The following is a 57671-nucleotide window of genomic DNA, read 5'->3' on the forward strand; positions in this document are numbered from 1 at the left end:
GAATATGCGTCACCGTTTCGGCGAGACTCTCGGTAAGATGCAGGAATACTTCGCCCTGCACTGCGGCGGGCAGCGAATCCCGTTGTTCATCGACGGTCACATCAAAACCGCTATGGGTTATATCGTCGCTCAGTTCACGGCTGAATCGCCCATCAACAAACACCAGCCGCCATGCGTCTACCGGCAATGCCAGTTTATCGCGCTGAACTTCGCTCAACGATTCCTGCACAGGCAGAACAAACTGATTATTCAGCAACCCTTCCAGGGGCGTGTATTTCCAGTTTTCATGTTTGCGCGTCGGCAGCCCCAGGCGCAGCATTTGCTGCATATGTTCCTGAGCTTCTTTGCTGCGTTTATCACCCTGCGTTTCAAACAAATGATGCCATTGTTGCAGGGCATTGCCGTTACTGCTGTTCGGTAAGCCAGCCATAACCCTGCTCCTCCAGTTGTTTCACCAGACTGAAATCACCCGATTTCACGATTCGGCCCTGATAGAGCACATGAACAAAATCAGGTTTGATATAGTCAAGGATACGCTGGTAGTGCGTGACGATAATGAATGAACGGTTGCCATCACGCAGGGAATTGACCCCTTCTGCGACAATTTTCAGCGCATCAATATCCAGCCCTGAGTCGGTTTCATCGAGAATACAAAGTTCAGGTTCCAGCACCGCCATTTGCAGAATGTCATTACGTTTTTTCTCACCACCAGAGAAGCCAACGTTCACTGAACGCGTCAGTAAATCTTCCGGCATTTTCAGTAATTTGATTTTCTCTTCCATCAAATCCTGGAAATCAAAGCGGTCGAGTTCTTCTTTGCCCCGATATTCGCGCACCGCATTCAACGCGGTTTGCAGGAAGAATTGGTTGCTGACGCCGGGAATTTCTACCGGATACTGAAATGCCATGAAGATGCCTTCGCCCGCACGGTCTTCCGGCGATAATTCCAGTAAATCTTTGCCTTTGAAATGCACCTGCCCGCCGGTGACTTCGTAATCTTCACGCCCGGCAAGCGTTGCGGAAAGCGTGCTTTTCCCGGAGCCGTTCGGTCCCATGATGGCATGCACTTCACCCGGTTTTACTTCAAGGCTTAAGCCGCGCAGGATCTCTTTGTCCTCAACGCTTACCTGTAAATCTTTAATGCTCAGCATAATTTTCCCTTAATTCTTATCCGACACTGTGTTCGAGGCTAATCGCTAATAGTTTTTGTGCTTCCACTGCGAACTCCAGCGGTAATTCCGAGAACACGTCTTTACAGAAGCCGTTGACGATCATTGAAATCGCATCGTCCTGGGCTATCCCGCGTTGCAGGCAATAGAACAACTGGTCTTCACCGATGCGCGATGTCGTCGCTTCGTGCTCAAGCTGAGCAGTATTATTGCGGCACTCAACATACGGGAAAGTGTGCGCACCGCTGTCCGGGCCGATAAGCATCGAATCGCACTGGGTGAAGTTACGGGCGTTGGTCGCCGTAGGCATGATTTTCACCAGTCCCCGGTAGCTGTTCTGGCTATGCCCGGCAGAGATCCCTTTCGAGATAATGGTCGATTTGGTGTTTTTGCCGATGTGGATCATTTTGGTGCCGGTGTCAGCTTGCTGATGCCCTGCCGTCAGCGCCACCGAGAAGAATTCGCCAATGGAGTTATCGCCGCGCAGGATCACGCTCGGGTATTTCCAGGTGATTGCTGAACCCGTTTCAGACTGCGTCCAGGACATCTTGCTGTTCGCCCCTTCGCACAACGCACGCTTGGTCACGAAGTTAAGAATGCCGCCGGTGTTGCCGTCGCCAGGGAACCAGTTCTGTACGGTCGAGTATTTCACTTCAGCATCTTTATGGATGATGACTTCCACTACCGCTGCGTGAAGCTGGTAGCTGTCGCGCACGGGAGCCGAGCACCCTTCGATATAACTGACATAACTTCCCTCGTCGGCGACTAAAATAGTGCGTTCGAACTGGCCGGTTTTTTCGGCATTGATGCGGAAGTAAGTTGAAAGCTCCATTGGGCAACGCACGCCTTTCGGCACGTAAATGAATGTACCGTCGGAGGCCACTGCCGCATTCAACGCGGCAAAGAAGTTGTCATTGCTGGGAACGACAGTGCCGAGATATTTTTGCACCAGTTCAGGGAACTCATGAATCGCTTCGCCAAAGGAGCAGAAAATAATGCCCTGTTCGGAGAGTTTTTCACGGTAAGTGGTCGCCACAGAAACGGAGTCAAAAATTGCATCCATGGCGATATTCGAGCCTTCATGCACCGGGACACCGAGCTGTTTAAACGCCTCTTCCACTTCGCCCGTCAAATACGCATTGCTGCCGGGTTGCTGAACCGCACCCGGTTGCGACTCGCAGTTATCGTCACAACTGCCGCACGACGGCGCAGAGTAATAGCTGTAATCCTGATAATTCAGCTTTTCGTAGTTGGCTTTCAGCCAGTGCGGCTCTTCCATTTCGAGCCAGGCACGATATGCACTCAGGCGAAATTCCAGCATCCACTCGGGCTCATTACGCCGCGCAGAAATCGCCCGCACCACATCTTCGTTGATGCCGTGCGCCATTTCGTCGGTTTTCAACTGGGTGAAAAAGCCTTCTTTATAGGAATGGCTGCCCGCCCAGGTTTGCACTTCTTCAGACGTTTCAGTGTTACGTGACATAATCCCGCCTACACCCCAAAGCTTTCACCACAACCACATTCGTGTTGTGCTTTCGGGTTGTTAAATTTGAATATTTCGTTTAATCCTTCATGCACATAATCGACTTCCGTTCCGTCGATAAACGGCATAGCTGAAAGCGGAACCCACAGCTTTGCGCCGTCCGTCTCAAAAAGTAGGTCGTCAGGGTTAGGCTCTTTTACGGTGTCCAGCACGTAGCCAAAGCCCGCGCATCCAGTTTGTTTGATACCCAGACGCACGCCCAAAAACCCCGGCTGTTGACTCGCCAGTTTGCGAATATGTGAGCACGCATCAGGCGTGAGCGTTAGCCCCTTCCAGGCGAAGTCGGTGGGATCGAAGCTACCGGTTTGCACATCCATAATTCACCTCTTTTATGTTTTGCCGCCCAAAGGCCAATACCCTATGTTAATGATAACAATTATCAATACAACATCCTGATAACAGGGGTATTCATGAAATGCTGTATTTTTAGGCGTATTAATTAAGGATAGACCCTGCTGAAACTCTTGCAGGTGGTGAAAAGAGCTATTTAAGCCTCTGAAATCAGGAGGATTTGACTGCTACGGGAAAGCTTAGGTGATAGAAAGTAAAAGATGTATAGAGAATACCGATTTAAGTGATTGGTGGTTCCAGTGAGCACGATGTTCTTCATCGTCAATGCATAGATGAGCGTTCGCAATACCAGGCGGGTGTTGCATGTTCATTAGGGGGAGTGGTGCGCAATCACAACTTAGGCTATTTTCATTTTCATCAAATACATCTCACCCTGATTATGTTTAGGGGTTATCTGGCTAGAAATGAGGCTTTTATGAAAAACTTAATACTGGGTGTGATAGCAAAAATTTCTAAAATGGATGCCGAAGCCAAGCAACTGGCGGCAAAAGTCGAAGCTCAGTCTTTGCTGATAGGAGCATTGTTACTGACCATTGGTAAAAATGGCGGTATGAATGAGATGCTTGAAAACGTCCGAAAAGCAATCAATGCCGCTTTAGATACGGCTGACACTCCTCTGAAGACTGACGCTGAGATACTTTTAAATGAATTCAACAATCTTATTTTGTTAACGCAACTCATGGAAACAAACGATGCTGAGATTGATCTTGATGCTTTGAAGAGCATACCCGGAGAAACAGCGACTGACTGAGTTTATATTAGGGTGGTAAGGCGAGGCATGTCCTTGCCTTTCTGATAAATTGCAATCCGGTAAAACGCACAAAAGATAACTTGATGATAACCATTGCAACCGAAAGGTTAATTTTGCGTCCGCAGACCATCATGGATTTTGATTTGTGGTATCTGATGTATGCTGATCCTAAAATTTTCCACGTGACGAACTCTCCAGGGTTTACCCCGGAAGAGGGATGGAACCGGATGTTGAGAAACATAGGACACTGGTCCACGTTTGGATTCGGGATATTTTCTATCTTCCAAAGATCTGATGGTGCTTTTTTAGGGGAAACGGGGTTGGCTAATTTTCATCGTGGTATTGATGAAGAATTTGATAACTGCGCTGAGGCTTCATGGGTCATTTCACCTGCGACCCAGAACCGGGGAATTGCAACAGAAGCTGCCAATGCGGCACACCAGTGGTATGGTGATTCGTTTTCTCCGACCAAAACTTTCTGCCTGATTGTGAAGCATCATCCGGCCTCGATTCGCGTAGCTGAACATATCGGTTACCGTATTTATGATGAGTGTTTATATAAAGGAGCGGAGTGCTTCAAGCTCAAGCGTTTATGGGAAAAGTAATCCACTATTCCCATTTTTCCAAATATTAATAACCGGCAGCTTTGTTAGCCGCTTTTATACGCTTATTCCTTGCATCTTTTTCATTTTTATCAGTAGCCTGCATTATTCCACCAGCAGCATCTATCCAATCACTTGCTGTACACCCGGATAGTGTCAGGCTCAACATAAGCGCAAACATATACTTCATTTTAACTCCCTTATTTCCTGTCCATGTATAAAAAACGTCCGTGTAATACGCAAAGTATTTGACGCTGAATACGTTATTTTGACAAAAAATTTAAACATGAGCAAAAGGGAATAAGAAGCACAACTGTTTTGCGCATGACGTTACACGCTAAAATGCACATGCAATGCAACGCCACGCAATTCATTATCAAGAAGCGTTGAGGGCAGCCTTATTAGCCTCAAGTGCGTCAGCCGCACATTGCTGGTCCAGATGCCCGCCTGGTGCGCCGCCAATACCAATCGCTCCGATGGTCTGGTTATCAACTTTCACAGGAACTCCGCCGCCCAATAATAAGAAGCCTGGAATATCGCGCATATTCTTCGCATCGGCGTTATCCTGAGCACTTTTCATCACATCGCCAGTGGTATTTTTTGTGGTCAGCGCGGTATACGCTTTCATGCGGCTGGCTTCAACGGTATGCGGGCCTGCGTTATCCATGCGTTTAACCACTTTCACCACGCCCGCGCGGTCAACAATTGTCACCGCCACGTTGTAGTTTTTGGCGCTACAAGCCTGGATGGCGCTTTGGGCAAGTTTGTCAGCAAACTCGAGAGAGAGATTCTTTTCAGTCAGAACATTACTGGCAAATGCAGGCATTGCAGCCATGGTACTGAACAGAGCGGCCGCTAACAGGATGGATTTTTTCATGGTTTATTCCCTCAACTCGGAGTGATTAATTGACAAGAGTTAAGGTAACCAACTGCGCAAATCGAAACCATTCGGGTGAATACCTGGCAAACCAGGTAATTTTACGTAGTTCCTTTTAAACCGCCGTAAACTTTAATCAGCTTCGCCAGTGAATTGATTTCCAGCCGGGCAAATATACTGGCGCGATGCGCTTCAACGGTTCTTGGTGATAACGAAAGATCACGCGCCATTTCTTTATTCGATTTGCCCTGCATGATTAGCGCCATCACTTCTTGTTCACGGGCAGAAAGCGTGGCCAGTTTCGCCTGTAAATCAGCCTGGCTTTCACGTTGTTGCTGGATCAATTTCTGCTGCTCAAATGCCGCCCCTACCGTTTCAATCAACAAATCCGCATCAATAGGTTTGGTGAGAAACTCAAAAGCCCCGTTTTTAAACGCTCGACGGCAAAGATCGATACTGCCATGGCCGGTCATCATGATAATCGGCAAGGTACTTCCCCTTTGCTTCCAGCTTTCAAGCAACGTAATGCCAGATTTACCGGGCATACGAATATCCAAAAGCAAACACCCGTTCAGATTCTGCAACTCAGGCTGAGACGCCAGAAAAGTTTGTACACTGCCATAGGCCTGCGTTTCCCAGCCCATCGTTGCCAGAAGAGCGCTCAATGAAATGCGGATTGCTTCGTCGTCGTCAATTAAGTAGATTCGTTGCGTCATCACGCCTCCTGCTGTGTGAGAGGGAAAACCAGAGTGAAACACGCCCCGCCTGTGGCGCTGTTTTGCGCCTGAATGCTGCCATTTAACCGCTGCACCAGCGTTTCCGTCAGCGCCATTCCTAACCCAAGGCCATCTTTACGCGTGGTAAAGAAAGGCATAAATACTTGCTCTAATGCCTGTTCGGATAATCCCTGCCCGCCATCAGTGACGGTCAAAATGATGCTGTCCGCCGTCTGGGATGCATGGATTGCGACCCAGGCTTTGTCCGTTTGCTGCTGCGCCTGAATCGCGTTATTGAGCAGATTATGGAAGATTTGCTCAATACCTAATGGCGAGGCGATGAGTGGAGGCAGAGAGTCAGGAATCTGATTCATGACACTGACTTTGCCACGCTCGATTTCGTTCCCCAGCAGCATCACCACTCGTTCCCAAACCTGGCGCAAATTGACCGGTTGTAGCGCCTGTTCGTCATTGTGCAATTTTTCACGGAATGCCAGTAGCAGAGCGCTGATGCGTTTAGTTTGCATGACCGACGCATCCAGCAGCGGTTGTGCTTTTTCCGCCTGTTGCTGCTTAATTAAACGCTGCGCCGTTTGCGAATAGCTCAAAATTGCAGTGAGGGGTTGATTCAGTTCATGCACCATGCCTGCCGCGATTTCTCCCATTGCATTCAAACGTGCCAACTCTGAAAAATGGGCGCGTAAATTGGCAATGTTGCGCTGTCGTTTAGTCATCTGATACTGATTATAAAAGTAGATAACGACTGCCCAGAAAACACCCACCAGCAGCAAAACCAACCAGGGCAAACTTCGCCAGTCAGGATTATTCGTCACCAGTAAATTCAAAGGCTGTGAAGGGCTGGCGATGTCCTTTTCCCAATTCCACCAGTCCCCCTTACCTTCCGCGCCCTGCGTGATAAGCGGCGCATCTTTCCAGCTCAGGCTGAAATGGTGAAATTTCTGGGTGCGAACAAAATCGGCCAGCAACGTCGGCAAATCAATCAGCAACGACCCCTGCGGCGAGTTTATCCAGTATGTGCCTGCGCGCGCAGGGTTTATATCCGGGCGCGGAGGCTCATGGGGTTGGGTTTGCCAGCGCAGAATATAAGGGAATTTTTGCTGCACCACGGCAGGATCGCTGCTGTTAGAAAGCAGTGCAAGAATCACATCGTTTTGCGAAAGTTTAACTGTGATGTCGCGATACAAAATACGGAACTCCGCACTTTGCTCCTCATACTGCTGATGCAGCGCATAAACCACGACGCCACCGCCCGACAGCGCGGTGAGAATCAGCCAGATGAGTGCTTTACGCATCGCGTTCCTTAATGTGGGAAGGGTTGATCGGGAATCAAATCCAGCCTTTTTTACTGAATGTCACTTTCGTCGCTTCGTTCAAATCGTAGTTGCTCAGCTCAGAATGTTTAACCCAGGCAATATCCTGAAACTCTTCGTTAAAAGCGACATTACGGTTGGCGCTCACGCAGTCAAACATCAGGTAAATCATATAAATTTCTTCTTTTGAACCGTCAGCGTAAGTCTTCACGCGCACATCGTCAGCGAAGGTCCAGGGTTTAATACTGGTGATTTGCAGCTCCGTTCCTAGCTCTTCAGCAATCTCACGCAGCAACGCGTCTTCCATTTGTTCACCCGGCTCCATTCCGCCGCCGGATAACGCCCATTGCCCAGGGAACACACCGCGATCGTCGGCCATCTTGCACAACAGAACTTCACCATTATTTTCAATAATCGGGCAAACAATAACTCTCTGACGCATTGGATTTCCTTATGTTTTATGGCCGCCGTATGACCTTAACAGATTACTCAATTTGCTTAGAAAAATATTTTGCGAGGCACTTTCCACAATTTTTGACAATGGCTGTCGCTCCCCGTTTTCTGGTAATACAGTCGCATTTTCTCGTGACTGAGAAAATATATTAAGACTCCAACAGAAACGTACAAAGTACGAGAAAGGACTTGTCAATCGTACTGTGTACGCATAGGATCATCACAAGGAAATGAGTACGATATGGATTATTTTGAATTCATCGAGACAGTAATCTTCAGCAGGCAGAGAGCTACATTGCTAGATGATGACAGCTTCATGGAACTTCAGGTATTCCTGATCAAATATCATTCAGATGGCGATACGATACGCAAAACCGGTGGCTGCCAAAAGATAAGATGGAATCGCCCTGGTATGGGAAAACAAGGCGGGGTCAGGGTTATTTATTATGTCGTCGAACCTGATAACAGGATTTTTTTGCTAACGGTTTACGCTAAAAATGCAAAAGACGATCTGACTGATACAGAAAAAAATACATTTAAAAAATTAACTGAAAAACTGATTATTCAAAAACAAATACCCCTCAGCTCAACGGTAAAGGCCTTGATATGGATAAAGAACTTTTTGACGATTTGGTAAAAAGCATGGAAGAGATGGTTGCCATTCATAATGGAGAAGTGCAACCGCCTCCTGAGAGGATTCACCGCCACCCAATGCCAGCGGTAAAGGAAATCCGGGAAACTGCTGGATTAAAACAGGAAGAGTTTGCTCAGGCGGTGGGGGTTAGCCCTTCACTGGTGCAAAGCTGGGAGCAAAAGCGCCGCATTCCATCCGGGTCATCGCTAAAAATATTGTTGATGCTCGAACATAATCCGGCGCTTATTAAGGTTCTGCTGGCTATCTAATTACACTACCGCTGTCGTCAGTCGCGATGTGCAACAAAGCCGCCCTTGCTCATCGCTGATTTCGATTTGCCAGACCTGGTGCCTGCGCCCAACATGCACCGCTTTGCAAACACCGCGTACAAGGCCTTCTCGCGCCGATCGCAGATGGTTAGCGTTAACTTCCAGACCAACGATTTTCTGCTCGCCTTCGGTACACAAATATCCGGCTACCGAACCGAGCGTTTCAGCTAACACCACCGATGCTCCGCCGTGAAGCAAGCCAAACGGCTGGCGAGTGCGGTTATCCACGGGCATTGTGGCTTCCAGTTCATTGTCGTCGATGCGGGTAAATACGATGCCCACGTGCTCCACCATGTTGTCCGCGCCCATTTTATTGAGCGCTTCCAGATTCACTTCACGTCGCCAGATCATCCCATAATCTCCAGTAATGCCTGTAGCGGATGGCGAACACCGTTGCCTTCCACTCGTTTGACCTGACTGCGGCACGAATAGCCGGTTGCCAGGCAGCGTTGGCGTGGCAGGCGTTGCATTGCCTGGTGCCACGACAGCTCGTAAATCCCCAGTGAGTTAGCATGGTTTTTTACCTCATGCCCGTAGGTTCCGGCCATACCGCAGCAGCCGACGCTAACATTTTCAAGCTTCGCACCTAAGCGCGCAAAAATTGCCGACCATTGGTTTGGCGCCGTAGGCAATGCGGTGACTTCAGTACAATGGCCAAACAGATACCAGGATTCGCCACCAACCGCTGTGACTTCACGGTTTGCAAGCACACCAGGCAACCATTCATGAACTAATTGCACGTGGAACTCCCCGCGATCGTCGCCCAGCGTTTGTTTGTATTCGTCGCGATAACACAGCACCAGCGCAGGGTCGACGCCAACCATCGGCATTCCGAGTTTCGCCACGCGGTTGAGGAATTCAGATGTTTTACGCGCCGTCCTGGCAAATTTTTGCAGGAACCCTTTAATGTGCTGCGCTTTACCGTTTGGCGAGAATGGCAGTACCACCGGCTCCAGGCCTAGTTTTTCAACCAGACGCACAAAATCGGCCACCACTTGCGCATCGTAATAACTGGTGAACGGGTCTTGTACCACCAGCACCGTTCTGGCTTTCTGTTCAGAAGAATAACTTTCAAGCTGCTCAAGTGTGGTATTTGCCGAGGTATGCCCGACCAATTGCTGTTGCAGCGAGGGGGTGGAAAGCATCGGCAAATCAATCATGCCGATATGTTTGGCCGATAGATTGCGGACCCACGGCTGACTCATAAAGAAGTTAAACGTCTTCGGCGCACGAGCCATAAGAGGGGCGTAACTTTCTACGGTTGCCACCAGATGATCGCGCATCGGGCGTAAATAGCGGGTGTGATAAAGCTGCAAGAAGCGCGAGCGGAATTCCGGCACATCGATTTTTATTGGGCATTGCGTTGAACACGCTTTGCAGGCCAGACAGCCGGACATTGCCTCTTTCACTTCATGAGAGAAATCGTATTCGCCTTTGCGAGCATGCCAGGAGTTGCGAGTACGCTCGATTAACGTGCGCAAGCTGGCGCGCTTTTCCGGCATCTGTTTTTCCAGCGCATCTGGATCAACGCCACGATCGGCCAGCAAACGCAGCCATTCGCGCGTTAAAGTTGCCCGCCCTTTCGGCGAGTGAATACGATTGCTGGTGATTTTCATCGACGGGCACATCGGGCTTTTCACATCGAAGTTAAAGCACAAACCGTTCCCGTTACATTCCATCGCCCCGCGCCACGAGGTACGCACCGCAATGGGGATTTGCCTGTCGAAAGTGCCGCGCTTCACCGCATCGACCTGCATCATCGGGTCATCCACACCTAACGGCGGGCAGATTTTCCCAGGGTTCAGGCGGTTGTCGGGGTCGAAAACCGCTTTGATGCGACGCAGTTCTTCATACAGCGTTTCACCAAAGAACGCCGGGCTGTATTCAGCACGGAAGCCCTTACCATGTTCGCCCCAAAGCAGACCGCCATACTTCGCCGTCAGCGCAACGACATCATCAGAAATGCGCTTCATCAACACTTCCTGATGCGGATCGGTCATATCGAGCGCAGGACGGACGTGTAAAACGCCTGCATCGACGTGGCCGAACATGCCATAACTCAGGTTATGGCTATCAAGCAATGCGCGGAACTCAGTGATGTAATCAGCCAGATGTTGCGGCGGTACACAGGTATCTTCCGCAAACGGGATGGGTTTTGCCTGCCCTTTCGCGTTACCCAGCAGGCCAACGGCTTTTTTGCGCATGTTATAGATGCGTTCAATGCCTGCCAGCTCTGTACAAACCTGCCAGCCGATAACGCCTCCCTCCCCCTGGGAAATCAATAAGTCGAGGCGCTCGCACAATGAAGCAACCTGCCCTTCGATTAATTCCAGGTCGTCGCCTGCAAATTCAACGATATTCAGGCCGAGCATTTCTTTGCCGGGAACATCGGTGATTAATTCATTGACTGAATGCCAGACGATATCTTCCCGCGCCAGGTTGAGCACTTTCGAATCGACTGTTTCAACAGAAAGCGCACGCGCCTCCACCATAAACGGCGCGTTACGCAGCGCCGAGTCAAAGGAGTCGTATTTGATATTGACCAGACGGCGCACTTTCGGCAGGCGCGTGATGTCCAGCTTCGCCTCTGTGATAAACGCCAGCGTGCCTTCCGAACCGCAGAGAATGCGCGTCAAATCGAATTGCGAAAGGGAGTCGTTGAAGACGTGGCGCAGATCGTAGCCGGTCAGGAAACGGTTCAGTTTAGGGAATTTATCGATAATCAACTGGCGCTGCTCACGGCAACGTTCGAGTACGGTGCGATAAATCTTTCCGGTCGGGCTGTCATCGCGCCCTAAATCTTCCGCGAGGGCTGTCGACATAGGATGAGTGTCAAGAATATCGCCGTTCAACAGAACAGCCCGAACGCCCATCACGTGGTCAGAGGTTTTGCCATAAACCAACGAGCCTTGCCCGGAGGCGTCGGTGTTGATCATTCCACCGAGCGTTGCGCGGTTGCTGGTTGAAAGCTCAGGCGCGAAGAAGTAGCCGTAAGGTTTGAGGTATTGGTTCAACTGGTCTTTGATCACCCCCGCTTCCACCCGCACCCAACCCTGCTCAGGATTGATTTCAATGATGCGATTCATGTAGCGCGACATATCAACGACGATGCCAGTATTGAGCGACTGGCCGTTGGTTCCCGTACCACCGCCGCGCGGCGTGAAGACAAGAGATTTGAAGCGTTCTTCGGAGGCGAGTCTGGCCAGCAACGCCACATCTGCCGTAGAACGCGGGAATAACACCGCATCCGGCAACAGCTGATAAATGCTGTTATCGGTCGCCATCGTGAGTCTGTCAGCGTAGCTGGTGGCGGTATCGCCGGTGAAACCTTGTTGTTCCAGTGCCTGTAAAAAATTGAGCACCAATTGAACAAGACCTGGTGCCTGAGATATTTGTGGGATCATTGACGGGTCGACCCTGCCTGACGTTATTAGTTGTGAGTTATCGTTTGCGTTTGCTTCCATTCATTTTTTAACACATTTTTTTAGGACATGCGCGTACGTTTTGTTCCTGTCAAAAACCGAGGAAATACATCATCATTAACACATCCGCTTCGCGGCTTTAACGAAGGCACTTTGCCCGTTATCAGTTATTAAGGTGATTTTATCTATGGTTAAAGTCAGTCAGCCGAAGGATCTGCTACAGATTCTGCTGTCGGTGTTGTTTATCTCGGTGATGATCATCGCCTGCTTATGGGTTGTCCGTCCGTTTGTACTCGGTTTTGCCTGGGCAGGTACCATCGTGCTCGCGACATGGCCTCTGATGCTTAAGGTTCAGAAATTGCTGTGGGGGAAACGCTCCCTTGCCGTTCTGGTGATGACGCTGTTGCTGTTAATGTTATTTGTGATCCCCGTTGCGCTGTTGGTAAACAGCCTGGTCGATAACAGCGGCCCGGTTATCGATTGGGCGACGAAAGGTAATATGGAGCTGCCAAGGTTCGACTGGCTTAACACCATTCCATTGGTGGGCGACAAACTTTACGCAGGCTGGAATGCTCTGGTTGATAGCGGCGGCAGCGCTATTATGGCAAAAATTCGCCCTTATATCGGCACAACGACGACCTGGTTCCTCGGTCAGGCGATTCACGTCGGTAGCTTCCTGATGCATTGCGGCCTGATGCTGCTGTTCAGCGTGCTGCTGTACGCGAAAGGTGAAACGCTGGGTAACGGTATTCGACACTTTGCGTTCCGCCTCGCGGGTAAACGTGGTGATGCGGCGGTATTGCTGGCAGGACAAGCCATTCGCGCCGTCGCGCTGGGTGTTGTGGTTACGGCACTGGTTCAGTCAGTCCTCGGTGGCGTCGGTTTAGCCATTGCAGGCATCCCTAACGCAACGCTACTCACCGTGGTGATGATGCTGTGCTGCCTGGTGCAAATCGGTCCGTTGCTGGTGTTGGTCCCATCAATTGCCTGGCTGTACTGGACCGGTGACACGACCTGGGGCACGGTGCTGCTGGTGTGGAGTTGCGTGGTAGGTACGATGGATAACGTTATCCGCCCGGTTCTGATTCGTATGGGTGCAGACTTGCCAATGATCCTGATTCTCTCCGGGGTTATCGGAGGGTTAATTGCCTTCGGGATGATTGGTTTGTTTATCGGGCCAGTTCTGTTGGCGGTCTCTTACCGTTTAATTTCAGTGTGGATGCACGAAGCTCCAGCCCCGCAAGATGACCCAAATGAAGTGGTAGAGATTCTGGAAGAACAGGAATAAACCATGCTAATACTTGTGTTGCTCGCCTGGAATGGGAGCAACACAAGCACATTGATTAACAGCGCTTATCAGTTCCCCGCGTTTTATCTTCCGTTTAAGCCTTTGATTCTCTAACCACGCAGTAATGTGATCTCAACCGTTAACTTCTTATTAACTATTGAGACGAATCCGAGTGACGCTCCAGGGCGAGATGCCTACTATTAGTTCACGGCTATGAATCAACGCATTGATTTATAAGCATGGAAATCCCCTGAGTGAAACAACGAATTGCTGTGTGTAGTCTTTGCCCATCTCTACGATGGGCTTTTTTTTGTAGATCAGTCTTCGACCTCGCAATGACTCAGCATCCGCCATTTACCGGTAATAACCCGCGTTTCGCCGGTCACTCGCACAACACCCACGCTTCTGATATCAGCACTCGACGCGCCAACACGAATTTCAAACTCGCCCGGTTCCACCACACGTTCACCATTACGGCGAGTGAAATTGAGCATATCGGTTGGGATGCTGAACGTGAGTCGAGCGCTGGCACCAGGTTCAAGGTGAATACGCTGGAAGGATTTCAACTCTTGCACCGGGCGCACCATTGACGCCACTTTATCGTGAACATAAAGCTGCACCACTTCGCTACCCGCGACGGTCCCGCTGTTGCGAACGATGACGCTAACCGTCACCACGCCACTGTCGCTGGGGACACTATCGCTTTCAATTTGTAGCGGGCTGTAGTCGAATTCCGTCCAGGTTTTACCGAAACCAAACGGATAGCGTGAACCAAAATGGAACGCGAACGGTGTACCGCCGCTTTTGAGTTTATGGTTGTAGTAATACGGCACGGCTCCGGCACTTTTCGGGATGGACACCACCAGTCGCCCACCGGGTTCTGCGCGCCCGGTAAGCACATCGGCGATCGCGTATCCGCCCTCTTGCCCCGGCGCCCAGGCCATCAGCAATGCTGCAACGTTATCTTCCTGGCCACCTAAATTATACGGACGCCCACCGGTCATCACGACGACGACCGGTTTGCCTGTCGCGATGAGTTGATCGAGTAATTGTTGCTGTACGCCAGGCAGCGCCAGGCTATCGGTATCGGAGCCTTCGCCAACGGTGCCGCTCTGGAACAAACCGGATAAATCCCCCACGCATAACACCACTACATCACTTTGTTCGGCTGTTTTCACCGCGTCTGGAATCAAAGAAATATCGTGTGAAACGGGTGATGACTGCATCGGTTTTCCGCCACTGTCGCCAGGAAATACCGGAGCGCCAGCCATGCGTTTTTCGATAATATGGCAGCCTTTGCTGTAGTGAACATTGTCGTTGCCCAGTTGCTCGCGCAACGCTTGCAATGGCGTGGTCACTTGCGACGTTTGCTCAAGCATATCGCTGATGATCAGATGCACCGGGAAGCTATAACCGCTCAGCAATGCCAGCGGGTCATCAGCCGTCGGGCCAATAACTGCCACGCGGGGTTTGCCGTGCAAAGGTAAAACGCCGTTGTTTTCCAGCATAGTCATGGAACGCGTTGCTACGTCGCGGGCAATTTTTCGGGTCGATTCCGTTTGCAGCGCAACGCCATTTTCATCACGGTAAGGCTGCTCAAACAAGCCAAGGCGGAATTTCTCTTTCAGTACACGGCTAACAATTTCATCAATCTTTTCCATGGTTATCAGGCCACGTTCCACCGCTTGCGCGAGGTGGCGGGCACAGTCGTCTTTCGGCAACTCCACATCCAGACCAGCGTTAAACGCCAGCGCCGCGGATTCCGCCGCATCGTGCGAAATCCCATGATGCTGGTGTAATAAACTCACCCCGCCGTAATCCGCCACTATCAGCCCGTCAAAGCCCCACTGCTCACGCAAAACGGTGGTCATCAGGAATTCATCAGAATGCCCCGGCTGGTTATCAATATCGTGATAGGCTGGCATGACCGACCCGGCATTTGCCAGCTTCACAGCCATTTCAAACGGCAGCAAGAAGATGTCATTCAGCTCGCAAAAACCCAGATGCACCGGGGCATGATTACGTGCGCCCTCGCTAAATGAATGGCCAACGTAATGTTTGAGCGTCGCCAGCAGGTCACGTTTTTTGCCCTGCAAACCTTTGACATAATGCGTCGCCATCATGCCCACCAGCCATGGGTCTTCACCGAAAGTCTCTTCGGTACGTCCCCAGCGTACATCGCGCGAAACATCAAGCACGGGCGCAAGCCCCTGGTGGCAACCCGTTGAACGGGCTTCCTCACCAATCGCGGCAGCGGCACGCTCAACAAGGTCTAAATCCCAGGTCGAACCATAATTCAGCGAGGAAGGAAATAACGTTGCGTCTTTGCACAATAAACCGACTAAACACTCTTCATGAAACAACGCCGGAATACCCAGGCGAGTCTCTTCCACCAGCGTTTTCTGTAAGCGGTTGGCCGCACGCACGCCCTCTTTCGCCTCCACAATATGCGTGCCTAACGGCCTGGTGATTTGCCCGACGCCAAGCTTAAGGCGCTCAGTCAGTGCCGCTTGTTCTGTGACACCGGAAAACTCATCGCTCAAATCGGTACGTTCTCGATGATTACCGTCGCTTTGTAAAATCAGCCAGTACGCATGCATTTGCGCAAATTTTTCTTCCGGCGTCATACGCGACAGCAAATCGCTGACTCGTTCATTTATCGTGCGGTGAGCGTCCTTATAAATGGCTGGCATCATATTCCCCTTTCAAGTTCGGTCATCCGCGCGACTGTCACGGATATGATATCTAATCATCAATATGAGTGATGAATAGCACGGGGAACAATTGCCAGAATAACCAGCCAGATTACGTTTTTTAGTTTTTAGCCATAACTGTGACGGGATTCAAAAATATAGTGAGTACAAATCTATTTCAGTGCAAAGCGAGAGGGATAAGAGATAACTCCGTCACATTTGATAAGAAACATAAAACACAAATGAAAAATTACAATACTCCTGGCAACATTCACAACATATAACTACTGGCATATTCGGAATTTTAATAAAGGTGAATGTATGTCGGTACTGGCAGAAAAGATTACCAACAAAGAAAAACTGGGGTTTGGCCTTGGCGATGCGGCAAGTCACATCGTTTTTGATTCCTCCGTCGCCATCCTGGCTTATTTTTATACCAATATTTATGGTTTGCCCCCGGCAGTAATGGGGACATTGTTTTTAGTGGTCAGAGTCCTGGATGCGATTACCGATCCTATTATGGGCGCCATTGCCGATCAAACCAAAAGCCGTTGGGGGCGTTTCCGCCCATGGTTATTGATTATCTGCGTACCTTTCGCTGTCAGTTGCGTGCTGGTTTATTCAACACCGGACTTTGAGCAAACCGGTAAAATTGTTTATGCCGTCCTCGCTTATATATTTATGACGCTAATGTACACTGCGATTAATATTCCCTATTGCTCGCTGGGTGCCGCCATTACTTCTGACCCACAAGAGAACCTCTCTTTGCAGTCCTGGCGTTTCGCTATCGCGCCAATCGGCGGTGCGATGGGTACTGCACTGATTCTTCCGTTGGCTGATTTTCTTTCTCCGACTGACAGAGCGGCGGGGATGCAGTGGGCAATGGGTATCTTTGGCGTGATTGGCTGCATAATGTTCCTGGTTTGCTTCTTGACGACCCGCGAGCGTATTACGCCAGTCAAAGAAGAAAACCTGAATATTATGCGCGACGTGAAAGTTTTATTGAAAAACGATCAGTGGCGTATTTTGTCGGTCTATAACCTTGCAATGCTTTGCGGTGTTGTCGTACGTGGTAGCCTGTTAGTTTACTTCGTGCAATATATCCTCAACCAGGGTAGTGGCATTATTTCTATGTTTATGCTTGCCACAACTATTGCCGCTGTATTTGGTAGCTTATTTGCCAAACACCTCGGCGGCTGGATGTGTAAAATCCGGGCATCTATATGGATTAACGTCCTTAGCGCATTAGTAGGGTTATTATTCCTCGTATTACCGACTAACTACTGGATCCCAGCCTTCCTGGTACATATTTTCCTTAATATTTTGCAAGGCATTAACGCCCCTCTGCAATGGTCAATGATTACCGATGCCAATAACTACGGAGAATGGAAAACCCAACGCCGTATTACAGGCATGAACGTCGCCGCGAATATCTTCATTATCAAATTAGGGGTGGCAATTGGTGGGGCATTAACCGGTTGGGGTCTGGCGGCGTTTGGTTATCAGGCGGGCGTAGAACAGCAATCTGCTGAAGCCGTACAGGGCGTATTGATTCTGTTTACGGTGTTACCGGCTATTTTCTACTTAATTACCGCAATCTCGATTCGTTATTATAAATTAACCGAAGAGAGAATGAACATTGTGGTCAGCGATCTGCGTGAAGGGAAATTCCAGACCGAAAGTGAAATTCCTGTGATGATGAACCCAAAAGCTTCTGTATAAGGTGATGTAGGGTGGATAAGCGATAGCGTCATCCCCCCTACAAATATTAAAGGCTCCTCATTGTTGAGGAGCCTTTTTATTACTTATTCGCTTCCGCCAGACTCAGCCAGGTTTGCACCACGGTATCCGGGTTCAGAGAAAGACTATCAATCCCCTCCTCCATCAGCCACACGGCAAAATCTTCATGGTCGGATGGACCCTGACCACAAATCCCAACGTATTTACCCTGTTTCTTCGCCGCTTTGATCGCCATCGACAGCAGCGCTTTCACCGCGTCGTTACGCTCATCAAACAGCCCGGAAACCACGCCGGAGTCGCGATCCAGACCGAGAGCCAACTGAGTCATGTCGTTTGAACCGATTGAGAAACCATCGAAGTATTGCAAGAACTCATCAGCCAACAAGGCGTTCGATGGGATCTCACACATCATGATGATTTTCAGTCCGTTTTCGCCACGTTTCAGTCCCTGACGCTCCAGCTCTTCAACCACGGCTTTGGCCTGCGCTACGGTGCGCACGAACGGCACCATCACTTCAACGTTAGTCAGGCCCATTTCGTTGCGTACGCGTTTCATCGCCGCACATTCCAGCGCGAAACACTCACGGAAACTGTCGGCAATATAACGGCCTGCGCCACGGAAACCGAGCATTGGGTTCTCTTCTTCCGGCTCATAACGCTCGCCGCCGACCAGGTTGGCGTATTCGTTAGATTTGAAATCAGAAAGACGAACAATCACGCGCTTCGGCCAGAAGGCCGCGCCCAATGTGGCAATCCCTTCGGTCAGACGACCGACATAAAACTCAACCGGATCGTCATAGCCTTTCATCATTTCACGGATTTCGTTTTGCAAAGCAGGTTCTTGCTGATCAAATTCCAGCAACGCACGCGGATGCACGCCGATCATACGGTTGATGATGAACTCCAGACGCGCAAGACCCACGCCTTCGTTCGGCAGGCAGGCAAAATCAAATGCACGGTCAGGGTTGCCGACGTTCATCATGATTTTCAACGGCAGGTCCGGCATGGTATCGACGGTGGAACTTTTGATGCTGAAATCCAGCAATTCCTGGTAAACATAGCCGGTGTCGCCCTCGGCGCAGGAAACGGTCACATTCTGGTCGTCGGTCATGCGTTCTGTCGCGTCGCCGCAACCCACTACCGCTGGGATCCCCAGTTCACGGGCAATAATCGCCGCATGGCAGGTACGCCCGCCCCGGTTGGTGACAATCGCGGCGGCTTTTTTCATGATAGGTTCCCAGTCAGGGTCAGTCATGTCGGTGACTAAAACGTCGCCTGGCTGGATGCGGTTCATCTCGCTGATGTCGTGAATGACTTTCACCGGACCCGCACCAATGCGATGGCCGATGGCACGTCCTTCAGCAATGATTTTGCCTTGAGAATGAAGCTGATACCGCTCCATCACCTGGCCCTGAGAACGCACGGTTTCCGGACGAGCCTGGACGATAAACAGCTTGCCAGTATGCCCATCTTTAGCCCACTCGATATCCATCGGGCGGCCGTAGTGCTTCTCGATTTGCACCGCTTGCTTCGCCAGTTCCTGCACTTCTTCCGGTGTGATAGAGAACTTATCGCGATCGGCCTGCGGCACATCTTCGATACGCACCTGCTTACCATGCTCCTGACTTGGCGCGTACACCATACGGATTTTTTTAGAACCCATATTACGACGGACAATCGACGGTTTACCCGCCGCAAGCGTCGGTTTGTGAACGTAGAATTCGTCCGGGTTGACTGCGCCCTGCACCACCATTTCACCCAGGCCATAAGCGGAGGTGATAAACACCACCTGGTCGAAACCAGATTCAGTATCGATGGAGAACAGCACGCCGGAAGAGGCAAGATCTGAACGCACCATGCGTTGCACACCAGCGGAAAGCGCCACACCACGGTGGTCATATCCCTGGTGAACGCGATAAGAGATAGCGCGGTCGTTAAACAGCGAAGCAAAGACGTGTTTCACAGCAATCAATACCGCGTCATACCCTTGCACATTGAGGAAAGTTTCTTGTTGTCCGGCAAACGATGCATCCGGCATATCTTCGGCTGTAGCAGAGGAACGCACAGCGAAAGAAGCATCAGCATCGTCAGAGGAAAGTTGTTCGTAGGCATCGTGAATGGCTTTTTCCAGCTCAGGCTGGAAAGGCGTGTCGATTATCCATTGGCGGATTTGCGCACCTGCTTTTGCAAGCTCAGTGACATCGTCAATATTCGTTTTATCCAGCAGCTCATAAATACGCTGGTTCACCCCACTTTGGTCAAGAAACAAGTTAAACGCTTCGGCCGTGGTGGCAAAACCATTCGGCACGGAAACACCCATACCAGAAAGGTTAGTAATCATTTCACCCAGAGAGGCATTTTTGCCCCCGACCCTGTCTACATCATTCATGCCGAGTTGGTTGTACCAAAGCACCAGCGGTGACGAGTTGGACATCGAAACAATCCTTTTGTGATATATGAATGAGAAATACATTACATCCTTTTTAGATTGGCATAATTAGATGAGGGAATAAAACAGGTGAATCGTTCAAGCAAAATAAAAATTTGAATTTTTCAGATATATTTACATTTTGCATAACCCCTTGATTCTTAATTTAATCCCTATATTAATAATGGTTTAAAGAAAGAGTAAAAATGAACCATGCATTTCATTAAAAATAAAAACTACGTTTCATTTTTAATTTTGAGATGAGTATGATCCCGAAGTGTGTTGTTTTAATTTATGCTTTAGAAAATTGACGAATAAATATCAGGGACAATAAATGGATAACGCGGCAGACAGACAAGTTTTTTATATCTCCGATGGCACCGCCATTACCGCCGAAGTGCTCGGACATGCGGTGATGTCGCAGTTTCCGGTTGCGATTAACAGTATTACGCTGCCGTTTGTCGAAAACGAAAGCCGGGCGAATGCCGTGAAGGAGCAAATCAATGCCCTTTACGTAAAATCTGGTGTTCGTCCGCTGGTGTTTTACTCCATCGTTATCCCAGAAATTCGCGACATTATTTTGCAAAGTGAAGGTTTTTGTCAGGATATCGTGCAAGCGTTAGTCGCCCCTTTGCAGCAAGAATTGAAGCTTGAACCGACGCCCATTGCCCACCGTACACACGGCCTGAATCCAGGCAACTTAATTAAATACGATGCGCGTATCGCTGCGATTGATTACACACTCGCGCATGATGACGGCATTTCGATGCGCAACCTCGACCAGGCGCAGGTGATCTTGCTCGGCGTTTCGCGCTGTGGCAAAACCCCGACCAGTTTGTACCTCGCGATGCAATTTGGTATCCGCGCGGCAAACTACCCGTTTATTGCCGATGATATGGATAATATTCAACTCCCTGCGGTGCTTAAGCCGCTGCAACATAAGCTTTTCGGCCTGACAATCAATCCTGAGCGCCTCGCGGCGATTCGCGAAGAACGCCGTGAAAACAGCCGTTACGCCTCCATGCGCCAGTGCCGTCTTGAAGTTGCCGAAGTTGAAGCGCTGTTTCGCAAGAACCAGATTCGCTATCTCAACAGCACCAATTATTCGGTGGAAGAGATGGCAACTAAGATCCTCGATATCATGGGATTGAATCGCCGCATGTACTAACAAACTAGTTCAAAGGTGCAATTTTGTATGGTAGGGTGTACGCAATCTGGTGGTAACGATTCAGTTTTACGGTTGAATTCAACATAAATTGGTTTATCGTGACTGCCATCACTTCCCGGTATTCCTGCCGAGCTGAAGACAAATTTTCTGAGACACCCAATGAACAAAACAGATGAATTGCGCACCGCGCGCATCGACAGTCTGGTAACACCTGCGGAACTGGCACAACGCCTGACGGTTTCCCAGGACGTTGCACAAAATGTGACTGCCGCGCGTCGTCGTATCGAAAAAATCCTCAATGGCGAAGACAATCGCTTACTGGTGATTGTTGGCCCTTGCTCAATCCACGACCTGGATGCGGCGATGGATTACGCGCGCCGCCTGCAAACTTCGCGTGAAAAACACCAGCATCGCCTTGAAATTGTCATGCGGACGTATTTCGAGAAGCCGCGCACCGTGGTTGGCTGGAAAGGTTTGATTTCCGATCCTGATTTAAACGGCAGCTATCGTGTGAATCACGGCATCGAGCAGGCTCGCCGTTTACTGCTGCAAGTGAACGAACTGGGCGTCCCGACCGCCACCGAATTCCTCGATATGGTCACAGGCCAATATATTGCCGATTTAATTAGCTGGGGCGCGATTGGTGCGCGAACCACTGAAAGCCAGATTCACCGCGAAATGGCCTCAGCCCTTTCCTGCCCGGTTGGCTTCAAAAATGGCACCGACGGGAATACGCGTATTGCTGTTGATGCCATTCGTGCTGCACGCGCCAGCCACATGTTCCTGTCGCCGGATAAAAACGGTCAGATGACCATTTACCAGACCAGCGGTAATCCATACGGCCATATCATTATGCGCGGCGGCAAACAGCCAAACTACCACGCAGCCGATATTGCCGCCGCTTGCGATAGCCTGCATGAGTTTGATTTACCAGAACAGTTGGTCATTGATTTCAGCCACGGCAACTGCCAGAAACAGCACCGTCGCCAGCTAGAAGTGTGCGAAAACGTGTGTAACCAAATTCGCAACGGTTCCCGCGCGATTGCCGGTGTAATGGCCGAAAGTTTTATCCGCGAAGGCACACAGAAAATTGTTGCCGGGCAACCGTTGGTTTATGGTCAGTCAATTACCGACCCTTGTCTGAGCTGGGAAGATACTGAGACATTGCTCGATATGCTGGCTGACGCAACGGACAGCCGCTTCTGATTTCTCGGTGGAGAGTGCTTGCACTTATCCACCCTGCATCTCCCTTCCATAGGTCGGATTAGCGTAAGCAACATCCGACATTTTTCTCCCTCCGCTCAAAATTGATCCATTCACAAATTTCTTACAAATAACACTTGATGATGAAACACAGTTTATTGATAATGATTATCATTGTTACATTGATTGTCATTTGTATACAGAGTGAAACATGGATAAAACATTCGCCCCTACGAATTCGCAATCTGCGACCGTTCCCCGTCAGATAGACAGCAAAGCCTTACTCGGCCCTGACGGGCGCGTGGTAATTGTCCACGAAGGCCAACAATATCAATTACGTCAGACCCAGGCAGGAAAGTTAATCCTGACCAAGTAAACAAAAAATAGCCTTACAACTACGCAAGCCACCCAGGTTTTTCACCATCCCCAGGCAGCCAGCGCTTTTAATTTTCTTATGGAGATTTGCGCATGCCTGCTTTACACACAGTCGGATTCCGTCTGTCATTACTGACTGTTGCGGTATTTTCTGCCCTGCCCGCCAGTGCAAAAGACGATCAAATGACCGTTGTCGCCACGGGAAACCAACGCAGCACGTTCGAAGCGCCGATGATGGTTACCGTCATTGATGGCGATACTCCTGAAGGCCAGACCGCCTCATCTGCCGCTGATATGTTGCGTAAAGTCCCGGGGATTACCGTTTCCGGCTCCGGTCGCACCAACGGTCAGGACATCAATATGCGTGGTTATGACCGCCGTGGTGTGTTGATGCTGGTTGACGGCGTCCGCCAGGGGACTGACACCGGGCACCTCAACAGCACGTTTATCGATCCGGCGTTGATCAAACGTATCGAAGTGGTGCGTGGCCCTTCTGCTCTGCTCTACGGCAGCGGCGCGTTAGGCGGGGTCATCTCCTATGAAACCGCTGATGCCAGCGATTTGCTGTACGAAGGCCAAAACAGCGGATATCGCGTATTTGGTACAGGAGCCACCGGCGACCATAGCGTTGGCATGGGTGCCAGTGCTTTTGGCCGCACAGACAATCTTGACGGTCTGGTGGCCTGGTCAAGCCGCGATCGGGGTGATATTCGCCAGAGCGACGGTGAAACGGCTCCTAACGATGAAAGCATCAGCAACTTCCTGACCAAAGGCACGTGGTATATCGACCCGGCACAATCTCTGGGTGGCTCCCTGCGATACTACAATAACGCCGCTCGTGAACCCAAAAACCCGCAAACAACGACTGCTGACCCAAGCAATCCGATGGTTGATCGTTCGACCATTCAGCGTGACGCGCAGGTGAAATACCATATCGGGCCGGAGCAGAGTGACTGGCTGAATGCTGATGCCACCGCTTACTGGTCTGAAGCGCGTATTAACGCCCAGGGTCAAACCGACGGATCTGAATTCCGCAAACAGACCACAACCGGCGGCAAACTTGAAAACCGCAGCCGCCTGTTTACCGACAGCTTTGCCGCACATTTGCTGACTTATGGTGGTGAATATTACCGCCAGGATCAAAAACCTGGCGGCAACGCAACCGGCTTCCCACAGGCCAATATCGACTTCGGCTCTGGCTGGTTGCAGGATGAAATCACCCTGCGCGACCTGCCTGTTTCTATTCTCGCGGGCACGCGTTATGACGATTACAGCGGCAGCAGCGACGGCTATCAGGATGTGAATGCTGACGAATGGTCATCTCGTGGCGCACTGTCCATTACGCCAACCGACTGGCTGATGGTGTTCGGTTCTTACGCACAAGCCTTCCGCGCCCCGACGATGGGCGAAATGTATAACGATGCGAAACACTTCTCAATTGGTTCCCGTTACACCAACTATTGGGTACCGAACCCTAACCTGCGCCCGGAAACCAACGAAACTCAGGAATACGGTTTCGGCCTGCGCTTCGACGATTTAATGCTGGCTGACGACGGCATTGAATTCAAAGCCAGCTACTTCGATACCAAAGCGAAAGACTATATTTCAACTACCGTCGATTTCGCCCGCGCGACCACCATGTCTTACAACGTCCCTAACGCAAAAATTTGGGGCTGGGATATGACAGCGAAATACACCAGCGCCTGGTTCAGCCTGGATCTGGCTTATAACCGCACCCGCGGGAAAGACACCGACACCGGCGAGTGGATTTCAAGTCTGAATCCGGACACCGTCACCAGCATTCTTGACGTTCCCGTTGCACAAAGCGGCTTCTCCGTGGGCTGGGTTGGCACTTTTGCTGAAAGTTCCACGCATATCAGCAGCAGCTATAGCGCGCAGCCAGGCTATGGCGTGAATGATTTCTATATCAGTTATACCGGTCAGCAGCAGTTGCGCGGGCTAACCACTTCCCTGGTACTGGGTAACGCCTTTGATAAGGAATACTGGTCGCCACAGGGGCTCCCTCAAGATGGCCGTAACGGCAAAATCTTCGTTAGTTATCAATGGTAAGGAAGCAATATGACTCAGCGTTATGAAAACTGGTTGCAGCTAAAACAACAGAACCCTAAAAAATATGCTCGCGACATCGCAAAACTGATGAATATCAGCGAAGCCGAATTAACTCATGCCCGCGTCGGGCATGATGCCTGGCGCCTGAAAGGAGAAGTGCGCGACATCCTCACCTCTCTGGAAAGCGTGGGTGAAATTAAGTCCATCTGCCGGAATGAATATGCGGTACATGAGCACATCGGGCGCTTCGAGAATCAGCAATTGCACGGTCACGCCGGGCTGGTTCTTAACCCGCGTGCGCTGGACTTGCGCCTGTTCCTGAATCAGTGGGCTTTCGCCTTCCACGTTCGCGAGGAAACTGCACGCGGTGAACGTCAAAGCATTCAATTCTTTGACCATCAGGGCGATGCCCTGCTGAAGGTTTACACCACTGACAACACGGATTTTGCGGCCTGGGGCCAGGTTCTCGCGACGTACATTTATGCCGATAACCCGGAACTTGAACTGCAAGCGGCGGAAGAAAATGTCATGACGCCAGCTGTTGATGGCCGACTTGTTGAAGATGAATGGCGCGCCATGCGTGACGTGCATCAGTTCTTCGGGCTGCTCAAACGCCACCAGCTCACACGCCAACAAGCATTCCGACTGGTCGCAGAAGACCTGGCCTGCCAGGTTGATAACAGCGCACTGACACAACTGCTGGCGATGGCTAAACAAGACAAAAACGAAATCATGGTGTTTGTTGGCAACAAGGGTAGCGTGCAGATTTTCACCGGTGTCGTTGAAAAAGTCGTGCCGATGGACAACTGGATTAACATCTTTAACCCGCAATTCACGCTGCACTTGCTGGCTGACACCATCGCTGAAAGCTGGATCACACGTAAGCCAAGCGGTGACGGTTTTGTTACCAGCCTTGAATTGTTTGCCGCCGATGGCACGCAAATCGCTCAACTTTACGGCCAACGTACTGAAGGCGAACCGGAGCAACAACAGTGGCGCACTCAGCTTGAGGCGCTGGTAAGCAAAGGGCTGGCCGCATGAAACGCTGGCTAATTGCCCTGCTTGCAATGCCTGTGGTTGTCACCGCCAGTGAACGGGTGGTGGCAATTGGCGGCGACGTCACAGAAATTGCCTACGCATTAGGTGCGAGCGACCAGTTAGTCGCTCGTGACAGCACCAGTCTGCATCCGGCGGCGGCAACCAAACTGCCTGACGTTGGCTATATGCGTGAGCTTAATGCCGAGGGGATTCTGGCCATGCGCCCAACGTTGGTGCTGGCGAGCGCGCAGGCGAAACCCTCACTTGCGCTGGAGCAGGTTGCCAGCAGCCACGTCAAAGTCGTGACGATTCCCGCCACAAATTCGCTGGATGGGATTGATGACAAGATTGCTGCGGTAGCACAGGCCATGGGAAAAACGGCCCAGGGCGACGCTTTGCGCCAGCAAGTCCATACCAGGCTGGCGGCGATTCCTGAAAACCCACTGCCGGTAAAAGTGTTGTTTATCATGAGTCATGGCGGCATGACCGCGATGGCAGCCGGGCAAGAAACTGCGGCTGATGCCGCAATTCATGCCGCTGGTTTGCAAAATGCGATGCAAGGTTTCAAACGTTACCAGCCCATGTCGCAGGAAGGTGTGATTGCCAGCCAGCCACAACTGGTGCTGGTCACTGCCGACGGCGTGAAAACACTGGGCGGCGAAGATAACGTCTGGAAGTTACCGGGCCTTGCGCAAACCCCTGCCGGGAAAAACCGCCAGCTATTAGTGGTGGATGATATGGCTTTGCTGGGTTTTGGCCTGCAAACGCCGGATGCGATTCTTGCATTACGTCATAAAGCGGAGCAATTGCCTTGATACGCCGTCCCCTGCCTCAACGCGCCCTGTTCGCCATGGTTTTGGCGTTGTTAGTGCTGTCTTTAGTTGCCGCCAATTTAGGCGCCATGCGGCTTTCCATTGCCGTTTTGTGGCAAGCCCAGGACGACGCATTGCGCCATATCTGGCTCAATATTCGCCTGCCTCGCGTGCTGCTGGCGACGCTGGTAGGCGGCGCACTGGCGCTTTCAGGTTGCGTGATGCAGGGACTGTTTCGTAACCCGCTGGCTGATCCTGGCTTGCTCGGGATCAGCAGCGGCGCGGCACTGGCGGTCGGTTTTTCGGTCGTCATGCCGTTCGCCTTGCCTGTTGTATTGGCGTTGTATGTTCCGATGCTTGCCGCATTTCTGGGCAGCCTCGCCGTCACGTTGGTGATTTTCTTCCTGAGCCGCCAGGGCAACAATAGCCTTTCGCGCCTGCTGTTAGTTGGTATCGCGATTAATGCGTTATGCGGTGCGGCGGTGGGAGTGCTTTCCTGGATAAGCAACGATGCGCAGCTGCGCCAGTTGTCGCTTTGGGGGATGGGCAGTCTTGGACAGGCGCAGTGGTCAACGTTACTGGCCACCGCCTCGTTTATTCTTCCGGCTTCAGTGGCTATCGCGTTCCTGTCCAGACGCCTTAATCTTTTGCAACTGGGTGACGAAGAAGCCCATTACCTGGGCGTGGACGTCAAAAAAACGCAGCGTCAGTTGCTGATTCTAAGCGCATTGCTGGTGGCGGCGGCGGTTGCCGTGAGCGGTGTGATTGGTTTCGTGGGTCTGGTGGTTCCGCATCTGGTACGGATGTGGCTTGGGGCCGATCATCGCTGGCTGATCCCGGGATCTGTACTGGCAGGAGCGATGCTATTGCTGGTTGCGGACACCCTCGCCCGCACACTGGTTGCCCCTGCGGAAATGCCGGTAGGTTTGCTGACCAGCCTGCTCGGCGGCCCGTGGTTCCTGGCATTAATTTTCCGTCAACGGAGAGAAACGGATGGCTGATTTACTCCTGGCGCGAAACGTCACGCTACGCTCAGGCGCTCGAAAGCTGCTTGATGATATTAATCTGACGCTGGCGGCGGGCGAAGTGGTCGCGCTAATCGGCCCAAATGGTGCGGGAAAATCCACGCTACTCCGGGTGCTTACCGGTTTTCAGCAGCCAGAAAGTGGCTATATTTCCCTGGACGGACGCCCGTTACATGAATGGTCTGGCGAAGCGTTATCGCGCAAACGCGCGGTGATGCGCCAGCGCGGTGGCATGGCGTTTAGTTGGGCGGTCGAGGATGTCATCGCCATGGGACGTGCGCCGTGGCCGGAAAAAGAGACAATGGCGGTAGTTCAGGAAGTGATGGCGCTGACGGGATGCGATACGCTCGCCGGGCGCGATTTTTGCCAGCTTTCTGGCGGTGAACAACAGCGCGTCCAGCTTGCACGCGCCCTGGCGCAATTGTGGCAGGACGGGCAACCCCACGGCTGGCTGTTTTTAGATGAACCGACTTCTGCACTCGATCTCTATCATCAGCAACACATCCTGCGTTTGCTGCGCCGGTTATCGTTGATGGGGACGTTATCTGTTTGCGTGGTGCTGCATGATTTGAACCTGGCCGCATTGTGGGCCGACCGGATTGTTTTGTTGCACGAAGGACGACTGGTTGCCAGTGGTTTGCCGCGAGAAGTGTTGAACGAGGCTATCTTACAACACTGGTATCAGGCTGATTTACGGGTGTTCAGTCATCCTGAACACCCGGTGCCGCAGGTTTGGTTGCAGCCGTGATCGTTTTGTCGGATGACGCTGCTGTACGACCGACAAAAAAGGTTAGCTCGAGCAACTCACTTCTAACCGCTTGCCCCAGTCCGGCGGGCGTTGGGTCAAATCAGTAGAATGTTCAGCAAATGGCTGGCGCAGCGCTTCATGCAGTTGCGCCAGCACACTCACATCCCCTTTATCGGCGGCATCGATTGCCCGTTGTGCCAACCAGTTACGCAACACGATTGAAGGGTTTGCGGCTTTCATCGCCTGTTGACGCTGTTCGTCGCTGACCTGTTCGGCCTGCAAACGGGTGCGATAACGAGTAAACCAGTTATCAAAACTTGCGCGGTCGATAAATTCATCACGTAGCGGCGAGCTGGCAGCGTTTTGTTCGGTCAGGCTTAACATGCGGAATGTGCGCGTGTAATCACTCCCCTCTTTGGCCATCAGCCCGAATAGCTCGGTGAGAATTTCGTTATCCGCCGTTTGCTCGGTTAGCAGCCCCAGTTTCCCACGCATTAACTCACCGAAAGCTTTCATTAGCGCGAATTGATAATGATCGAGCAACTCGTTTAACCACTCCACAGAAATAAACGGTGACAGCGTTTGCGCGAGACGTTGCAGATTCCACAGCCCAACCGCAGGCTGATTATCAAAAGCGTAACGCCCCTGATGGTCAGAATGGTTGCAGATAAAATCGGGCTGATAATCATCGAGGAAACCGTACGGGCCGTAATCCATCGTCAGCCCAAGAATCGACATATTGTCGGTATTCATTACGCCATGGGCGAAACCAATAGTTTGCCAGTGGGCAATCATTTGCGCTGTACGTTCGACAACATCACGGAACCAAAGCGGGTATTTATCGGCTTCGTCGACCAGATGCGGCCAGTGATGGGCAATCACGTAATCCGCCAGTTGTTGGACTTTTTGCGGTTCCCGACGATAGTAGAAATGCTCAAAGTGGCCGAAGCGAGCATGACTTTGCGCCACGCGAATCATCATCGCACCGTGTTCGGTCGTTTCACGTTGTACCGGCGTTTCGCTGGTGACAATACTGAGCGCACGCGAGGTTGGAACGCCTAACCCGTGCATAGCTTCACTCGCAAGGAACTCGCGAACCGTTGAGCGGAGCACCGCGCGGCCATCGCCCATGCGTGAGTATGGCGTTAATCCCGCCCCTTTAAGGTGCCAGTCGAATTTACGCCCGTCAGCTAACTGCTGTTCGCCGAGCAAAATACCACGTCCGTCGCCAAGCTGCCCCGCCCAGACGCCAAACTGGTGCCCGCTGTATACTTGCGCCAAAGGCTGCATTCCCGGCAACAGTGTTTCACCGCTCCAGATACCCGTGTGGACTGCATCAAACAATGAATCATCCAGACCCAGATCATCGGCCAGAGGGCGGTTATGGTAAAACAAACGCGCATTGTGCAGCGGTGTTGGCTTAAGAGCCGTATAGAAGCCGGGCAATTCATCGTGCCAGCTATTGTTGAATACAGGTTTATTGGTCATGGAACCTCCTGCCGATAGTGTAGTGCTTGTGTGAAGTTTTAAACACGGCACATTGGCAGGGGTATTCTCTTAATGCAGAGAATAAGGATGGAGCCAGTCGATCAGCGCGTTTGAAGGAATAGCGGGCCAGTAATTACCCTGCATAGCAAAGTCCGATAATGAAAGCACTTTCTGGCGAGCAGTATCTTCATCAACACCGTTGATCACCAGAGTCTGGCAAAACGGCGAAAGCTGCGCCAGTAATGCCATCATAAAAGGCTCAAAAGAACGTTGTTTAATTTGTTTATGAATAAACGCCTTATCCAAAAACACACGCTTAAATAAACCGTCGAAAATCGGTTTAGTGGTCGCAATTCCAGCACCAAAATTAGCCAACGCTAATGGAAAATGCTGCGTCATTGCCATTAGCCTGGCATTTTCATTGCCAAGATTTAACTCGGGAAAGTTCTCATTGATAGAGAATTCAATGAATGAAAGCTGCATCAACCGGGAATGCAGCTCGGTACTGGCTAAAACCGCATCAACAATTACCACGCTTATATTCACCCAGACAACTATATTTTGAGTCTTAAAGAATTCTTGATAGTTATCGAGTAATTCTATTTGTTCTTTGAATAATTGTAATTGCTGTTCTGGTGTAATTGTCGAGTTCACTAATTCAGTTGGAATACGCACCGGGGCGTCAACGCCAACAAAATTAAGTAATAATTCAATACCTAAAAGTTCATCATTAGGTAAGTAAACAGGCTGGAAATAAAAATCCGAGCGATATTGTACATCGAATGCGAGGATCATGTTCCCAACCGCGTATCAAATGAGGTGGATGGTATCGTGACACGATGAGTATCCAGGATTAGCTGGATTGATTTTATTGTAATTAAATGCAAAATCGTCCCTGAATGCGTATCAGAATCTTCTTTAAGTATAATTAAATGCTTATTGGAATTCATGTTGCTGGAAGGCTGAAAAGAAAACAAACCCTGAGGAGCTGAGTAAACAAAGTGACAGGGGTATGTAAACGTCGCCAACACATCAACAACTTGAAAGTCGAAAGATATATTATCCTGTTTAAGTCATTATCGCCAGTTTTAGCGAATAACACGAACTGAATCGCGATGGATTATCTCGGGTGAAAAAGATTCATTCTCGCAATGAGAGTCCAATAATTTACGGATAGCGAAGCGGGCCATTTCAGTTATCGGAAAATGGACGCTGGTAATTGCGGGGCGGACAAATGCGGCTCGTTCCCCACTGTCATAACATATAAGTGAGATATCCTGGGGAATTCGCAACCCGCGTTCGGTGATAGCCAGCATTGCGCCAATGGCCAGTTCTTCGTTACAACAATAAATTGCCGTCGGCTGCGTATTTTCAAGCAGTTGCGCGGCCAGTTGATAGCCGCTGGGCATATCATACTCGCCCCCCAGAATCGCAACAGGTTCAATGTTTGCCCGGTCCACGGCATCGATAAAACCTTGCCTGCGCAGTAAACTTGAAGAACGGCTTACCGGCCCGTGCAGACAGGCAATTTTAGTATGCCCTGCATCAATAAATACCTGGGTGGCACACGCACTTGCGGAGCGGTGATCAAACACCACACAACGCGGTTCGAGGCCGGGAACGTCCCTATCTAATATGATAAATTTCTTTTCTTGTTCCGCCAGTTGATTCAGCGTTTCATCGCTGATGGCGCGAACGTGTAATACCAGCCCGTCGCAGCGCAGATTAAACAGCCGCTGAATGGCATTGAGTTCTTTCTCAGCCGTATCTCGCCCTTGCGTCACCAACAATTGCTTACCATTTAGTTCAGCTTCACTTTGTACGGTGTCCATTAAGGCACCAAAAAAACCGCCGCGATATGACGTGGTGACTAAACCGAGAGTATGACTTTGGCTCGAAGCTAACGCGCGAGCGGCGGGATTTGGGGAGTAACCCAATTCAACAATGGCGGCTTCAACTTTGATACGCGTCTGCGATTTAACTTTAGTATCGCCATTCACGACGCGTGAAACGGTTGCCCGGGATACACCTGCGCTGGCGGCAACATCTTCCAGAGTAACCATGAACTATCCTTTCAAGGGAACGAAATGCACCCAGATATTACCTGAAATTATCAATAGCGCCTGAGTTAACCATGGAATTGCGGAAGGGAGTCACGTTTAGGGCCATTTGCTGGCCCTGACGCGTAAAACTAGATGCGGCGAGCCTGCCAGAATTTTTTGCTCCAGTAGACGTTATCAAGCGACGAGCGCATTACGCCACGGCTGGTCGAAGCATGAATAAACTGGTTATCCGTATCGTAAATACCGACGTGCAAACCGCTTTCACCAGAACCGGTTTTAAAGAAAACCAGATCGCCCGGCAGCAAATCGTCTTTGTCTATTTGCGTGCCGATCTTCGCCTGCTGCTTTGTTTCACGCGGGAGTTGTAACTCGAATCTGTCGCGGAAGGTAATAGAGACAAAGCCGGAACAGTCAACGCCACGGCGGCTCATTCCCCCATAACGGTAAGGCGTGCCATGCCAGCCACTGAGCTGATCGTTGAGTTTTGCGATGACCGTTATTGAGTCCGATAAACGAGAATTTGGCGGTGGCGCATGATGGCTACACCCTGCGAGAACCAGACATGCTACAAGAAGAATCCATACACGCATTTCAGGCTAATCCTCACCCGTTTATAATTTCCAGTAATTTAGCGCTTACCTATGATTTGGTGCAAGTTTTTACCATCATCTAAAGCGGGGCTATTAGCATACTGTGCCCTTCAATCTGCAATCGGCGGAAGTGCATGTTATAAGCTGTCGCTAAATGTTGCGGTGACAGCACTTCATCCCGATTTCCTTGCGCAATCATTTTACCAGCCCGCAATAACCAGACGGTGTGCGCATGGCGCAAACTATGGTTTAAATCATGGCTGCTCATCACCACCGCAATACCCGCTTCACACAATGCCACCAGGATCCTGTCCAGCGCAGTTTGTTGCGCGACATCGAGGCTATTCATTGGCTCATCCAACAAGAGTAAACGCCCTTGCGGATTGATTTCAGGATGAATTTGCAGAACGACAGCGGCCAGACGAACACGTTGCCATTCCCCACCCGAAAGCTGATTCACGCTGCGGGTGAGTTTGTCGGTCAGACCGAGCGTTTCCACAAGGTCGAGCATAAGGGTGTCTGTAGGGCCGAGCGTTTGATGAAGCTGTAAATAGTGCCAGACGGGCATGGAAAATGGCGGCATCTGTTGTTGAGATAAATAAGCCCGATGACGTGCCAGCTGTATCGGTTGCCAGTCATTCAGTTCACGTTCAACAAAAGTGATTTGCCCGCCACCGGAGCTTAAACCCGCAGCCCGTGTTAACAAGGTGCTTTTCCCGGCCCCGTTTGGCCCGACAAGGTGTATCAGTTCACCAGCATGAACCGTGGCGGAAATCGGCCCAAGCCGTTCCGCCACTGCGACATCATTAAGTTGCAACAACGGCATTATTTTGCCAGTGCCGACTTAATTGCATCAACAATGATTGCGTCGTCAGGCGTCATGTCTGGTGAAAAGCGTTGAATTACCTGACCATCACGACCAATCAGGAATTTTTCGAAGTTCCAGAGAATATCGCCAGGATGAGCTGGAGCGCGGCCTTTGCTGCTCATGCGTTCCAGAAAACCGCTGCCTTCGGGCGCGACGGCATTCGGTGCGGCGGCGACCAGTTTTTCATATAGCGGGTGGCGATTTTCACCGTTCACGTCCAGCTTGCTGAACATAGGGAAAGTGACGCCGTAAGTGGTGCTGCAGAAAGTTTTGATCTCTTCTTCGCTACCCGGCTCTTGCCCCAGGAATTGGTTGCACGGAAAACCGAGCACTGAGAAGCCTTGCTGCTCATATTCTTTCTGTAGGTTTTCAAGTTGCTCGTATTGCACTGTCAGGCCGCATTTAGAGGCAACGTTCACCATCAGCAGCACTTTGCCCTTCCACTTTTCGAGCGTTGTGGCTTCACCATCAATGGTAGTAACTTGAGTGTTCAGAATGTCTTGCATTATTTACCCCTGAATTGAATAGCGTTTGATTATTTCCCAGCTTTTAATAATAGCCAGATAAATACAGGTGCGCCTAACGTTGCTGTCACGACGCCAATCGGTAATTCTGCGGAAGCCAAAGCCAGGCGAGCAATCACATCGGCCCCCAATAACACTGTGGCACCAGCCAACGCGCTCGCGGGCAGTAAAATACGATGATCGGTTAAACCTTTCAGACGTAACATATGAGGGATCACCAGGCCGATAAAACCAATTGCGCCAGCAAGCGCAACGCTCACGCCCACCAGCCAGCCTGTCGCTATCACCAGAATGTTGCGCCATACCCAGACAGGCAAACCGAGCTGACGTGCGGATATTTCGCCAAGCGCCATCAGATTCAATGGGGCGTAGTTGCGACATAACCACAGCATCACGGGCAATAACGTGACCATGAGCCACCATTGCCGCCAGTCCACGCCACCAAACCCGCCCATCATCCAGTACATTAACTGGCGCAGGTCGAGGCTGCTGCTGAAATAAATTGCCCAGGTCATCAGTGCGCTACAGATGATGCCCAGCGCCACACCGGCGAGCAGCAAGCGGCTATTCGAAAGATGACGACGTGAAAAACGCAGCAGGATGAAGGTGATAATCAGCGCACCAGCAATGGCACAGATACCCAAAACCCAACCCGGCAGCATGCCCTGTCCAAGTAAAACGGCCGCCACTAAGGCCACACCCGCGCCATTGGAAACGCCTAATAGACCCGGTTCCGCCAGCGGATTTTCAAAAAGCGCCTGCATGATAGTGCCAGAAATCGCCAGTGCCGCGCCAACCAGCAACACCGCTAATGTACGTGGCAGGCGAATTTGCCAGATAAACAGCTGCGCATCCTCACGCATCCAGTGTTGTGGGGCAAACCATTGATCCCCTGCGCTCAGGCTCAACACCACCATGCCTAGCATTGTGGCGAACAGTGCTAACAACCAGCGGCGTTCGAGAAAGCGCTGTCGCGCAACAAAAGTGTGCATCTGGATAATAAGATCCAATTAGTAACAATTCATAAATTTGATTTTACGGGGGATTTTCCGCGCAGGACAAGAAGAAAAGAAAAAGGCCGCTTCAGGCGGCCTTTTTGGTTAATTCAGGTTACTCGTCTTTTGGCGACGCGTTTTCAACCCTACTTTTCAACTTCTGACCAGGTCGGAAAGTCACAACACGGCGAGCCGTGATAGGAATATCTTCACCAGTCTTCGGGTTACGCCCGGGACGTTGGTTTTTATCGCGTAAGTCAAAATTACCAAAGCCTGATAGCTTAACCTGCTCGCCGTTCTCCAGAGCGCGACGGATCTCTTCGAAAAACAGCTCTACCAACTCTTTAGCATCACGTTTGCTAAGCCCTAGCTTATCAAACAGATATTCTGACATTTCAGCTTTTGTAAGCGCCATACGTTCAATCCCTCAATGATGCCTGGAATCGCTCTTTTAATGCCTCTACGCATTTTGCAACGGTAGCGGCCATCTCCTCTTCTTCGAGTGTACGGCCCGTATCCTGCAGGATAAGGCTTATGGCAAGGCTCTTATAGCCTTCGGCTACGCCTTTGCCACGGTACACATCAAATAAGTTTACGCCAACTACCTGATTTGCGCCAACTTTCTTACACTCGGCCAAAATATCTGCTGCGGGAACGTTTTCAGCGACCACAACAGCAATGTCACGGCGGTTCGCAGGATATCGAGAAATCTCTGCCGACTCAGGCACAGCGCGGTCTGCAAGCTTGCTCCACAGCACTTCGAACACCAGAGTACGGCCATTGAGTGACAGCTTGCGCTCGAGCTCTGGATGCACAACACCAATGAAACCAACGTATTCCCCGCCTAAATAAATGGCAGCACTTTGGCCTGGATGCAAAGCTGGGTTGCTTGCAGCTTTGAATTCGATGTCAGAAAGTTTACCAGTAAGATCTAATACTGCTTCCAGATCGCCCTTCAAATCATAGAAGTCGACAGTGTTACGCGCCAGATCCCAATGCTCTTCGTAGCGATTACCGCAGAGGGCAGCAGCCAGCATAAGATCCTGACGGATACCCAGGTCTGCCTGAGTATCAGGAACAAAGCGCAAACCTGACTCAAAGATACGCACGCGTGCCTGCTGGCGGTTCTGGTTATAAACCACGGTATTCAGCAGGCCAGGCAGCAGAGATAAACGCATCGCTGACATTTCGCTGGAAATTGGGCTTGGCAGAATCAGATTTTCTTCACCTGGGTGCAGCAATTGCTGAACTTTAGGATCAACAAAGCTGTAGGTGATGACTTCCTGGTAGCCTTTATCGACCAGCATGGTTTTCACACGCTTGAGCGATAAGTCTGCTTCGCGATGGCTGCCCATAATCAGACCCGCCTGAACAGGCTCATTCGGGATGCTGTTATAACCATAAACGCGTGCCACTTCTTCAACCAGATCTTCTTCAATCTGCATATCGAAGCGCCAGCTTGGTGCCACTGCCGTCCATTGGTTGTCGCCTTCAGTTACTTCACAGCCTAAGCGGCGCAGGATGTCGCTAACCTGTGCATCTTCAATGTGATGACCGATCAGGCGATCCAGTTTGCTGCGACGCAGAGTAATTGTGGCAGCTTTTGGCAGATGTGCTTCATTAGTCACGTCAATAACCGGACCCACTTCGCCACCGCAGATATCAGTCAACAGGCGAGTTGCACGATCCATCGCTTTATATTGCAGAGCTGAATCCACACCACGCTCATAACGATGAGAAGCATCGGTATGCAGACCATGGCGACGAGCGCGGCCGGTAATAGACAGCGGATTGAAGAATGCGCACTCCAGCAGCACGTCCTGGGTTTCATCATTCACGCCAGAATGTTCGCCACCAAAGATACCGCCCATTGCCAGCGCTTTATTGTGGTCAGCGATAACCAGCGTGTCAGCTTTCAGCTTCACTTCGTTACCATCAAGCAGAGTCAGCGCTTCGCCCTCTTCTGCCATACGCACAACAATGCCACCGTCGATGCGACTCAGATCGAATGCATGCATCGGTTGGCCAAGTTCGAGAAGTACATAGTTGGTCACGTCAACGACTGCATCAATAGAACGAATACCACAACGACGCAGTTTCTCTTTCATCCACAGCGGGGTTGGGGCTTTAACGTTGATGCCTTTAACCACACGGCCAAGGTAACGCGGGCACGCTTCAGGCGCATCCACACGAATGGGCAACGTGTCGGTGATGGTCGCCGCTACTGCGGGCATTTCTGGTTCGTGCAATGGCAGTTGGTTCACAACAGCTACATCACGCGCAACACCGATGATACCAAGGCAATCGGCACGGTTTGGCGTAACGCTGATTTCGATAGTATTGTCATCGAGCTTCAGGTATTCGCGGATATCAGTGCCAATTGGCGCATCCAGCGGCAACTCAATAATACCGTTATGATCGTCGGAAATACCCAGCTCGGAGAACGAGCACAGCATCCCTTCAGATGGCTCGCCACGCAGTTTGGCGGCTTTGATTTTGAAATCACCTGGCAGAACAGCACCGACGGTTGCCACAGCAACTTTCAGGCCCTGACGGCAATTTGGCGCACCACAAACGATGTCTAACAGGCGCTCGCCACCGACATTCACTTTCGTTACACGCAGTTTGTCAGCGTTTGGATGTTGGCCGCACTCAACCACTTCACCCACCACCACGCCATTGAATGCACCTGCAACGGCGTCAACGCCATCAACTTCCAGACCAGCCATAGTGATTTGGTTGGAAAGCTCCTCACTGCTGTTGGCTGGGTTTACCCATTCGCGTAACCAGAGTTCACTGAATTTCATTGGATATCCCGCCCTTATTTGAACTGTTTGAGGAAACGTAAATCATTTTCGAAGAATGCACGCAGATCGGTCACGCCGTAGCGCAACATGGTCAGACGCTCCATGCCCATGCCGAACGCAAAGCCTGAATAAACTTCTGGGTCGATACCGACGTTACGTAGAACGTTCGGATGCACCATGCCGCAACCTAACACTTCCAGCCACTTACCGTTTTTGCCCATAACATCTACTTCGGCGGACGGTTCAGTGAACGGGAAATAGGATGGACGGAAACGAATCTGCAGATCCGCTTCGAAGAAGTTGTTCAGGAAGTCGTGGATGGTTCCTTTCAGGTTGGTGAAGTTGATGTTGGTATCAACAATCAAACCTTCCATCTGGTGGAACATCGGGGTGTGAGTCTGATCGTAATCGTTACGATAGACGCGGCCTGGCGCAATAATACGAATCGGCGGCTGCTTGTCTTTCATGGTACGAATCTGTACACCAGACGTTTGGGTGCGCAGCAGGCGAGTTGCATCGAACCAGAAAGTATCGTGGTCAGCGCGAGCTGGGTGGTGCCCTGGGATATTCAGCGCATCGAAGTTATGGTAATCGTCTTCGATTTCCGGGCCAGTTGCCACAGTAAAGCCAAGTTCACCAAAGAAGCTTTCAATACGGTCAATGGTGCGAGTCACCGGGTGCAAGCCGCCATTTTCAATGCGACGGCCAGGCAGGGAAATATCAATGGTCTCTTCTGCCAGACGCGCATTCAGCGCGGCACTTTCGAGGGCGTGTTTGCGTGCATTCAATGCTTCTTGCACTTTCTCTTTCGCTTCATTAATTACCGCACCAGCGGCTGGACGCTCTTCTGGTAGCAATTCACGCAGGGTTGTCATCTGGAGGGTCAGATGCCCTTTCTTCCCTAAATACTCGACGCGTACGTTGTCCAACGCGGCAACATCATGGGCCTCGTTTATGGCGGCCGTTGCATTGGCAACCAGCTCTGCGAGATGTGGCATGGTATTCCTCTTATGCCGGCACAATTGCCGGGGTAGTTGATCCGTATACAGAAGCAAAAAAAAAGCCTCCATAGTGGAGGCTTTCAGCGCTATTTTTCGTTTCTTTTCTTACGCGCAAAGCCCCCTGATTCAGGTGCTAAAGTAAAAAAAGAAACGGAAAATAGCAGCATTCATGCTTGCAGTTACCTTATTGACCAGGGTTAAAAATTACCGTTAGAAATTAAAAGAGGGAGACAAGCTCCCTCTAATAACCGGCTTACGCCAGAGCTGCTTTCGCTTTCTCAACCAGTGCAGTAAATGCCACTTTGTCGAATACGGCGATGTCAGCCAGGATCTTACGGTCGATTTCAACAGAAGCTTTTTTCAAGCCGTTGATGAATTTGCTGTAAGAGATCCCGTTCTGACGAGCTGCAGCGTTGATACGTGCAATCCACAGCTGACGGAATTGACGTTTACGTTGACGACGGTCACGGTAAGCGTATTGGCCAGCTTTGATAACAGCCTGGAAAGCAACGCGGTAAACGCGTGAACGCGCACCGTAGTAGCCTTTGGCTTGTTTAAGGATTTTTTTGTGACGAGCACGTGCGATAACACCACGTTTTACGCGAGCCATATTAGCTCTCCTGTTCTATATTCTGAATTAATTAAAAAGTGCTACTTATGCGTACGGCAGGCAAGCGATGACCAGGCCCAGATCCCCTTTGGAGACCATACCTTTCGGACGCAGGTGACGTTTACGCTTAGTAGACTTTTTAGTCAGAATATGACGCAGGTTAGCGTGCTTACGCTTAAAACCACCACCGGCGGTCTTTTTGAAGCGCTTAGCGGCGCCGCGTACAGTTTTAATCTTTGGCATTTAATAACTTTCCACTTCGCATTGTTAATAAAACGAACCAGAAGGCGAACAAATCTCACGAGGCCGAAACCTCGCGAGAACTGTTACTTGATGGCCTTACTGTTTCTTCTTCGGAGCGAGCACCATGATCATCTGGCGGCCTTCGATCTTCGATGGGAAGGATTCGACGACTGCCAGTTCACTCAGATCGTCACGGACGCGGTTAAGCACTTCCATACCAATCTGTTGGTGAGCCATTTCACGACCGCGGAAACGCAGTGTGATTTTAGCTTTATCACCCTCTTCCAGAAAGCGAACCAGGCTGCGGAGTTTTACCTGATAGTCGCCATCATCGGTACCAGGTCGGAATTTGATTTCCTTGACCTGAATAACTTTTTGCTTCTTCTTCTGTTCCTTAGAAGATTTGCTTTTTTCATAGAGAAACTTGCCGTAGTCCATAATGCGGCAAACAGGCGGTTCAGCATTAGGACTGATTTCGACTAAATCAACTCCTGCCTCTTCGGCTTTTTCCAAAGCTTCATTCAGACTGACAATACCAATAGGTTCGCCTTCTAAGCCTGTCAGACGAACTTCTGTGGCACGAATTTCTTTGTTTATGCGATTAGGACGCGCCGGTTGAACTCTTTTTCCGCCTTTAATAACTCTATTCCTCTAGTTGATTAAGATTGCGACTGCGAATTTCTAATTGCAGTTTTTCAATCAGTTCGTTTACGTCCATGCTCCCCAAATCTTTGCCACGACGGGTACGAACGGCTACTTTGCCTGCTTCGACCTCTTTATCGCCACAAACTAACATGTATGGGACACGACGCAACGTGTGTTCACGGATTTTAAAGCCAATCTTCTCATTTCTCAAGTCTGCTTTTACACGAATGCCTGCATTTTGCAGTTTACGGGTCAATTCGCTAACGTATTCAGACTGTCCATCAGTGATATTCATGACCACTGCTTGTACTGGCGCAAGCCAGGTTGGGAAGAAACCTGCGAACTCTTCAGTCAGGATACCAATAAAACGTTCCATTGACCCGAGAATTGCACGGTGAATCATTACCGGAACCAGGCGTTCGTTATTTTCACCAATAAACGAAGCGTTCAAACGTGATGGTAATGAGAAGTCTAGCTGTACAGTACCGCACTGCCATGCACGATCCAGGCAGTCGTACAGGGTAAATTCAATTTTAGGGCCATAGAATGCACCCTCACCCGGTTGATAATCAAACGGAATGTTATTTTCTTGCAGTGCAACAGCCAAATCTGCTTCTGCACGGTCCCACATTTCGTCAGTACCGATGCGTTTTTCAGGACGAGTAGACAGTTTCACAACGATTTTTTCAAAACCGAAGGTGCTGTACATGTCATAAACCATGCGGATACAGCTGTTTACTTCGTCACGAACCTGGCTTTCGGTACAGAAAATGTGCGCATCGTCTTGAGTAAAACCACGAACGCGCATCAGACCATGCAACGCACCTGACGGTTCGTTACGGTGGCAGCTACCAAACTCAGCCATACGTAATGGCAAGTCGCGGTAGGATTTCAGACCCTGATTAAAGATCTGAACATGACCTGGGCAGTTCATTGGCTTGATGCAGTATTCACGGTTCTCGGAAGAAGTCGTAAACATCGCATCTTTATAGTTGTCCCAGTGGCCGGTTTTTTCCCACAGCACACGGTCCATCATGAACGGGCCTTTCACTTCCTGGTACTGGTACTCTTTGAGTTTGGAGCGAACAAACACTTCTAACTCACGGAAGATAGTCCAGCCGTCGTTGTGCCAGAACACCATACCAGGCGCTTCTTCCTGCATATGATACAGGTCGAGTTGCTTACCGATTTTACGGTGGTCACGTTTGGAGGCTTCTTCCAGACGTTGAATATAAGCATTCAGCTGCTTTTTATCGGCCCATGCGGTGCCGTAAATACGTTGCAGCATCTTGTTGTTGCTATCACCACGCCAATAAGCACCGGAGGTTTTCTGCAGTTTGAAATGATGGCAGAAACGCATATTCGGTACGTGCGGGCCACGGCACATATCAACGTATTCTTCATGATGATACAAACCTGGTTGGTCATCATGGCTGATGTTTTCATCAAGAATCGCGACTTTATAGCTTTCGCCACGGTTCACGAAGGTTTCACGGGCTTCATGCCAGCTCACTTTCTTCTTGATGACATCGTAATCTTTCTCAGCCAGCTCGTGCATACGCTTTTCGAGCAGCTCAAGATCTTCCTGCGTCAGCGTGTGGTCGATATCAACGTCATAGTAAAAACCGTTGTCAATCACCGGGCCAATCGCCATTTTGGTGTGCGGCCACAGCTGCTTGATGGCATGACCCAATAAGTGGGCGCATGAGTGGCGGAGAATCTCCAGGCCAGCTTCATCTTTTACAGTGATAATCGCAAGTTTGGCATCGTGCTCAATAATATCAGATGCATCAACCAATTCACCATCAACACGGCCAGCGATACACGCTTTTGCAAGGCCTGGACCAATATCCAGAGCAACATCCAGCGGGCTAACAGCATGGTCGTAATGGCGTTGGCTGCCATCAGGAAGAGTAATAACAGGCATTATAAGTCCTTATTCGCAGTGGTGACCCACACGTAAGATCACATGCAACTTTATATAGTTTAATTAAATCAGCGGGTTAAGAAGGGTTGAGTGCTTCACCTCGCAAACTGTGTACATCGTAGTGTACAAAATACTAAATGTACCCACTTCGACCTACTGATTAGACCGGACAATAGTACACGGCATTGGGGTATGGATAAAGGTGGAACTTGATTGCAACGAAATGAACCACCTATGAATCACATCACCGGCACATCGTCGAACTCTCCACTCCTGGCATCGTTCAGTATCGACTACACCAATGGTACTTATTAGATGGATTTTAACTCACTAACTTCCGCAGCCTGGTTATTGCCGATGCTCCCGCAGATGTTAGAATCCACGGCAACCAAAAAATCATGAACCCGATAATGTTAAAATATAGATCTGATATTGATGGCATCAGAGCCATAGTTGTAGTTCTTGTCGTTATCTATCACGCTTTCCCGTCACTACTACCTGGCGGTTTTATTGGTGTGGATATTTTCTTTGTCATATCTGGATTTCTTATCACATCCATCTTAAAAACCGAGATAGTGTCCGGTAAGTATTCGGTTAAGGATTTTTACCGCAGACGAATCGACCGTCTGTTTCCTGCACTCTTAGTTGTGATGTTTTCGGTTTTCATCTTCGGATGGTTTACTCTCTTCGCTGATGAGTTCATGCAGTTGGGCAAACAACTAGCCGGCAGTGCAGGATTTATAGCCAATATCCTATTTTATAGTGAAGTTGGATATTTTAATGCTACGTCTGCAACCAAGCCACTTTTACACCTTTGGTCTCTCGGTATAGAAGAACAGTTTTATCTCGTGTTTCCCCTAGTTCTTTATTTTGCATATAAAAGAAAGCTAAACCTTGTTTTGGTTGTGTCCTTGCTTGCTGGCGCATCCTTCCTATTAAATGTCATAAGCATCCGTGAAAATGTCGAGAGGACATTCTATCTACCTCAATATCGGCACTGGGAGCTACTGCTGGGTTCCATCCTTGCACTTCTTATGCATGGTGAAAAGTCGAAACGTCCTTTAAAGTCAGTTGCATTCCCACTGGCTGCAATTTCTCTTTCAGTCATTATTGTCACCGCATTCACACTTCACTCTACTGTAGCATTCCCCGGCTGGTATGCCCTGCTCCCAGTTGTCGCGTCTGTATTGCTGATCTGGACCGCGCAAGATTCTGGCCCTATCAAATCAATTATCTCCTCGAAAATATTTGTATTTATTGGACTGATTAGCTATCCACTTTACCTCTGGCACTGGCCTCTATTCTCCCTTGCGCACATCATAAACGGGAGCACCCCACCAGACTGGGTTTTGCTGGCATTGACGGCTCTGTCATTTGTACTTGCGGCAATAACGTACTGCTTAATTGAAAGACCGCTAAAACATGTAAAATCTTGGAAGAAAAAGACTATCCCAATGTTGGTTCTGATGATGATAATTGGAATGGCAGGATATGTGACATACGCAATGAACGGCATTGATAGCCGGGCGAATATCAAAGTAAGCAAGGAAGTAAGCAGACAGCTTATCGGTACCATTTGGCAATACACGAAAAATGATAATTGCCTGGAAAGATTTAAAACAACGCTGGCAACGTCCTCACCATGGTGGTTCTGCACATTAAAGCGCAATGCAGACCCGGATGTTCTGCTATTGGGTAATAGCTATGCTAACCATTTATATCCTGGTATCGCAAACAACAGCCACTTGAAAGATCTAAATGTACTTTCTATCGGTACGGCTGATGTCACATCAGGGGTTCTGGTGAGTAAAAGTGCTAATCAGACGGAGCAAATGAAATTCGTCGATGACATTATGCTAAAAACAAAATCCATTAAGTACATTATTATCAGTGGAATAGTTTCAAAGCCTGATGATTTGTATATCGCTGGTTTGATAAAAAGAATGTCAACTATCACTGCCAATGGCGCGAAGGTTGTTATCTTCTATCCACATGTAAGGTTGTCTGATGATATTAAAGCATGCTTCTCGAGACCACTTAAAACACCTAAAAAATCATGTGAATCAGACCTTACAGAGCTGAAAGATATCCAATCAAATTTAGCATATCTTAAAGAGAAGGTTATCGCAGCCTATCCGTCGACGCTATTCTTTGATCCTAATTCTGTATTCTGTGACAAGAAAAAATGCTCGTCAGTAAGAGATGGATTGCCTATGTACAGGGATGAATATAAGCACCTTTCCGAGTATGCGAGCATGTCAGTTGGCAATGATTTTACTGTGTGGGCTAAAAGTAATCTCCCAGAGATACTTAAATAATCATCCTGTTGGCGGGCTATATTGCCCGCCATAGTGAGATTACTTAGGTGCTACTGGCCACTCTATGTCTGGTGCGCTTGATATATCGACAGCTTCAAGTTCATCGAGATAATCCAGCCATAAATTATATTGAGCAAGGTCGTCTCCTTTTAGGCGACCAACGGCTGCTTTTCCGGGCCATTGCTTACTGTTTATAAAGTCATTGGCCTCTCAGATAAGCTTCTGCTTTTTCTCTTCAGCTTGCATCACCAACTCATCATGCGTAGGTGGTGGAACATCGATCCAGACCGGATAACCATTATCATCAGCGCCGAGAGTTTTCCCTTCCGGGTAAACAAAGAATTGATTCCTAGTGTCCTCGTCAATATCAACGCCCTTTATTGGCCAAGTGCCTGCATTGATTTGACACAGAATCGGCGATGGCCTGCGCGGTTTGCTGCTCACCGCCGATTTGGGACTGAGTAGAAATTGGCATGTAAACTCCATAAAAAACCCGCCGAAGCGGGTTATGTTGTAAGTATTTCTAATTTAGAAAATTTTACGCAAATCTAATTCGTAAACGGCAAGCCATGCGTCGCGCGGCCAAGACTTCACCATGCCAAAGCGCTTGTCCTCAACTTCCAAAGGCATCGCGTCATTTTCACGGCACCATTTACGCAATCCCTGCCACTTATATTCATTTCCAGTTTTGTTCTCTACCGCAGTGATCGTCGCGTGCTTCCTGCATGCTCCAACTGTTTCAGCTAATTTGTTCTTCTCACGAACAGCTGCCGAAGCGGTCGCCATCGCAGTAGCTTCACGCTTTTCACCAATCCACGCTTTTGTTTCAATGGCATGATCACGCTCAATACACAGCTTTTCCTTTTCTTCCTCAGCAACTACCAAAGCAAGCAACGCTTCTTTGTAGTTGGATGGAAGTAATGGTGTCAATGCTATTGATTCAAGCTCTTGCCAGCGATCAACCAATGCACCAGTAAATTCAGGGGATAGTTGAGCGACTACAACATAGCTATCTCGTTTATCAAGAAGATATGCTTTAACCCGAACAACCTTTCCTAACCCATTGATATTCTCAAGAAACGCCATTGGCGCACTTGTGATAACACCCTTTAGCATTAGGCGCTCTATTGAACGACGCACATCAGTATGCCGGGACTTGACCAGCTCAGATATCTCAAGGCTGGACATGGTGACAGGAACTGCTTTAACTGCTAAATTACCTGTAAGCATTGATTTATACCTTGTCGGTAGTTGATGTAAGCCGCCAGTCCTACCTGGCGGTTTTTCTTTTTGCGCCATCCAATGCGCCTTTCAGTGATACTGCAATCCCTTCAAACCAGAAGCTCTTTCCATTCCCCCACGAACGCCATTCACCTGAGCACATGCATCTAGACGATCAACCATCTTCACGGCAATAGGTGATCCAAGCGCTCTCAGTGCAGGGTCAAGTTCGTTGCGCCAGATATCACGCATAACTTCTAAGTGGATACATGCCACATTGATGTTGTGCACATGCATTTTAAAATCGAATGCTGGATTGACGTTTCCCTGCGCGACTTCACGGTCGAGGATGTCCAGCACCCAGCGGCGAAATTCTTTGGCCTTCGGTGTGCGGGCAAACATATCTATCAAGTGAGCGCTACGCAGAGAGAACATACGTGCATCTTGCATTCCACCAGGGGTGGTTACCTTGACCACCCCTGTCATTTGCTGGGTGAATTCATCGGCATGTCGATTGAAAATGCGATGTATTGCCTTGTCGTCTGCATAACCCAGAGCTTGTCCTACTTCCGCGGCTAGTAGCCATGTCTGACCGCCCATCTCCATATACGCAAAATTAGTGTTCTGGAACTCAAGGCTGTTATTCGTTATACTTTTCATGTCGATAATTCCTTTGCGGGTATTGTTCGATAAGAGGCACAGAGTGTTAGCGCACTTCTGGGCTTCGTCGTTCTTATGCTTGTGCACTTCTTTCACCAATTAGCCCGTACGCCTTTCTTAGTTGATAAATCAATTCTGTATTGAACTGACGACACTCGTCTTCCCCATTCTTTTCAATAGCTTTCCTAACATCCTCTGGAATGCGAACCTTGCGCTGGTACATCTCTTTTGCTTTTTCCACTGAAGCCTCCATTAGTTGCCCCACCGTGAGGCATAATTTACATATTGTGAATATTTGCAGAAAAAGAATTCAAAATGAGCAGAGAAGACCCACAGTTAAGAATCAGACTTCCAGTTGAATTAAAAGAAAAAGTTGAAGAGGCCGCGAAAGCAAACGGACGGTCTATCAATGCTGAAATTGTTCATAGATTGGATGTGAGTTTTCTGAAAGACATTCCAACTGACCAGTTAATTTCAGCGAAAGAAGCCATTCAGATTGTAAACAAAGCGAAAGATGAGCTTTCTGGCATCATCTTCGAAAGAACTTTCACAGAGATAAACAAAAAAATCAGGCTGGGACATACGAGCTTCTTCATTGATCTGGATGACCTTGAGCTTGACGGAATTTCTGAGGATGACTTTTCTTCACTATTTAGTCTGACATTTAATCGCCTAAATGAGCTTGGCTATGCTGTCTCTGATAGAACATGGGATGTGGGCGGATTTTTGGTGGAAATTCCAGAATAGACAGTTAACAAAAAGCCCACCTGAGTGGGCTGCTACTAGATGCAGGTGTGATTTGCCGCTGGAGATGGGAAGCCCATGGTGATCACCTCAATTTACACTGTGTTTATATACAGTATTTCATGGATGGGTTTTGATCAAGCACGACGGCATCATAAAACTTGATGGTATGATGTAAATGTATAGAATATTAGGATTACTCTAAATTGATGGTTTTTTTAAATTATGGCGCGAGACTACTCTACCGACCTATTGCGGATAGTATGTTGTTTTCTAGTTGTAGGGATACATGTAACTCCTTATTATGATCAATATCTATTGCAAAATGTAACGCAATCTCAAAAAATAATAGCATTGTTGATACAATCTTTAGTCCGCGTAGGACTGCCGGTGTTTTTTGTTATTAGTGGAATGTATATTTTAAGTTCCAACTTAAAATCTATTACAGATTTTTACAGAAAAAGAGTAAGTTCACTGATAATTCCTTTCATTATCTATGCCTTTCTGCATTCTGTTATTTATATGACAGTGGCAGGCACGCCCATTACACCTAAAACCGTTCTGGATATTATTGAGCAGATGAAATCAAGCACCGGAATATCGCCTCATTTCTGGTTTGTTTATTCAATGCTCGGAATATATTTGGTTTCACCAGCGTTCAATGTGTTCATTAAAGGTTTAAGCGAAATAGATTCGATTATAGCTTTAGTTGTAATTTTAACCTCCAGTGGTTACATGCAATATCTTGGCGGCGCTGTTCCAGGTTTTTCTTTGCCTACGCTTGGCGTTTGGATGTCATACTTCGTAATTGGTGGTTTGATATCTAAGATAGAAAATTACAAAAGATCATTGATGCTATGCCTGCTAATTGCATCATTTGTTTTTACGGCATTTTGTATCTATCTTCAATTTAATGTCTTCAAATCATCAAACCTAGGACCATATGACGGAGGTTTGAATATGATGCTATTTACGATCTCGCTCTGCCTGTTTTTTAAAAAAATAAAAATCCAACCTGGAACGGTCATTTGTAAGATCATCGAATTAGTTTCACCGAGAACATATGGTATATACTTAATTCACATTGCAATACTAACCACCTTAGCACATTACATTGATTTTAGTTGGTATATAGGAAACATACTTACCTACAGTGTCCTTATGTCAGCAACCACGTTCTTTATTTCGCTAATTATTTCCTACGCTGTAGACAAGCTTTTGTGTACCACAATTTTGAAATTGATAAATAGTTAATCCAGTTCAGATGCCATTTTTTAGATGGCATCTGTTTTTAAAAAATTTACGACAAATAGTTTAAAAGGTATTTTGTAATGAAGATTTTTTTAACAGCATTTTTATTAGCGACTGCATTTTCTGCTTCTGCAGACATAAAAACTGCATTTATTGGTGATGAATCTCGTCTTGGCACATTTGGTGTGGTTAATTTTACACATAAAATGAAATTATCGCAGATTGATAAAAAATCAGACACAATCTTGATGTTTGGTGATTCGATAATGCAAGGCTTAAATTATAATGGATTGCATTTTGACCATGTTACACTGGGCATTGTAGGAGATACAGTTTATGGAATCAAAAAGCGAATTGAAGAAACCGACATAGAGAATTATAAAGCTGTATTTGTTGAAGCTGGAACTAATAACCTACTAATGGGAGAACTGGGCATTCCTTTGGGCATGGAAATGGCAGATTTGATTGACTATGCAGCCCCAAAAGCAAAAATTCTGTACGTTTCTGAAACCATTGTTTCTAATCGAGTGGCGTATAAACACATTGATGAATCCTTTAATAACGCAGATTATTTGATAAAAAAACAATGCGCCAAGTATAAAAATTGTGTTGTCGTTCCTCTACCTTCTGAGTTTATTGGCAAGGATGGAATGGACCCCAAATATACATTAGATGACCATGTTCATCTGAACGCAACGGGTTACTTGCTTTGGAAAAAACAACTAAATAAGGCTTTATCGCCTTTCCCTTATTCAATTTACTACAAGTACATAAATTAATCATGCTGCATTAGTTTTTTTGCAGTATATAAAGGCCACATAGTGGCCTTGTTTTTACCTACCATTAAGATAACTGAATATCTAGATAAACCTTAACGTTCGGCGCTGTCATTCCTGAAAGATTCACCTGCCCAGAAGGGTTTACAGTGGCTAATCCCATAGAAAAACCTATATCATCTGACGTAAAAGCGACCGGGAAGCTTCTATTTTTTGTTGGTCTGCACCAGCGTGGCTGTGTGAAAATAACTCCACCGTTTGCAAATCCCGTGAGCGTTAATTTTGCATTTATTGAGTTGTTTGAAACGGAGCTCGGCGTTGCCACTGATGCCGTGCTGGAGCACCAGAATTGTGGGAATGAGCGAGCTGAAATATCAATTTTTGAATACCAATCAATTATTGTTGAGGCTATGATTTCGGCGTACAGGCGGTAAGCTAGCGGGCTCTGGTGAATGGCATCACGATCAAGTGGGTCGATGCTTTTATTGAAGTACTCAGGCAAAGGAGCTGGCAGTTGATGTGTGGTTGTCACACAAATAGCACCATCACCATACTTCATCATCTGACGCTTACCCGCCTCACGCAATTCAGCAGCCCCATCATAATTGGCAGTTGCTTGTCCAGCCCCTCCAATTAACGCTGATGAATACCACATCCATGGCTCAACCCACACTGGCATACGGCCCAGCCCAGCACAGTAAACGACAAACTCCTCGATCATCGCAGCGAATGAGTCAGGATCGCTATTGGCCTGACCTTCGTTTGTTCCTGCAACCATGATGATGATATAGGCGTCTCCCGGCCCTTCAGCCTTCAGCCTTCAGCCTTCAGCATATCCAATGCTTGCCGCATAAATGTTCCCGCCACAGTGTAAGTATCCCTGTAATCCGTACCATTCACTTTTAGAGATCTTCCGACATACTGATTATGTCACCTGTGGAGATCGCTATGCGTAAGATCCGATTCACCGAGCACCAGATCATCGCCGTTCTGAAGTCTGTCGAAGCCGGGCGCACCGTCAAAGATGTGTGCCACGAGGCCGCAATTTCCGAAGCCAGCTACTACAACTGGAAGGCGAAATATGGCGGGATGGAGGCCGCTGATATCAAAAAAATCAAAGATCTTGAGGACGAGAATCGTCGTCTCAAACAGATGTTTGCCGATCTGAGTCTGGAATGCCGGGCGCTGAAAGACGTCATCGAAAAAAAGCTTTAAAACCAGCGATAAAGCGTGAGCTCGTCAGCTATCTGACCGTACAGTTTACGATGAGCATACGCCAGGCATGCAGGATGTTATCGCTGAGCAGGACGGTGTTTCGTTATCAACCGGATACACGACGTGATGAACCGGTGATCCTGACGTTGACTGAACTGGCAGAACGCTATCCGCGATACGGATTTAAGAAGCTTTTTCAGGTGCTTCACAGGCAAGGTAACGCCTGGAATCACAAGCGTGTACACCGGATTTACTGTCTGCTGAAACTGAACTTTCGTCGTAAAGGAAAGCAACGTCTACCGGCGCGCAATCCGGCTCCACTTGCGACACCTGAGGCACTCAACCAAAGCTGGTCGATTGATTTTATGCACGACGCGCTAACATGTGGCCGACGTTTTCGGACTTTCAACGTCGTGGATGATTTTAACCGAGAGGCTCTGGCCATCGAAATTGACCTGAATATCCCGGCGCAGCGGGTTGTGCGGGTACTGGACAGAATAGTGGCAAACCGTGGATATCCGCTGAAGATGCGGATGGATAACGGGCCGGAACTGATATCACTGGCTCTGGCGCAATGGGCTGAAGACCATGGTGTGATGCTGGACTTTATCAAGCCGGGTAAGCCAACGCAGAACGCGTTTATCGAACGATTTAACCGAACATACCGGACCGAAATACTTGATTTTTATCCGTTCAGAGCGCTGAACGAAGCACGGGAAATAACGGAACGCTGGCTGAACGAATACAACAGTGAGCGGCCCCATGAATCCCTGAATAACCTGACGCCGGAAGAATACCGGCTGATGGCTGAGAAACCGGAAATCTCAAAAAGTGCGTGGAACTAAAACGGGTGTGCTTACAACAGCTTTGTTGCGAATGTTTACGGAGCGCGCGCCATTGCTACCATCAATAAGCTGAGGCAGGTATTTGTCAAATGCCGAGATAAACCCTTCTGCTGTGCTATCACCATGTATCAAAATGTTTAATCCAGCCTTTCCCTGGATGCCGTTTTTAGTGGTATAACTACAAATTCCTGTCACTCGAGAAATAGCGCTCGCATCCGCACTAAGTGTGACAAATCCAACTTCATAAATATCCCCTGCATTTCCTGAATTGTACGGCAGTCCGATTGAAACACCGTTCACAACAAAACTGAAAATTGTTTTTGATTGTAGAGCAATACCTATTGTTGCTTTCCCTGAGGAGTAAGAAAGAACATTTCCTCCAGGAATTGAGATTGCCGAGCCATCAACTGGAGATTGACCTATTTGCTTTACGCGATAGCTCCACGATGTAGCACCTGGGGCGGCGTAAATCATAACCCAACCCTGCCCGCACCGTAGAATAATTCCGTGCTGGCTTCCAGTTCCTGTCTGCATTTTGATATGTGCTGATATTGTTTCACCAATATCAATTGGTGCAAAAATGCCTGTGTATTTATTTTGAACAAGCCCGACCAATACAGCGGTCTCTGATGTGGTCCCAATTGCTCCGTCGCTGAATGTGTCTCCATCCACACTCCTGATTCTGCAATCAGTAAGCTCAACCTTTTTCATTCGAACAGGGTTTCTATTTAAAATCGCCTGTTTGGAGATGTAGTCAACTTCACCGCCCGTTGTTTTGAATTGCTTACTCGGGAATAAAAATGTGCATTGACCGACAAAATCCAATGTTTTGATTAATGCGTAATGGTCCCAATCAAATGATAAAATTGCCCCATCATCAACAATGACTTTACTGTTTTTCAGCGCATCAGTTTCTGCAACAGTGTTCAGTATTGTGTATGTGATTTGTGACAGGCTGTGCCCAGGGAAATAAACATACCCATATTGAGCAATGCTATCTTTCCAAGCCTGTACAGCGTTCGCGCTGTTGTATGAAGGCATGGCTGTAACTGGTATCAGCGGAGTCCCGCCAACCAACCTGATGCCACCTGCGGTAGCAAGTTCTTTGCGAAGAACGTCGCTCACATCGACCGGCTGCCATTTCCCCTCACCCGTGCCACCAGTTGAACCCGGCGTTGAATCAGCATCTACTGTTTTAGGGAGCGTCGCTAAATCATCCCAGCGGTACCATGTGTCATCAGTGGTGTCCTGAATAATATCACCAGGGTTAGCCACGGTTGCGCCACCCTGGAATGTACCGACAGGATTCCAGCCAAGATTATAGATTTGCTGCAGAGCAAGTTGCTTAAGCCCTTCAATGGTGTAGTGCTTGCCGCCAAAGCGATCGATATATTGCTGTGCCAATGACGTCACGAACTCGTCAATTTTACCTGCATTGAATTTCAGGTCTTGAGGCAATTCTGATGCAACTGGTTTCTGTGAAGGTGTAGTCGCCATAATTTTTCCATAAAAAACCCGGCGCATTGGCCGGGTTCGTAGTTGTGGGATGCTTTCGTTAGGGGTAAATCAGATCGCTGTATTCTCGAACTGTCAGCGCTGTGGTTCCGTCAGTGCCAGGGCTCTTGTCTGTAACTTCCCACTTGGTGGCATCAAGCTCCTCAGTCGAGGCAATGAAGTAACGCGATGGTGATTGCACGTTCATTCCGTCATAGATATTGAGCTCGATATTTGGGATAGCAGCGCTGAATCCGAACGCGGTATCTGCGAGGGGTTGAGCCTGGTAGCGCGCTGTCGGCGTGCCGTGATAGTCCGTAACCACCACGAACATTGAGCTGGCAAAGTTAATCCGCTCGCTTGTTTCGAAGACGTTACCGATGCGCGAAACGATATAGCCGGATTGCTGGTTGGTGTCGTATGTATCGACTATCTGCACCATATCACCAACATTGATCCACTCACCGTCAGCCATTGTTGTGATGCTCATTGCCATGCGGCAGTAGATCAAACGCTCGCACTCTCTCAGCGCTCGCTCATTGGCCTGGTAAGCATCTCTGACATACATCATCTCGAACTTTCTCGCCTTCACTGGCGAGCCAGAAATGATGCTGTTTCCGTTTATCCGGTAGCGGATGAATGCCTGCTTGTTTGTGTTCGGGTCACGGTACTGCACCTCCACGCCATCGAATCCGCCTGGCAGCGTCATGTCATAGCTGAGTGAGTAACCCGCTTCGACCGTGTTATTGCGGTTGAATACCGTCGCCGGAGTAGTCCGTTTCGTGTCACGCACAAACGACATCACGCCGTCATCCCAGAACGCGGTTACACTGGCGGCATCGCAGATAGTTTCCAGCCGCGCGCCGAGCGACACATCCTCATCATCAAAGGTGAAATCGAAGCGTCCAAGTCGTGGGTCTATCGCGTCAATCTCAGCCTGAATCTGATAGAGGCCGTACAGGTCAGTATTGTTTTCAGGCTGCCCGCCCATGACCAGCCAGGTATGCGCTACGGCATCCGCAAACTTGCGGGACGGCCTCAGCGTGTAATCAACTGACTGCGTGCTGAGTGAGTAGCTGATGGTGTGGCGGTTAATGAGTGCGTTATATTTCATTTCGCGCCCGGTGGAGCTCTCCGTGGCTCTGACCTTGATGATGACCGTAGTGTCATCAGGATGAACAACATTCGTCCTGACGTTAACAGCGTGGATTTCCTCAACTTCCAGGATGCTCCTGTCATGGCTGTTGTTCGTCCTGGTCATCGTAATGGAGTAGCGCCCTTCGCCCGCCAGTGGCGTTATCTTGTCCGTTCTGTAGAAAGTATCGGACAGGTCGTCTCGCGGGTTTTGCACATGGAACGTCAGAGACTGATTTGTGCCGGGGATCTGGTTGTTATCATCGTCAACCTTCCAGATATCAACACGCCAGTCGGTGTAGTCATTCCCACCCAGTTTTGATTGAGTGTGAATCCACAATTGCGAAGATATGAGCGGAGAGAAGAACGGGCCAACTGAAACCCCTGAGTTCTGCATCAGCACAAACTTCGTGGTATTGATGGTCGCCGTTTCAATCGGCACACCGGGGCCGTTTAGCTGATCGAATATGAACTCGTAATAATAAACAGGCGTGATTACTGAGCCATCATCACTTTCAATGCAGTTGATCAGGTTGCCGGTTAGCGTGACATCCTGAGTAACCGACCCGGTAGTTGTGGGGTAAGTGATATTGATGATGAACTTAACCGGTGATGGCCGTGGCAGGTCTTTGAAGAAATCAAACTCACTCTGCCTGACAATTTTCATTGCCACTTGCCCGCTGGTATAGCTACCACTCACCACTGTATTAGCTGTGGCCGTCTCTACTGGAAGCTCACTGCTTTCATTCGGGCCGGGTAACTCCTGCCCGTCGACATCATCATGCTGATACCCCTCGATGACGGTCGGAATGACCTCTCCTGGCCCGTAAACGGTATAGGATGCGCCTGCCATTGAGCCGATGTTAGTTTCCGAATAGCGAACGGAACTGTAATCGTATTTACCCAGGCCAAAGTTCATGAACTGAGTCACTTCTTTGTTATTGCTCACGTACTCGAAAATAAGCTGCTGAATCATGTCCGGGAAAGCGCGAACAAGGCCGTAGTTATCCGGGCGCGCCTCGCCGTTACGGGCGATGTTAGTTTGCCCTTTCAGGCTATTGTTCGGTGAGGTCTTGGCTTGTCCCGCCGCGCCGACAGCATTAGGCTGCTTGATGAAGGCGCCCATTACCTTTTGCGTGAATTTTATTGGATTGAGATGTTCGAATGGGTTGAGCAGGGTTTTAACCAGGCCGCCACCCTTTGGCTGGTCGAAGATGATAATGCGGTCGTCTGATTTGATGCAAAAATCGATGTCATCATCATCCTGCAACTCGCGGCCGTTAATGATGGCCCGCACATCAGAATGAACGCCCGCTGTTTCAAGCCACTCGCTGAACTTCACTCCCGCGCGCGCATGCATCCGTTGCTTTGGCAGCCCCGGCACTCTCTGTATTTCGATTACCGGCATATCTGAGGAGCTCCGTTTTTGTGAATAATTTCTGGATGGTGCGGATCTGGTCGGAACGGACATTTCCATTCTCGCCGCGGCTGTGCAGCGCCCTGCCATCAACAATCAGCCCGACATGCACCGGCTGCGCGCCGTAATAGGCAATGAAGATATCGCCGTCGCTGAAGTGTTCTGCTGGCTGCCAGTACACAACCTCACTTTCAAAGCACGTCATGAAGTCCTCACCCGCTTCGTAGTCAGGCGAGTGGTGCAGCTCAATGCCGAGAACGTGCCGGTAATAGAGAGTGACTAACCCCCAACAATCAGCCGCTTCAAACGTGCAGGCGCGGTTATGCCAGGGTATGCCAATCACCCTTTCAAGAAATTCAGACTTAAGCATTTTGCAGTCCCGGAAACTCTTCGACGTTATAGAGCAGGCCAATGTTGGCGTTGAGGGGGTTCTTGATAGTCAGCGACACGGTGACATCACTTGCGTCCAGACTGATATCGCTCACAAATAGCGTCCACGGCTTCAGCGGCGTGTTCATATCTGAGGCGTCAAAGCGCTGGTATGTGAACTGAATTGGCACGATGCGATCAAATGCTTTCCACTGTTTTAGTTGCTGCTTGAAATCCGTCGCCAGGCGGCTGAATTTCACTGTGGAGGTAATGACAGGCGTCGAACTCTGCGGGCTATCTGCAATTTCCATCCGGCACGGCTGATACTCCTGCCCGGCGAATGTCTTCGAAAATACCTGGTCTTTGACAAGCCTGATATAGCCGAAAGTTTCGCTGTAGATGGTGATTGTGTCGTAGAGGATGCGGTTCGGCCTGCGGCTCTTGTACTCTCTGAAAGTCGGCATTATGGAACCCTCGGGAGTGACTCTGGATCACGATTATCTGGATACCCGGTCACGACAATATCGAGGAAGCTTGCCCACGGAGGCGGCAGTTCAACAATAATGTCGGCGTAATCGTCATCGGAGTTTTTCAGCTGTCGGCAGATAACATCGCCTGACCAGGTGAAGACTGATCCTGATTGGCTCCATGTCGGGTAAGCGGTAAAGTGAAGCTCCTGCATCTCAGGCTCACCATATGCACCCGATCCGATACCCACTGGCATGAGGAACCATTGATTGCAGTTGTCCAGATAATTAGGGCTGCGCAACCACTGCATGAATGCCCGGTGCTGTGCCAGGGTGAATACCCATGTCAGCGAGAAGCCCGTTTTCAGGTCGTCGGTGAGTTTCTGAAATATTGGCGCGCCAACTTGCGGAAGTTCAGTGCGAAAGCCGGTATCTGGCTTGGGTGTTTTCGACTTCTGGGCCAGCGGAGCCAGTCCGGGTAAGCAATTGCCATTTACCGTTCTCCGGGCAATAAAAAACCCGCCGAAGCGGGTTAATGTTTATGTATCAGATTGAGTTAATCAGCCCATCCTGACTTAGTGTTTATTGTCGACTCAGCCATTGTGTATTTCTCAACGGTGTCATCCTTGAAAAGAATGGTCAGCTCTTTCTTCGTTCCGCTAGTGCCGTTGTGGAACATCCCATAGAAAGGAATGAACGATTTACCATCAACCTTCACTTTGGCAAAAGCGTACTTCCAGATTTCTTTGCCGCCGTCCGTAAATGTGACGTTATCAGGAGATCCAAACATACCTTTAACTTGCGTTTTGGTGGTCGTACCTTCTTTTATCTTCGACTGCATGCTGACTTCAGTTTCTTTCTGAAGGTGCTTATTTCCAGAAGACGCGCAGCCAGCAAGAAGCATTACAACCATTGATGCGACCAATAATTTCTTCATATCCCTATCCCAAAAGTAATAATTTTCCACATGATATCAGATGGATAGCGCAAGTTAACGCAACAATTACTCTCGCGCTTTTCTCGGTGCCTGGTGATACTGCTCAATAGCTTGGCTCGCTGGGCCGCGCCGTTGCTGATGTCGTAAACGAACGCATCAACTGTCCACCCGCCTTTACCATCAGGCGTGGCCTGCGCGTCCACAGTTGAACTGGTGTAGTTATTGATGTTTACAACAACACCGCCTCCTCCACCGCTCCCGCTCTGCATATCCTTGTTGCTGATAACCTTACCGTT

Annotated in this window: 56 protein-coding genes, 1 other RNA gene, 3 pseudogenes and 1 other annotated feature (2 of these 61 only partly in view); of the genes and pseudogenes, 20 read left to right on the forward strand and 40 right to left on the reverse strand. The window is 49.3% G+C overall.

Features of this window, described 5'->3' with window-relative positions:
- The 4 genes in view from sufD to sufA are tightly spaced (at most 16 nt apart) and all read right to left on the reverse strand, a layout consistent with a single transcriptional unit that may run on beyond the window.
- Positions 1–430, reverse strand: partial view of a Fe-S cluster assembly protein SufD gene (gene sufD / locus DY231_RS13905; RefSeq protein ID WP_115629151.1) — the start only. It extends 851 nt beyond the left edge of the window; the window shows 430 of its 1281 coding nt (coding positions 1–430); its start codon is at positions 428–430; its stop codon lies off the left edge, out of view.
- Positions 405–1151 carry a Fe-S cluster assembly ATPase SufC gene (sufC, locus tag DY231_RS13910; protein ID WP_034494859.1) on the reverse strand — a complete coding sequence of 249 codons (747 nt, stop codon included), beginning with the start codon at positions 1149–1151 and terminating at the stop codon, positions 405–407. Before sufC ends, sufD begins: the two co-directional genes overlap by 26 nt.
- A 16-nt stretch (positions 1152–1167) precedes the next feature.
- Positions 1168–2652 carry a Fe-S cluster assembly protein SufB gene (sufB, locus tag DY231_RS13915; RefSeq protein ID WP_115629154.1) on the reverse strand — a complete coding sequence of 495 codons (1485 nt, stop codon included), beginning with the start codon at positions 2650–2652 and terminating at the stop codon, positions 1168–1170.
- A gap of 8 nt (positions 2653–2660) precedes the next feature.
- On the reverse strand, positions 2661–3029 hold the full coding sequence (gene sufA / locus DY231_RS13920; protein ID WP_115629157.1) for a Fe-S cluster assembly scaffold SufA: 369 nt from the start codon (positions 3027–3029) through the stop codon (positions 2661–2663).
- 449 nt (positions 3030–3478) lie between these two features.
- Between sufA and iraP the strand changes: the two genes are divergently transcribed.
- Both iraP and DY231_RS13930 read left to right on the forward strand, forming a co-directional pair.
- Positions 3479–3814 carry an anti-adapter protein IraP gene (gene iraP / locus DY231_RS13925; RefSeq protein ID WP_115629159.1) on the forward strand — a complete coding sequence of 112 codons (336 nt, stop codon included), beginning with the start codon at positions 3479–3481 and terminating at the stop codon, positions 3812–3814.
- 83 nt (positions 3815–3897) lie between these two features.
- On the forward strand, positions 3898–4419 hold the full coding sequence (locus DY231_RS13930; protein WP_115629161.1) for a GNAT family N-acetyltransferase: 522 nt from the start codon (positions 3898–3900) through the stop codon (positions 4417–4419).
- 25 nt (positions 4420–4444) lie between these two features.
- On the opposite strand, the gene DY231_RS25235 is transcribed toward DY231_RS13930, so the two are convergent.
- The 5 genes from DY231_RS25235 to nudI form a co-directional block, all read right to left on the reverse strand.
- Entirely contained in the window at positions 4445–4606 is a 162-nt protein-coding gene (locus DY231_RS25235) for a hypothetical protein (RefSeq protein WP_172588695.1), read from the reverse strand.
- Positions 4607–4792: 186 nt separating this feature from the next.
- Positions 4793–5293, reverse strand: a complete 501-nt coding sequence (locus DY231_RS13935; RefSeq protein ID WP_115629163.1) for a GlcG/HbpS family heme-binding protein — start codon at positions 5291–5293, stop codon at positions 4793–4795.
- Positions 5294–5394: 101 nt separating this feature from the next.
- The gene (locus tag DY231_RS13940) at positions 5395–6009 is read right to left on the reverse strand and encodes a response regulator transcription factor (RefSeq protein WP_115629165.1); all 615 of its coding nucleotides are present in this window, start codon (positions 6007–6009) and stop codon (positions 5395–5397) included.
- Positions 6009–7322, reverse strand: a complete 1314-nt coding sequence (locus DY231_RS13945; protein ID WP_115629167.1) for a sensor histidine kinase — start codon at positions 7320–7322, stop codon at positions 6009–6011. The genes DY231_RS13940 and DY231_RS13945 overlap by 1 nt, the downstream gene beginning before the upstream one ends.
- 34 nt (positions 7323–7356) lie before the next feature.
- Positions 7357–7782, reverse strand: a complete 426-nt coding sequence (nudI, locus tag DY231_RS13950) for a nucleoside triphosphatase NudI (RefSeq protein ID WP_115629169.1) — start codon at positions 7780–7782, stop codon at positions 7357–7359.
- A gap of 252 nt (positions 7783–8034) precedes the next feature.
- On the opposite strand from nudI, the gene DY231_RS13955 reads away from it, so the two are divergent.
- Positions 8035–8430, forward strand: coding sequence for a type II toxin-antitoxin system RelE/ParE family toxin (locus tag DY231_RS13955; RefSeq protein ID WP_115629171.1), 396 nt, complete (start codon positions 8035–8037; stop codon positions 8428–8430).
- Entirely contained in the window at positions 8400–8696 is a 297-nt protein-coding gene (nadS, locus tag DY231_RS13960; protein WP_115629174.1) for a NadS family protein, read from the forward strand. Before DY231_RS13955 ends, nadS begins: the two co-directional genes overlap by 31 nt.
- On the opposite strand, the gene menI is transcribed toward nadS, so the two are convergent.
- Positions 8697–9107, reverse strand: a complete 411-nt coding sequence (gene menI / locus DY231_RS13965; protein ID WP_115629176.1) for a 1,4-dihydroxy-2-naphthoyl-CoA hydrolase — start codon at positions 9105–9107, stop codon at positions 8697–8699.
- Complete coding sequence (gene ydiJ / locus DY231_RS13970) at positions 9104–12160, reverse strand: D-2-hydroxyglutarate dehydrogenase YdiJ (protein ID WP_115629178.1); 3057 nt, start codon at positions 12158–12160, stop codon at positions 9104–9106. The genes menI and ydiJ overlap by 4 nt, the downstream gene beginning before the upstream one ends.
- A gap of 205 nt (positions 12161–12365) precedes the next feature.
- Here ydiJ and ydiK point away from each other — a divergent pair, with 205 nt between their 5' ends.
- Together ydiK and rprA are read left to right on the forward strand one after the other, a co-directional pair.
- On the forward strand, positions 12366–13466 hold the full coding sequence (gene ydiK, locus DY231_RS13975) for an AI-2E family transporter YdiK (protein WP_115629181.1): 1101 nt from the start codon (positions 12366–12368) through the stop codon (positions 13464–13466).
- Positions 13467–13673: 207 nt separating this feature from the next.
- Positions 13674–13780, forward strand: an RNA gene (gene rprA, locus DY231_RS13980) — antisense sRNA RprA.
- Between the two features lie 3 nt (positions 13781–13783).
- Here the strand turns inward: rprA and DY231_RS13985 are convergent.
- Positions 13784–16159, reverse strand: a complete 2376-nt coding sequence (locus DY231_RS13985) for a glycoside hydrolase family 3 N-terminal domain-containing protein (RefSeq protein WP_115629184.1) — start codon at positions 16157–16159, stop codon at positions 13784–13786.
- A 321-nt stretch (positions 16160–16480) separates the two neighbouring features.
- Between DY231_RS13985 and DY231_RS13990 the strand changes: the two genes are divergently transcribed.
- Positions 16481–17881: a glycoside-pentoside-hexuronide (GPH):cation symporter gene (locus DY231_RS13990; RefSeq protein WP_115629186.1), complete on the forward strand. Its 1401-nt coding sequence runs from the start codon at positions 16481–16483 to the stop codon at positions 17879–17881.
- Positions 17882–17960: 79 nt separating this feature from the next.
- Here the strand turns inward: DY231_RS13990 and ppsA are convergent, their stop codons facing one another.
- On the reverse strand, positions 17961–20372 hold the full coding sequence (gene ppsA / locus DY231_RS13995; protein WP_115629188.1) for a phosphoenolpyruvate synthase: 2412 nt from the start codon (positions 20370–20372) through the stop codon (positions 17961–17963).
- A gap of 289 nt (positions 20373–20661) precedes the next feature.
- On the opposite strand from ppsA, the gene ppsR reads away from it, so the two are divergent.
- The 8 genes from ppsR (at position 20662) to DY231_RS14035 (ending at position 28766) form a co-directional block, all read left to right on the forward strand.
- Positions 20662–21495: a posphoenolpyruvate synthetase regulatory kinase/phosphorylase PpsR gene (gene ppsR / locus DY231_RS14000; protein ID WP_115629190.1), complete on the forward strand. Its 834-nt coding sequence runs from the start codon at positions 20662–20664 to the stop codon at positions 21493–21495.
- 159 nt (positions 21496–21654) lie between these two features.
- The gene (gene aroH / locus DY231_RS14005; RefSeq protein WP_115629192.1) at positions 21655–22701 is read left to right on the forward strand and encodes a 3-deoxy-7-phosphoheptulonate synthase AroH; all 1047 of its coding nucleotides are present in this window, start codon (positions 21655–21657) and stop codon (positions 22699–22701) included.
- Between the two features lie 208 nt (positions 22702–22909).
- Entirely contained in the window at positions 22910–23074 is a 165-nt protein-coding gene (gene hemP, locus DY231_RS14010; protein ID WP_115629195.1) for a hemin uptake protein HemP, read from the forward strand.
- A gap of 92 nt (positions 23075–23166) precedes the next feature.
- Positions 23167–25143, forward strand: coding sequence for a TonB-dependent hemoglobin/transferrin/lactoferrin family receptor (locus DY231_RS14015; protein WP_115629198.1), 1977 nt, complete (start codon positions 23167–23169; stop codon positions 25141–25143).
- Positions 25144–25152: 9 nt separating this feature from the next.
- Positions 25153–26184 carry a hemin-degrading factor gene (locus DY231_RS14020; protein ID WP_115629201.1) on the forward strand — a complete coding sequence of 344 codons (1032 nt, stop codon included), beginning with the start codon at positions 25153–25155 and terminating at the stop codon, positions 26182–26184.
- Positions 26181–26996 (forward strand): heme/hemin ABC transporter substrate-binding protein, encoded by an 816-nt coding sequence (locus tag DY231_RS14025; protein ID WP_115629204.1) that lies wholly within the window; start codon positions 26181–26183, stop codon positions 26994–26996. The genes DY231_RS14020 and DY231_RS14025 overlap by 4 nt, the downstream gene beginning before the upstream one ends.
- A 35-nt stretch (positions 26997–27031) precedes the next feature.
- Entirely contained in the window at positions 27032–27994 is a 963-nt protein-coding gene (locus DY231_RS14030; RefSeq protein WP_115631848.1) for a FecCD family ABC transporter permease, read from the forward strand.
- A complete protein-coding gene (locus DY231_RS14035) occupies positions 27987–28766 on the forward strand; it encodes a heme ABC transporter ATP-binding protein (RefSeq protein ID WP_115629207.1) in 780 nt (259 codons plus the stop codon). The genes DY231_RS14030 and DY231_RS14035 overlap by 8 nt, the downstream gene beginning before the upstream one ends.
- Before the next feature lie 42 nt (positions 28767–28808).
- On the opposite strand, the gene selO is transcribed toward DY231_RS14035, so the two are convergent.
- From selO to thrS, 15 genes are all read right to left on the reverse strand, one after another.
- Complete coding sequence (selO, locus tag DY231_RS14040; RefSeq protein ID WP_115629209.1) at positions 28809–30254, reverse strand: protein adenylyltransferase SelO; 1446 nt, start codon at positions 30252–30254, stop codon at positions 28809–28811.
- A 69-nt stretch (positions 30255–30323) separates the two neighbouring features.
- On the reverse strand, positions 30324–31049 hold the full coding sequence (locus tag DY231_RS14045) for an EAL domain-containing protein (protein ID WP_115629212.1): 726 nt from the start codon (positions 31047–31049) through the stop codon (positions 30324–30326).
- A 293-nt stretch (positions 31050–31342) separates the two neighbouring features.
- Positions 31343–32317, reverse strand: coding sequence for a LacI family DNA-binding transcriptional regulator (locus DY231_RS14050; RefSeq protein ID WP_115629214.1), 975 nt, complete (start codon positions 32315–32317; stop codon positions 31343–31345).
- A gap of 128 nt (positions 32318–32445) precedes the next feature.
- On the reverse strand, positions 32446–32907 hold the full coding sequence (locus tag DY231_RS14055) for an NlpC/P60 family protein (protein WP_115629217.1): 462 nt from the start codon (positions 32905–32907) through the stop codon (positions 32446–32448).
- 79 nt (positions 32908–32986) lie between these two features.
- Positions 32987–33733, reverse strand: a complete 747-nt coding sequence (btuD, locus tag DY231_RS14060; protein ID WP_256682669.1) for a vitamin B12 ABC transporter ATP-binding protein BtuD — start codon at positions 33731–33733, stop codon at positions 32987–32989.
- Positions 33733–34284, reverse strand: a complete 552-nt coding sequence (locus DY231_RS14065) for a glutathione peroxidase (protein ID WP_115629222.1) — start codon at positions 34282–34284, stop codon at positions 33733–33735. Before DY231_RS14065 ends, btuD begins: the two co-directional genes overlap by 1 nt.
- Before the next feature lie 26 nt (positions 34285–34310).
- A complete protein-coding gene (gene btuC / locus DY231_RS14070) occupies positions 34311–35291 on the reverse strand; it encodes a vitamin B12 ABC transporter permease BtuC (RefSeq protein WP_115629225.1) in 981 nt (326 codons plus the stop codon).
- 118 nt (positions 35292–35409) lie between these two features.
- The gene (ihfA, locus tag DY231_RS14075) at positions 35410–35709 is read right to left on the reverse strand and encodes an integration host factor subunit alpha (protein WP_001229265.1); all 300 of its coding nucleotides are present in this window, start codon (positions 35707–35709) and stop codon (positions 35410–35412) included.
- A 4-nt stretch (positions 35710–35713) separates the two neighbouring features.
- Positions 35714–38101: a phenylalanine--tRNA ligase subunit beta gene (pheT, locus tag DY231_RS14080; RefSeq protein ID WP_115629228.1), complete on the reverse strand. Its 2388-nt coding sequence runs from the start codon at positions 38099–38101 to the stop codon at positions 35714–35716.
- Positions 38102–38115: 14 nt separating this feature from the next.
- Positions 38116–39099: a phenylalanine--tRNA ligase subunit alpha gene (gene pheS / locus DY231_RS14085; RefSeq protein WP_115629230.1), complete on the reverse strand. Its 984-nt coding sequence runs from the start codon at positions 39097–39099 to the stop codon at positions 38116–38118.
- A gap of 55 nt (positions 39100–39154) precedes the next feature.
- Positions 39155–39278, reverse strand: a sequence feature (Phe leader region).
- Complete coding sequence (pheM, locus tag DY231_RS14090) at positions 39229–39273, reverse strand: pheST operon leader peptide PheM (RefSeq protein WP_001386830.1); 45 nt, start codon at positions 39271–39273, stop codon at positions 39229–39231. (Overlaps the previous feature by 45 nt.)
- Before the next feature lie 77 nt (positions 39279–39355).
- The gene (rplT, locus tag DY231_RS14095; RefSeq protein WP_000124850.1) at positions 39356–39712 is read right to left on the reverse strand and encodes a 50S ribosomal protein L20; all 357 of its coding nucleotides are present in this window, start codon (positions 39710–39712) and stop codon (positions 39356–39358) included.
- 45 nt (positions 39713–39757) lie between these two features.
- Positions 39758–39955, reverse strand: coding sequence for a 50S ribosomal protein L35 (gene rpmI / locus DY231_RS14100; RefSeq protein WP_005968897.1), 198 nt, complete (start codon positions 39953–39955; stop codon positions 39758–39760).
- 96 nt (positions 39956–40051) lie between these two features.
- The gene (infC, locus tag DY231_RS14105) at positions 40052–40594 is read right to left on the reverse strand and encodes a translation initiation factor IF-3 (protein WP_072011152.1); all 543 of its coding nucleotides are present in this window, start codon (positions 40592–40594) and stop codon (positions 40052–40054) included.
- A gap of 4 nt (positions 40595–40598) precedes the next feature.
- Complete coding sequence (gene thrS, locus DY231_RS14110; RefSeq protein WP_115629233.1) at positions 40599–42527, reverse strand: threonine--tRNA ligase; 1929 nt, start codon at positions 42525–42527, stop codon at positions 40599–40601.
- A 410-nt stretch (positions 42528–42937) separates the two neighbouring features.
- Here thrS and DY231_RS14115 point away from each other — a divergent pair, with 410 nt between their 5' ends.
- A complete protein-coding gene (locus DY231_RS14115; RefSeq protein WP_172588696.1) occupies positions 42938–44845 on the forward strand; it encodes an acyltransferase family protein in 1908 nt (635 codons plus the stop codon).
- A gap of 39 nt (positions 44846–44884) precedes the next feature.
- On the opposite strand, the pseudogene DY231_RS14120 reads toward DY231_RS14115, so the two are convergent.
- From DY231_RS14120 to DY231_RS14135, 4 genes and pseudogenes are all read right to left on the reverse strand, one after another.
- Positions 44885–45226 (reverse strand): annotated as a pseudogene (locus DY231_RS14120) (tail fiber assembly protein).
- Positions 45227–45373: 147 nt separating this feature from the next.
- Positions 45374–46144: a Rha family transcriptional regulator gene (locus DY231_RS14125; RefSeq protein ID WP_256682670.1), complete on the reverse strand. Its 771-nt coding sequence runs from the start codon at positions 46142–46144 to the stop codon at positions 45374–45376.
- A gap of 12 nt (positions 46145–46156) precedes the next feature.
- A complete protein-coding gene (locus DY231_RS14130; RefSeq protein ID WP_115629238.1) occupies positions 46157–46726 on the reverse strand; it encodes a BRO-N domain-containing protein in 570 nt (189 codons plus the stop codon).
- A 73-nt stretch (positions 46727–46799) separates the two neighbouring features.
- Positions 46800–46967: an Arc family DNA-binding protein gene (locus tag DY231_RS14135; RefSeq protein WP_115631850.1), complete on the reverse strand. Its 168-nt coding sequence runs from the start codon at positions 46965–46967 to the stop codon at positions 46800–46802.
- 74 nt (positions 46968–47041) lie between these two features.
- Here DY231_RS14135 and DY231_RS14140 point away from each other — a divergent pair, with 74 nt between their 5' ends.
- From DY231_RS14140 to DY231_RS14150, 3 genes are all read left to right on the forward strand, one after another.
- A complete protein-coding gene (locus DY231_RS14140) occupies positions 47042–47473 on the forward strand; it encodes an Arc family DNA-binding protein (protein ID WP_115629241.1) in 432 nt (143 codons plus the stop codon).
- Positions 47474–47695: 222 nt separating this feature from the next.
- Positions 47696–48724, forward strand: coding sequence for an acyltransferase (locus tag DY231_RS14145; RefSeq protein ID WP_115629243.1), 1029 nt, complete (start codon positions 47696–47698; stop codon positions 48722–48724).
- A 77-nt stretch (positions 48725–48801) separates the two neighbouring features.
- Positions 48802–49500, forward strand: coding sequence for an SGNH/GDSL hydrolase family protein (locus DY231_RS14150; RefSeq protein WP_115629246.1), 699 nt, complete (start codon positions 48802–48804; stop codon positions 49498–49500).
- Between the two features lie 64 nt (positions 49501–49564).
- Here the strand turns inward: DY231_RS14150 and DY231_RS14155 are convergent, their stop codons facing one another.
- Entirely contained in the window at positions 49565–50275 is a 711-nt protein-coding gene (locus DY231_RS14155; protein WP_115629248.1) for a hypothetical protein, read from the reverse strand.
- 170 nt (positions 50276–50445) lie between these two features.
- Here DY231_RS14155 and DY231_RS14160 point away from each other — a divergent pair.
- Positions 50446–51557 (forward strand): IS3 family transposase gene (locus DY231_RS14160; protein ID WP_115629251.1). Its coding sequence is split into 2 segments (ribosomal slippage): positions 50446–50707 and positions 50707–51557, totalling 1113 coding nucleotides; the frame shifts between segments, so codons are not numbered across the junction.
- Here DY231_RS14160 and DY231_RS25240 read toward each other — a convergent pair.
- From DY231_RS25240 to DY231_RS14195, 7 genes and pseudogenes are all read right to left on the reverse strand, one after another.
- Positions 51537–53054 carry a tail fiber/spike domain-containing protein gene (locus tag DY231_RS25240; protein ID WP_172588698.1) on the reverse strand — a complete coding sequence of 506 codons (1518 nt, stop codon included), beginning with the start codon at positions 53052–53054 and terminating at the stop codon, positions 51537–51539. The two genes, DY231_RS14160 and DY231_RS25240, sit on opposite strands and share 21 nt — an antisense overlap.
- A gap of 58 nt (positions 53055–53112) precedes the next feature.
- Positions 53113–55593: a host specificity factor TipJ family phage tail protein gene (locus DY231_RS14170; RefSeq protein ID WP_115629253.1), complete on the reverse strand. Its 2481-nt coding sequence runs from the start codon at positions 55591–55593 to the stop codon at positions 53113–53115.
- Entirely contained in the window at positions 55505–55972 is a 468-nt protein-coding gene (locus DY231_RS14175) for an NlpC/P60 family protein (protein ID WP_115629256.1), read from the reverse strand. Before DY231_RS14175 ends, DY231_RS14170 begins: the two co-directional genes overlap by 89 nt.
- Positions 55965–56435, reverse strand: a complete 471-nt coding sequence (locus DY231_RS14180) for a DUF1833 family protein (RefSeq protein ID WP_115629259.1) — start codon at positions 56433–56435, stop codon at positions 55965–55967. Before DY231_RS14180 ends, DY231_RS14175 begins: the two co-directional genes overlap by 8 nt.
- A pseudogene (locus DY231_RS14185) lies at positions 56435–56931 on the reverse strand (hypothetical protein). The gene DY231_RS14180 and the pseudogene DY231_RS14185 overlap by 1 nt, the downstream one beginning before the upstream one ends.
- A gap of 63 nt (positions 56932–56994) precedes the next feature.
- Entirely contained in the window at positions 56995–57375 is a 381-nt protein-coding gene (locus DY231_RS14190) for an SEN1984 family lipoprotein (RefSeq protein WP_115629262.1), read from the reverse strand.
- Between the two features lie 74 nt (positions 57376–57449).
- Positions 57450–57671 (reverse strand): annotated as a pseudogene (locus tag DY231_RS14195) (tape measure protein); its annotated part runs 195 nt beyond the window's last position; the annotation flags it as partial.

The organism is Buttiauxella agrestis, assembly GCF_900446255.1.
Classification (GTDB): Bacteria; Pseudomonadota; Gammaproteobacteria; order Enterobacterales; family Enterobacteriaceae; genus Buttiauxella; species Buttiauxella agrestis.

Excerpts from the sequence above, each read along its gene's own strand:
- sufC (WP_034494859.1), bottom strand. The coding sequence starts at position 1,151 with ATGCTGAGCATTAAAGATTTACAGGTAAGCGTTGAGGACAAAGAGATC.
- sufB (WP_115629154.1), bottom strand. The coding sequence starts at position 2,652 with ATGTCACGTAACACTGAAACGTCTGAAGAAGTGCAAACCTGGGCGGGC.
- sufA (WP_115629157.1), bottom strand. The coding sequence starts at position 3,029 with ATGGATGTGCAAACCGGTAGCTTCGATCCCACCGACTTCGCCTGGAAG.
- iraP (WP_115629159.1), top strand. The coding sequence starts at position 3,479 with ATGAAAAACTTAATACTGGGTGTGATAGCAAAAATTTCTAAAATGGAT.
- DY231_RS13930 (WP_115629161.1), top strand. The coding sequence starts at position 3,898 with ATGATAACCATTGCAACCGAAAGGTTAATTTTGCGTCCGCAGACCATC.
- DY231_RS25235 (WP_172588695.1), bottom strand. The coding sequence starts at position 4,606 with ATGAAGTATATGTTTGCGCTTATGTTGAGCCTGACACTATCCGGGTGT.
- DY231_RS13935 (WP_115629163.1), bottom strand. The coding sequence starts at position 5,293 with ATGAAAAAATCCATCCTGTTAGCGGCCGCTCTGTTCAGTACCATGGCT.
- DY231_RS13940 (WP_115629165.1), bottom strand. The coding sequence starts at position 6,009 with ATGACGCAACGAATCTACTTAATTGACGACGACGAAGCAATCCGCATT.
- DY231_RS13945 (WP_115629167.1), bottom strand. The coding sequence starts at position 7,322 with ATGCGTAAAGCACTCATCTGGCTGATTCTCACCGCGCTGTCGGGCGGT.
- nudI (WP_115629169.1), bottom strand. The coding sequence starts at position 7,782 with ATGCGTCAGAGAGTTATTGTTTGCCCGATTATTGAAAATAATGGTGAA.
- DY231_RS13955 (WP_115629171.1), top strand. The coding sequence starts at position 8,035 with ATGGATTATTTTGAATTCATCGAGACAGTAATCTTCAGCAGGCAGAGA.
- nadS (WP_115629174.1), top strand. The coding sequence starts at position 8,400 with ATGGATAAAGAACTTTTTGACGATTTGGTAAAAAGCATGGAAGAGATG.
- menI (WP_115629176.1), bottom strand. The coding sequence starts at position 9,107 with ATGATCTGGCGACGTGAAGTGAATCTGGAAGCGCTCAATAAAATGGGC.
- ydiJ (WP_115629178.1), bottom strand. The coding sequence starts at position 12,160 with ATGATCCCACAAATATCTCAGGCACCAGGTCTTGTTCAATTGGTGCTC.
- ydiK (WP_115629181.1), top strand. The coding sequence starts at position 12,366 with ATGGTTAAAGTCAGTCAGCCGAAGGATCTGCTACAGATTCTGCTGTCG.
- DY231_RS13985 (WP_115629184.1), bottom strand. The coding sequence starts at position 16,159 with ATGCCAGCCATTTATAAGGACGCTCACCGCACGATAAATGAACGAGTC.
- DY231_RS13990 (WP_115629186.1), top strand. The coding sequence starts at position 16,481 with ATGTCGGTACTGGCAGAAAAGATTACCAACAAAGAAAAACTGGGGTTT.
- ppsA (WP_115629188.1), bottom strand. The coding sequence starts at position 20,372 with ATGTATTTCTCATTCATATATCACAAAAGGATTGTTTCGATGTCCAAC.
- ppsR (WP_115629190.1), top strand. The coding sequence starts at position 20,662 with ATGGATAACGCGGCAGACAGACAAGTTTTTTATATCTCCGATGGCACC.
- aroH (WP_115629192.1), top strand. The coding sequence starts at position 21,655 with ATGAACAAAACAGATGAATTGCGCACCGCGCGCATCGACAGTCTGGTA.
- hemP (WP_115629195.1), top strand. The coding sequence starts at position 22,910 with ATGGATAAAACATTCGCCCCTACGAATTCGCAATCTGCGACCGTTCCC.
- DY231_RS14015 (WP_115629198.1), top strand. The coding sequence starts at position 23,167 with ATGCCTGCTTTACACACAGTCGGATTCCGTCTGTCATTACTGACTGTT.
- DY231_RS14020 (WP_115629201.1), top strand. The coding sequence starts at position 25,153 with ATGACTCAGCGTTATGAAAACTGGTTGCAGCTAAAACAACAGAACCCT.
- DY231_RS14025 (WP_115629204.1), top strand. The coding sequence starts at position 26,181 with ATGAAACGCTGGCTAATTGCCCTGCTTGCAATGCCTGTGGTTGTCACC.
- DY231_RS14030 (WP_115631848.1), top strand. The coding sequence starts at position 27,032 with ATGGTTTTGGCGTTGTTAGTGCTGTCTTTAGTTGCCGCCAATTTAGGC.
- DY231_RS14035 (WP_115629207.1), top strand. The coding sequence starts at position 27,987 with ATGGCTGATTTACTCCTGGCGCGAAACGTCACGCTACGCTCAGGCGCT.
- selO (WP_115629209.1), bottom strand. The coding sequence starts at position 30,254 with ATGACCAATAAACCTGTATTCAACAATAGCTGGCACGATGAATTGCCC.
- DY231_RS14045 (WP_115629212.1), bottom strand. The coding sequence starts at position 31,049 with ATGATCCTCGCATTCGATGTACAATATCGCTCGGATTTTTATTTCCAG.
- DY231_RS14050 (WP_115629214.1), bottom strand. The coding sequence starts at position 32,317 with ATGGTTACTCTGGAAGATGTTGCCGCCAGCGCAGGTGTATCCCGGGCA.
- DY231_RS14055 (WP_115629217.1), bottom strand. The coding sequence starts at position 32,907 with ATGCGTGTATGGATTCTTCTTGTAGCATGTCTGGTTCTCGCAGGGTGT.
- btuD (WP_256682669.1), bottom strand. The coding sequence starts at position 33,733 with ATGCCGTTGTTGCAACTTAATGATGTCGCAGTGGCGGAACGGCTTGGG.
- btuC (WP_115629225.1), bottom strand. The coding sequence starts at position 35,291 with ATGCACACTTTTGTTGCGCGACAGCGCTTTCTCGAACGCCGCTGGTTG.
- ihfA (WP_001229265.1), bottom strand. The coding sequence starts at position 35,709 with ATGGCGCTTACAAAAGCTGAAATGTCAGAATATCTGTTTGATAAGCTA.
- pheT (WP_115629228.1), bottom strand. The coding sequence starts at position 38,101 with ATGAAATTCAGTGAACTCTGGTTACGCGAATGGGTAAACCCAGCCAAC.
- pheS (WP_115629230.1), bottom strand. The coding sequence starts at position 39,099 with ATGCCACATCTCGCAGAGCTGGTTGCCAATGCAACGGCCGCCATAAAC.
- rplT (WP_000124850.1), bottom strand. The coding sequence starts at position 39,712 with ATGGCTCGCGTAAAACGTGGTGTTATCGCACGTGCTCGTCACAAAAAA.
- rpmI (WP_005968897.1), bottom strand. The coding sequence starts at position 39,955 with ATGCCAAAGATTAAAACTGTACGCGGCGCCGCTAAGCGCTTCAAAAAG.
- thrS (WP_115629233.1), bottom strand. The coding sequence starts at position 42,527 with ATGCCTGTTATTACTCTTCCTGATGGCAGCCAACGCCATTACGACCAT.
- DY231_RS14115 (WP_172588696.1), top strand. The coding sequence starts at position 42,938 with ATGTTAAAATATAGATCTGATATTGATGGCATCAGAGCCATAGTTGTA.
- DY231_RS14125 (WP_256682670.1), bottom strand. The coding sequence starts at position 46,144 with ATGGCGCAAAAAGAAAAACCGCCAGGTAGGACTGGCGGCTTACATCAA.
- DY231_RS14130 (WP_115629238.1), bottom strand. The coding sequence starts at position 46,726 with ATGAAAAGTATAACGAATAACAGCCTTGAGTTCCAGAACACTAATTTT.
- DY231_RS14140 (WP_115629241.1), top strand. The coding sequence starts at position 47,042 with ATGAGCAGAGAAGACCCACAGTTAAGAATCAGACTTCCAGTTGAATTA.
- DY231_RS14145 (WP_115629243.1), top strand. The coding sequence starts at position 47,696 with ATGGCGCGAGACTACTCTACCGACCTATTGCGGATAGTATGTTGTTTT.
- DY231_RS14150 (WP_115629246.1), top strand. The coding sequence starts at position 48,802 with ATGAAGATTTTTTTAACAGCATTTTTATTAGCGACTGCATTTTCTGCT.
- DY231_RS14155 (WP_115629248.1), bottom strand. The coding sequence starts at position 50,275 with ATGGTTGCAGGAACAAACGAAGGTCAGGCCAATAGCGATCCTGACTCA.
- DY231_RS25240 (WP_172588698.1), bottom strand. The coding sequence starts at position 53,054 with ATGGCGACTACACCTTCACAGAAACCAGTTGCATCAGAATTGCCTCAA.
- DY231_RS14170 (WP_115629253.1), bottom strand. The coding sequence starts at position 55,593 with ATGCCGGTAATCGAAATACAGAGAGTGCCGGGGCTGCCAAAGCAACGG.
- DY231_RS14175 (WP_115629256.1), bottom strand. The coding sequence starts at position 55,972 with ATGCTTAAGTCTGAATTTCTTGAAAGGGTGATTGGCATACCCTGGCAT.
- DY231_RS14180 (WP_115629259.1), bottom strand. The coding sequence starts at position 56,435 with ATGCCGACTTTCAGAGAGTACAAGAGCCGCAGGCCGAACCGCATCCTC.
- DY231_RS14190 (WP_115629262.1), bottom strand. The coding sequence starts at position 57,375 with ATGAAGAAATTATTGGTCGCATCAATGGTTGTAATGCTTCTTGCTGGC.